Raw genomic sequence first — 55,837 nt, 5'->3', positions numbered from 1 at the left:
ACGCCCCCGGCGGGCTCCTGGACACGTGGGATCTCGACCGGCTCGCCGAGCTCGGCATCGACGAGTCCACGTTCCCCGCGCCGATCTGGGAGCGCGGACACGCGGGTGGCAGGCTCTACAGCCTCGCGCTCGATGCGCACCCGTTCGTGCTCATGTACAACCGCGATATCTGCGATGCCGCCGGCGTGCTCGACAGCGACGGCCGGCTGCGGGAGATCACCGGTCCCGACGACTTCCTGCAGGTCGCGCGCGACGTGGCCGCCGCGGCCAGGGATGCGAACGGCGGCGAGGGCCACGGACTGTCGTACGGCTACCTGGGAGACGGCGCCCAGATGTGGCGACTGTTCTACACGCTGTACGCACAGCACGGCCTCGCGATGGAGACCCCGGAGGGCGGCACCGCGGTGCTCGACAAGGACGCCGCCGTGGAGTCGCTGGCCTTCATGCAGGCACTGCTGGACGGCGACATCGCGCAGCCGGAAGCCGACTACGCCTCCGCGGTGGCCGAGTTCGCGACGGGGCGCAGCGGCATGTTCGTCACCGGCGTCTGGGAGCTGCGCACGATGGAGGGCGCGGGCATCCCGTTCGACGCCACGCTGATCCCCACGCTGTACGGCACGAAGGCCGTCTACGCCGACTCCCACTCGTTCGTCCTGCCGCACCAGTCGCGCCCGGATCCCGCCAAGCGCGACCTCGTGTACCGGTTCGCGGCGGATCTGCTCAAGGGCTCCTTCGACTGGGCCGGCGCGGGCCACGTGCCGGCGTACCTGCCGGTGACCGAATCGCCGGAGTACGCCGACCTGATCCCGCAGGCGCACTACGCCGAGGCCGCCTCGTTCGTGAACTACGATCCCGCCGCGTGGTTCACGGGGTCCGGCTCGAACTTCCAGAGCGACTTCGGCGCAGCGGTCCAGCCCGTGCTGCTCAGCGGCGGCGACCCCGCGGGCGCGATCGACGCGTTCACCGCGCGCGTGAACCGCCTGCTGGCGCAGCCCAATCCCGCCGACCCCGAAGGGACGTGGCAGGCATGAGCGCGATCACCGACAACGCCCGGACGCGCACGATCGTCACGGGAGCCGCCCTCGATCGCGAGGTCCACGCCGGCACGCGTCGCGGCGAGCAGCTCGTCGGCTGGGCGTTCCTGGCCCCGTTCCTCGTCGCCTTCGTGCTGTTCCTGGTGTGGCCCGTGGTCCACGGTCTCTACCTGAGCTTCACGGATCAGTCCCTCACGGGAGCCGGCGGCGCGTTCATCGGCTTCGCGAACTACGCCGAGGCGCTCGCCGACCCGATCATGTGGCGATCGATCGGCAACACGCTGTGGTTCACCGTCGCCTCCACGATCCCGCTCGTGCTCATCGCCCTGCTCATGGCGGTGCTCGTCGATCGCGGCATCCCGGGGCAATGGCTGTGGCGGCTGTCGTTCTTCATGCCGTTCCTGCTCGCTTCGACGGTCATCTCGCAGATCTGGGTCTGGATCTTCAACCCGCAGATCGGCGCCGCCAACGCGATCCTCGAAGCGTTCGGGCTCGAGCCGCTCGCGTGGCTGCAGAACCCCGACACGAACATGAACGCGATCATCATCGCCACCGTGTGGTGGACGGTCGGGTTCAACTTCCTGCTCTATCTCGCCGCGCTGCAGAACATCCCCGCGCAGCAGTACGAGGCCGCGTCGCTCGACGGCGCGGGACCGCTGCGGCAGCTCTGGTCGATCACGCTCCCGCAGCTGGCTCCGGTGACGGTGCTGATCGTGATGCTGCAGATCCTCGCGTCCCTGAAGCTGTTCGACCAGGCGTACCAGATGCTCGGCGGCGTCGCGAGCGACACCACGCGCTCCATCGTGCAGTACATGTACGAGGCGGGCTTCGTCGGCTACCGATTCGGCTACTCGGCCGCGATCTCCTACGTGTTCTTCGCCCTCATCATCGTCATCGGCGTCGCCCAGGCGCTCATCACGCGTCGCAGGAAGGAGCAGTGATGGCCACCGTCACCGAGACGCTCGTGAACCCCGGCGTACGCGCCGGTCGCAAGCCGGGGGCCAAGCCCTTCGGGCCGCTGCGCATCCTGGCGTTCGTCATCCTGCTGCTGCTCGCGGTCGGGTGGCTGCTGCCGTTCCTGTGGGCGATCGCGACGGCGTTCAAGACCGAGACCGACGCCGCGTCGGGGGAGCCGACGTGGATCGGCGCGACCGGTCCGACGACCGAGGCGTTCACGGCGATCCTGTCGCAGGGCAACGTCTACCTGTGGGCGCTCAACAGCCTGTGGACCGCAGCCGCGGTCACGGTGCTCACGGTCGCGATCTCCGCGCTCGCGGCCTACGCGTTCTCGCGACTGGACTTCCGCGGTCGCAGATGGCTGTTCGTCGTCGTGATCGCCGCGATCGTGGTGCCCCCGCAGGCGCTCATCATCCCGTTGTTCTACCAGATGCTGGTGTTCAACCTGGTCGACACCCACTGGGGCCTGATCCTGCCGCAGATCGTCGCCCCGGCGATGGTGTTCATCCTGAAGAAGTTCTTCGATCAGGTGCCGATCGAGCTCGAGGACGCCGCCCGCGTCGACGGTGCCAACCGGTTCCGCGTGTTCTGGTCGATCGTGCTGCCGCTGTCCCGGCCGATCCTCGCGTCCGTGGCGATCTTCGTGTTCATCGGCGCCTGGAACAACTTCCTGTGGCCCTTCCTCGTCATCAGCGACACCACGCTCATGACGCTGCCCGTCGGCCTCCAGACCGTCATCAGCGCCTACGGCGTGCAGTACGCGCAGGTCATGGCACAGGCCGTGCTGGCCGCGCTTCCGCTCATCGTCGTGTTCCTCATCTTCCAGAAGCAGATCGTCAAGGGCGTCGCCACCACCGGCTTCGGCGGTACCTGACCCGGACCGCGACGCTCGTCCACGAGTTCCACGCCCCCACCACAAGGAGAGCAATGACCAACGCCCGCATCGTCATCGACCGCGACTTCACGATCGCCGACGTGCCGCGCCGCCTGTTCGGCTCGTTCGTCGAGCACATGGGCCGCTGCGTCTACACCGGCATCTTCGAGCCGGGGCATCCGCAGGCGGACGCGCGGGGCTTCCGCACGGACGTGCTGCAGCTGGTCAAGGAGCTCGGGCCCACCGTGATCCGCTATCCGGGCGGCAACTTCGTCTCGGGCTACCTGTGGGAGGACGGGATCGGTCCGGTCGAGGACCGCCCGCGCCGTCTGGACGGGGCGTGGCACACGATCGAGACCAACGCGTTCGGCCTGCACGAGTTCGTGGACTGGGCGAGGACGGCGGACGTCGAGGTGATGGAGGCCGTGAACCTCGGCACGCGCGGCGTCGAGGAGGCTCGGGCGCTCGTCGAGTACGCCAACCACCCCGGCGGCACCTACTGGTCGGACCTGCGCCGGAAGAACGGCGCGGCGGATCCGTTCGACATCAAGCTGTGGTGCCTGGGCAACGAGCTCGACGGGCCGTGGCAGATCGGGCACAAGACGGCCGACGAGTACGGGCGTCTCGCGAACGAGACCGCGAAGGCCATGCGGTTCGTCGACCCGTCGATCGAGCTCGTCGCGGTGGGCTCGTCCTCGCGCGCCATGCCGACGTTCGGCTCCTGGGAGCACACGGTCCTGACGCACGCGTACGACGAGGTCGACTACGTCTCGATGCACGCGTACTACCAGGAGAGCGACGGCGACGCGGCCTCGTTCCTCGCCGAGGCGGTCGACATGGACTCCTTCATCGACGGCGTGATCGCGACGATCGACGCCGTCAAGGCGGCGGGCAAGCACCGCAAGCAGGTCGACATCTCGTTCGACGAGTGGAACGTCTGGTACCAGCACGGCCTCGACACCGACGATCAGCCGCACCAGGTCTCGAAGGCGTGGCGGGAGCATCCGCGTCTGATCGAGGACACCTACAACGTCACGGACGCAGTCGTCGTCGGAACCTTCCTGCACAGCCTGCTGCGCCACGGCGATCGCGTGCGCATCGCGAATCAGGCGCAGCTGGTCAACGTGATCGCGCCGATCCGGTCGGAGGAGGGCGGAGCCGCGTGGCGGCAGTCGATCTTCTGGCCGTTCGCGCGGATGTCGCAGCTCGCGACGGGCCGGATCCTGCGGCTCGCAGTCGAGTCGTCGCAGCTTCCCACGAAGAAGTTCGGCGACGTCGACGCGATCGACGCGGCCGCGACGTGGGACGAGGAGACCGGCACGGTCGCGCTGTTCCTCGCGAACCGCTCGTTGGACGAGCCGGGCGACATCACGCTCGACCTGCACGGCCTCGACGCCATCCGGGTGCGCTCGGCCGAGGTGCTGACGGTGCCGGACGGGGATGATCGCTTCGCGGCGAACGTCGAGCAGGATCAGGATCGCGTCGGTCTCGTCGCGCTGCGCGACGTCGAGCTTGTCGAGGGCGCTCTCCGCTCGACGCTGCCGCCGCTGTCCTGGGCGGTCGTCGTGCTCGACGTCGTGCGGTCCTGACGCGGACCCCGCCCTCGGGGAGAGCGTCGCGCGATTAGACGCGCACGCGCCGCCAGCGGTCGCCGCCCTCGGCGGCGGCCTCCTCGAGGGCGCTGTCCGCCACGCGCACGAGGTGATCCAGGTCGTAGCCGGAGTCGCCGGCCGAGGCCCATCCGATGCTCGCGGAGACGCGCACCGTCGCGCTCACGGTCTCGTCCATCGACGCGACGTCGTGCAGCAGTGCGCGCACCTGCTCGCGGAGCACCTCGGTCGTGCGCGGAACGAGGACGACGAGCCAGCCGTGGCCGCGGTGGCCGATGTCGGCCTCAGCCGGGAACGCGCGCCGTACTCTTCGTTCGAACGCCTGCGCGAGCTCACCGAACGCGGTCTCGCCCCACGCCTGCCGCACGTCGTCCGCGTCGTCCAGCCGCATGCTCAGGACCGACCAGGATCGCTCGCCGCGTTCGCGCGCGCGTCGCAGCCGATCTCCCGCGACCGCGGAGAAATGGTGCCAGTGCGCCGGGTCGTGGTGCTCCTGCGGTACGGAACGCTGAGCGAGCCAGAGCAGGCTGACGAGCGAGCACACGATGTTGACGAGCATCCCGAGCGAGTTCAGGTTGCGCGCGAGCGCGAGATCCGCAGAGCCGGACGGCGGCTCGATCAGCAGCATCGCGGCGCTCGCGACCGCGATCACGCCGAATGCGCCGCACACGACCGCAAGCGGAAGCAGCATCCGGTTGCGTCGCTCGGGGATGCGGCGCAGCTCGACGAGCGTGAGCACGGCGAAGACGGCGGCCGTGAGGTACGCGATCCGGAACGCGATCACGAATGCGGCGCCGTCGTCGACCAGCGCCAGTGCACTCGCCGAGGCGCCGCCGAAGGCGAGCACGAGCCACCAGTGCGACGGCACGCCGCGCCACGCGCGCAGGCCCGCCCAGATCAGCACCTGTGGCGAGAGCAGCGCGCCGAGCGTCGCACGGCGGAGCGTCTCGGATCCGAGCTCCGCCGCCGTCGTGGTGAGCGAGGCGGAGATCACGGCGACGACGAACGCCGCCGACCACAGCAGCGTCGCACGGCTCGGACGCGGCAGGAAGCCCAGGCCGACCATCAGCACGGCCGCGAGGGTGGAGAGCGCGATCTGCGGCAGACCGAAGCCGACGGCGGTCACCGCAGGACTTCCGCTGCGGCGAGCGGCAGTCGCACGGTGACCGTGGTGCCGACGCCGGGTTCGCTCGCGACATCGAGCGACCCGGCGTGCGCCACGACGATCTCCCGCGCGATCGCCATTCCCAGCCCTGTGCCGGGGATCTCGGAGTCGCGCGCGGTCTGGGCGCGGAAGTAGGCCTCGAACACGCGCCCGACGTCTTCCCGCGCGATGCCGATGCCGGTGTCCGTGACGGTCACCGCGACCTCCTCCCGCTCCGTGCGGCAGGACACCCGGATGACGCCCTCCCGCGGTGTGTACTTGATCGCATTGCTGATGAGGTTGTCGATCACCTGCCGGAGCCGGAAGCCGTCCCCGGCGAGAAGAACGGTGTCGGGCGCGTCGAGCTCGAGCCGCAGCCCGCGCGCGGTGGCCGTCGGCTGGAACGACTCCACCGAGCTTTCGAGGATCGAGCGCAGCTCGGCTCGCCCCGGCTCGTGATCGGCCACGGGCTGCGCGGGGGCACGCAGCACCTGGTCGAGCAGCCGCTCCATGCGCTCGCCCGCCCGGCGGATCGTGTCGAACTTGCGGCGGGCCGCGTCCGGCACCTGCGCGTCCTCCACGCCGAGCTCCGCGTGGCCGATCACGGCCGTGAGCGGATTGCGCAGCTCGTGCGACACCACGGCGGCGATTCGCTGCCGCACCCGCTCCGACTCGATCAGGGCCGTCACGTCGTGCACGACGAGCAGCACGGACGGCGGCTCCGCCTCGCCGCCCTCGAGCCTGCGCGCGGCGACCGAGAGCGCGCGCCACTCGCCGGCCGCGTCGAAGAGCCACACCCGTTCGTCGTCGAACGTCTCACCGCGCGCGGCGCGCTGCAGCGGCCGCTCCGGTTCGGGGAGCGGTCGGCCGCCGCGCTCGCCGTACTCGATCGCGCGCGCGGGATGCCACGGGTCACGGGGGTCGATGCCGTGCAGGCGTGCGTACGTGTCGTTCATCGCCATCAGCTCGCCGTCGGCCGACAGCCGGACGATCCCGACGTCGATGGCGTTGATCATCAGCGAGACGTTGCGCTCCTGCTCGCTGACGCGATCGAGAGTGGTCTGGATGCGGGCCGCCTGTGCGCGCAGCAGCCGCTTGAACGCGCGGGTCTGGCGCGCTCCGGCGTGCGCCGTGAGGCCGATGAACGTCAGGCAGAGCTCCGTCACGACGATGTGCAGCGCCACGGCGTCGCTGCCGCCCGTCAGGGCGAGGTCCGTGAGCATGATCGCGACGATGCCGGCGAGGGCCGCGACCAGCGGTGCGAGCGAGAAGTGCGTCGCGATCCAGACGATCGGCACCACCCAGAGGAACGCGAGCCGCAGCTCGTCGCCGGCCGACATCAGGCCGATGCCGAGGATGTCGGCGAGCGGGATCGCGGCCACGGCGTGGCGGCGGAGGCGGTGCCATGGGACCGCGAGCGCGATCATCGTCACGGTCATGATGAGCGCGACGCCCGCCACGAACGTCCAGCTCGTGATCCTGCCGGGCGTGAGGCCCTGCACGACGAGAGAGATCACGACCACGGTCGCCGTGAGGGCGAGCTGGTTCAGCCAGATCGAGCGCGTCCGCGAGTCCGGTCCGGCGCCCGCGGCTTCCGACCCCGGGCGCGTGCCCGCAGGCCGTGCGCCCCAGAACTCCACCCCGCGATCCTAGCGACGCGGCCGTCCGTCCGTGTCGGTGATCGATCGCGCGGGTGCATCCGCGTTTCGATCAGTGACTCGCTGCCGGCACGCCGTCAACCGTCTTTCCTCGGCACGGGTGCGCGCATAGCGTTCACACATGGCATACGCATTGGAGGGCGGCCCCGAGGATGGCCGCATCGTCGACGAGCTTCCCGCGGGTTACCGGGCGCAGAAGCCCACGGACGCGGGCTCTGCCCCGTGGGGCGGGCCGGTCCCGCCGCCCGGTGGGCCGACGCCCGCGCTGTGGGCGGAGGACGACCCCGAGCAGGCGGCTCAGTCCGGCACGGACCCCCACGAGTGAGGCTGGCGGCGACCCGCGCGCCGTTCAGACCTCCAGGCTGTCGCCCGGGTCGAGCGGGTGGAACTCGCCCCCGTGCTGCTCGGTCGCCCACTTCAGCCTGCTGAAGTGCATCGTGCGGCCGGCGACCGAGAGCGTCATGTCGTGGGTGCCGAACGCACGGCGCGGCTGCACGGCGAGGACGAAGTCCATCGCGGCGCCGAGGTGCAGCCAGGGGCCTCCGGTCGGGATCGCGAGCGTGTCGACCACGACGCCCTCCGGCAGCGCGTAGGAGTCGCCGGGGTAGTAGAGGAGATCGTCCACGAGCACACCGACGTTGTCGACGACCGGGATGCTCGAGTGGATCTGCTCGTGCGCGCCCCCGAAGAACCGCAGCGAGAACGGGCCGGCGGCAAGCTCGTCGCCGGGGGAGACGACCGTCACATCGTGGTCCTGGATGGCCGCCGCGACGGCCGCGGTCGTGAAGATCGGCACGTCGGGAGCGGCGACGAAGATGCGCTCGAGCTGCTCGGGCGTCCAGTGATCGGCGTGCTCATGCGTGATCACGATGGCCGCGAGGGCGTGCAGCTCGCCGAGCACGGTCGTGAAGCTGCCGGGATCGATGATCAGCGTCGCGCCGTGCGCCTCGATGCGGAGGGCGGCATGCTCGTGCTTCGTGATGCGCATGGCATGAGTCAATCATCGACGCCGGTGCGGCGGGGCCCGGATGACGCGACACGCGCGGGATGCGACGCGGAAGCGCCTCGATTTGTTCACCGCCCGGACCTCATGTCATACTCTTCTAGTTGCCGGAAACGGAAACGGGGCCCAGAAGGGCCCACAGCACGGCCCCATCGTATAGCGGCCTAGTACGCTGGCCTCTCACGCCGGTAACGCGGGTTCGAATCCCGCTGGGGTCACACACAGACGAGAGCCCGATCCATCAGGATCGGGCTCTCGTCGTTTCCGCGCTCCGGGGCCGATGGCCGCGGTCGGCGCGGTCACTTCCCGACGATGCGCTGGCGGACCTCGCGACGCAGGACCTTGCCGATGAGCGAGCGCGGCAGGTCGTCCATCGCCACGATCCGCCGCGGCACCTTGTACTCGGCGAGATGCAGGCGACAGAAGTCGCGCAAGCCGCCGAGATCGACCGAGGCGCCCTCCCTCAGGACGACGGCGGCGGCGACGGCTTCTCCGCCGTCACCGCGCGGCACGGCCACCACGGCGGCTGCGCTCACGTCGGGGTGGGACTCCAGCGTCTGCTCGACCTCGGTCGGCGAGACGTTGAAGCCGCCCGTGATGATGAGCTCCTTGAGTCGGTCGACGATGGTGACGAACCCGTCGGACGACACCGTCGCGACGTCTCCCGTGCGAAGCCACCCACCGGTGAGCAGCACGGCCGCCGTCTCGGCGGGGCGCTGCCAGTAGCCGCCGAAGACCTGGGGGCCCCGCACGAGCAGCTCGCCAGCCTCGCCGGGCGGCACGTCCTTCGCCGGATCGTCGGGATCGACCACGCGGATGTCCGTGCTGGGGAACGGCACGCCGACGGTACCCGGGCGGCGCGTGGGTCCCATCGGGTTGCCCAGCGCGACGGGGGACGCCTCGGTCATGCCGTAGCCCTCGACGAGCAGACCGCCCGAGGCATCTTCCCAGCGCTCGACCGTGGCGACAGGCAGGCTCATCGCGCCCGATATCGCGAATCGCACGCTGCTGACATCCAGCCGCCCGTGCGCGGCTGCCCGCGCGAGCTGGTCGTAGATCGGCGGCACTGCCGGAAGGAAGGTGGGCGGGCTCTTGCGCGAGGCCTGCGCGACGAGCTCCACGTCGAACGTCGGGAAGAGCACGAGCTTCGCTCCGATGCTCATCGCGAACGTCAGGCACAGCGTGAGGCCGTACGCGTGGAACAGCGGCAGCACGGCGTAGAACGTCTCCGCGCCCTTGCGCAGGCCGGGAACCCACGCCTCGCCCTGCATCGCGTTCGCGCGCAGGTTGCGGTGCGTGAGCATCGCCCCCTTGGGCGCGCCGGTCGTCCCGCTCGTGTACTGCAGCAGAGCGACGTCGTCCAGGTCTGGGCCGGCGAAGGAGCGTCGAAGGCCTCGCCCGCCGGTGAGGTCCTTCCAGGTGAGAATGCGCCGGCCGCTGGGGCGTGCGGTCAGCCTGGCGCGCGTCTCGCGCGCTTTGGGGACAGGCAGGCGCAGCGCGACGCGCTTCGCCAGCGGAAGCGCCGCCGTGATGTCCACGCTCACGATCACCCCGGGACGGATGTCCGACGGGAACTCCGCCACGGTGTCGTGCACCTTGTCCCACACGATGGCATGGCGCGCGCCGTGGTCCTCGAACTGGTGCCGCAGCTCACGCGCGGTGTAGAGCGGGTTGTGCTCGACGACGATCGCGCCGAGGCGCAGCACGGCGTAGAACGCGATGACGTGCTGCGGACAGTTCGGCAGCACGATCGCGACGCGATCGCCCTTCGCGACACCGCGGCGGCGCAGGCCCTCCGCCGCGAGCTCGATCTCCCGCCACAGCGTGCGATACGTGACGCCGGCGCCGAAGAATTCGAGCGCGGTCCTGCGGCCGTGACGTCTCACGCTGTCAGCGAGCATGGCCAGCAGCGTCTGCGTCACCTCTCCGATCGAGGCGGGGACATCGGGCGGATACGCCGCGAGCCAGGGCTTGGACGCGTACGGGTGGGACGAAGCCAACCAGACCTCCTCGGTGCACGGGTCCGACCATGCTAAGGCGGGATCCCGCCGGCCCGTTCAGCTGCTTCCGGGCCCGCGTGCCTCCGCTCTCCGGAGACGCTGCCGGCGCAGCGCACGCCGGATGCCCCACACCGCCAGCCAGACGACGGCGAGCACCGCGATCCACGGCAGCAGGAATCCGATCGCGACCACGGTTCCGTTCACCGCCGTGAGCAGACCGTTCCAGCCCGCCTCCAGGCCGTCGCCGAAGCCCGCCGGGTCCGGGTCGACGGGCGGCGTATCGCGCTGGAGCGACACGGACAGCGTCGACATCGCGACCTGACTCTCGAGGCTCTCCAGCTGACGCTCGAGCGACTCGAGCTCGGCCTGCCGCTCGGACAGCGTGCTCTCGACCTGCACGAGATCGCCCACGCTGCCCGCCTCGGCGAGCAGCTGTGTGAGCCGCTCCACCGAGGCGCGCGCCGCATCGATCCGGGCCCGCAGGTCGACGGCCTGCGCCGTGACGTTCTCGGTGCCCACCTGCGTGCTCGCGACCTCGCCGATCTCATCCAGCTGCTCCATGACCGGATCCAGCCGATCCACCGGCACGCGCACGGTGACGTAGCCGCCCTCGTCCGGCACCCACGCGCTTCCGCCCGTCTCCGCCGGGCCGGTGAACGACTGATCCGCGCCGATCGACAGCTGCTCCACCCAGCCCCCGTGCGCGGATGCGAGCGTCACGATCGCCTCGGCGGCCTGCGCCGGGTCGTCGACGACGATGCTCGCCGATGCGGTGCGGACGATCTCCTGCTCGGCGAGGGGATCGGTCACCGCCCCGCGGTCGCCGGGCGTGGCGCTCTCCGCACCCGGCGCCGACTCCTCCGCCGATTCGGCGGCGTCGCCGCCGGACGCGTCCGGCGCGACGGGCGCCTCGTTCACCGCGCCGCCCTCGGACATCACCGAGCTTCCGCTCCCGCTCACGCCCTGCAGCACGGCGGGTGAGATCACGGCCGCGACGGTCACGAGGGCGGCCGCGACGCCGACGGTCTGCCAGACGCGCCGCCGTCGCTTCGCGGCGGACGATCGCGACCCGCGCTCCTCGGCGATGACCCGGAACACCCGGTCCTCGATGCCGGCGAGCGTCTCGTCGGACACGTCGGGCAGCTCATCCTTCATATCCGTGTTCATGACGCCTCCTCTCTCACGACGGTCCGCAGTCTCGTGCGGATGCGGGAGAGACGATTGCGCACGACGCCGTGCGCCACGCCGAGCTCGTCGGCCGCGGCCTGATAGGCGTAGCCCTCGCCGACGCACAGCCGGAAGATGCGCTGGTCGAGCGGGCTCAGGCCGTCGACCGCCTGGAGGACCCGCTCGGCCAGGTCGGCGTCGATCACCTGCTGCTCCACGTCCAAGGCGGCGGGGGAGCGCTCGTCCAGCTCGTCCGCCTCCGCACGCCGCAGCGCGCGCAGGCGGTTCGCCGCCTGGAACCGGCAGATCGTCGCGAGCCAGGGGAGGAGCGACTCTCCGGCGAGTTCGAAGCCGGAGAGCTTTCGCCAGGCCACGACGAAGGTCTCCTGCACCACGTCCTCGGCGTCGGCCGCGGAGTGGAGGAGCCCGTGCGCGATCCAGTAGACGGGGCGCACGTGCCGGCGGTACAGCTGCCGGAACGCCTGCTCGCTCCCGTCCGCGGCGCGCGCGACCAGCGCGGCGTCGTCTGTGCCGGAGATCTCCATCGTGTCCGTCCTGCGGGGCGTCTGCGTGCGGCGACGAGCCGGCGGGCCGCCGTCGTCTCTCACTCTGTCAGTGTCCGCAGCGGACGCATCGTCTCGGTTCGCCGACGGACGCCGCGCGGGTCGGGGCGCGAGGCGTCAGGCGGATTTCGGCGACGCGAAGGGGAACGGACACGCGGCCGGTATCCTGGAGCCTGCGAGAGGGAGTATCCCGTCAGCGCGCGCTCGTCATCACGGACTTCGACGGTGGGGTCCCGGGCCGCACCGCGGTCGAACGCGGGGAGAGACTCTCGAGAACTGTCGCGCCTCGACGAGGCCGTACCGGAAAGGCCCTGAATGGACCTCGCTCTTCCCGTCTGGTTCGAGGTGGGATCGCTCGTCGTGCTGACGCTGATCCTCGTCGCGGACCTGCTGCTCATCCTGAAGCGGCCGCACATCCCCTCGACGAAGGAATCGACCCTCTGGGTCGTCTTCTACGTGGTCCTGGCGCTGATCTTCGCGCTGCTGATGTTCTTCTTCGCCGGCGGCCAGCCGGCGCAGGAGTTCCTGCTCGGCTGGTTGACCGAGTACAGCCTGTCGATCGACAACCTCTTCGTCTTCGTGCTGATCATGGCCCAGTTCTCCGTGCCGCGGAAGCTGCAGCAGGAGGTGCTGATGATCGGCATCATCATCGCGCTCGTGCTGCGCGCCGCGTTCATCATGCTCGGCGCGGCGCTGATCGAGAACTTCTCCTGGATCTTCTACATCTTCGGCGCGTGGCTGGTCTTCACCGCGATCCGCCAGGCGATGCCGGAGAAGCACGACGAGGACAAGAAGGAGGAGACCGCGATCGTGCGGTTCCTGCGTCGCTTCATCGACATCAGCGACCAGTACGACGGCAACAAGCTGCGCACCACGATCGACGGCAAGCGCTTCTTCACGCCGATGCTGCTGGTGTTCATCGCAATCGGCGTGACCGACCTGATCTTCGCGGTCGACTCGATCCCCGCGATCTACGGCCTCACCCAGAGCCCGTTCATCGTCTTCACCGCGAACATCTTCGCGCTCATGGGTCTGCGCCAGCTCTACTTCCTGCTGGGCGACCTGCTCGAGAAGCTGCGCTACCTGCACTACGGCGTGGCGTTCATCCTCGGCTTCATCGGTCTGAAGCTGTTCTTCCACGCGCTGCACGTGAACGAACTGCCCTTCATCAACGGCGGCGAGCACGTCGACTGGGCGCCCGAGATCAACAACTGGGTGTCGCTGGCCGTCATCGTGCTCTCGGTGGGTGTCGCGACGATCGCGAGCCTGGCCGCGTCCTCGCGCGAGCGTCGTCGCGAGTCGATTGAGCGCTGACCCCCGGGCGCTGCGCAATCTGATAGGCGGCGCGGAGTTCTGCTGAGAGGCGGGACCTCCGCGCCGCCTTCGTCTGTGCACTCTGGTCCCCGGACGGCCCTATCCGATGCAGGATGCTAGGCTTGCGGCATGCGGTTCGCCGGAGTCCTTCTCCTTCTGCGCCGCGACGGGATCCTCTTCTAGGCCTCTCCCCGTCGCGGAGTCCGTCGCGCAGGCCGACAACGCGAACCCCTGGAGAAGAGCAATGAGCGATATCAGCAGCATCCCCGACCGCCCGCGCACCCTGGCCGAGAAGGTCTGGGACGACCACCTCGTGGTCAAGGGCGAAGACGGCCAGCCCGACCTGATCTACATCGATCTGCATCTGGTGCACGAGGTCACGAGCCCGCAGGCCTTCGACGGGCTCCGCGCCGAGGGGCGCCCGGTGCGCCGCCTCGATCTCACGATCGCGACCGAGGACCACAACACCCCGACGATCGACATCGACAAGCCGATCGCCGACCTGACGAGCCGCACCCAGATCGACACGCTGCGCCGCAACGCCGCCGAGTTCGGCGTGCGCCTGCACTCGCTGGGCGACAAGGAGCAGGGGATCGTCCATGTGGTGGGCCCGCAGCTGGGCCTGACGATGCCGGGAATCACGGTCGTGTGCGGTGACAGTCACACCTCGACGCACGGCGCGTTCGGCGCCATGGCCTTCGGCATCGGCACGAGCGAGGTCGAGCACGTGCTGGCGACGCAGACCCTGCCGCTCAAGCCGTTCAAGACCATGGCCATCACGGTCGAGGGCGAGCTGAAGCCCGGCGTGACGGCGAAGGACATCATCCTGGCTGTGATCGCCAAGATCGGCACCGGCGGCGGGCAGGGCTACGTGCTCGAGTACCGCGGCAGCGCCATCCGGTCGCTCTCGATGGAGGGCCGGATGACGATCTGCAACATGTCGATCGAGGCCGGCGCGCGTGCCGGCATGGTCGCGCCGGACGAGACCACGTTCGCCTACCTGCAGGGCCGGCCGCACGCCCCGCAGGGACAGGACTGGGACGACGCCGTCGCGTACTGGCGCACGCTGCCCACCGACGAGGGCGCCGTGTTCGACGCCGAGGTGTTCATCGACGCCAACGAGCTCGAGCCGTTCGTGACGTGGGGCACCAACCCCGGCCAGGGCGTGTCGCTGAGCGACGTCGTCCCGACGCCGGCGGACATCGCCGACGCCAACGAGCGGGCCGCGGCCGAGCGCGCGCTGCAGTACATGGACCTGCAGCCCGGGACGCCGATGAAGGACATCCCCGTCGACGCCGTCTTCATGGGCTCGTGCACGAACAGCCGCATCGAGGACCTGCGCGCCTTCGCGTCGATCATCAAGGGACGCAAGAAGGCCGACGGCGTGCGCGTGATGGTCGTCCCCGGATCCGCCCGCGTGCGACTCGAGGCCGAGGCCGAGGGCATCGACCGGATCGTCAAGGACTTCGGGGCCGAGTGGCGGTTCGCCGGCTGCTCGATGTGCCTGGGCATGAACCCGGATCAGCTCGCGCCGGGGGAGCGCTGCGCCTCCACGAGCAACCGCAACTTCGAGGGCAGGCAGGGCAAGGGCGGGCGCACCCACCTGGTGTCGCCGCTCGTCGCGGCCGCCACGGCGATCCGCGGCACGCTGTCGAGCCCGTCCGACGTGGACGCGGCCGACGCGCAGCTGGAGACGACCGGGGCGGAGGCCTGACATGGAGAAGTTCACCACGCACACCGGCACCGCGGCACCGCTGAAGCGCTCGAACGTCGACACCGACCAGATCATCCCGGCGGTCTTCCTCAAGCGCGTGACCAAGACCGGCTTCGAGGACGCGCTGTTCCACGGCTGGCGGCAGGACCCCGAGTTCGTGCTGAACCAGGAGCCGTACCGCGCGGCCTCCGTCCTCGTCGCGGGTGCCGACTTCGGCACCGGATCGAGCCGCGAGCACGCCGTGTGGGCGCTGCGCGACTACGGGTTCAAGGTCGTGCTGAGCCCGCGGTTCGCCGACATCTTCCGGGGCAACTCCGGCAAGCAGGGACTGGTCACCGGTGTGATCTCGGAGGACGACACGCAGCGCTTCTGGGCAGCCATCGAGGCCCAGCCGGGCGTCGAGATGACGGTCGACCTCGTGTCGCGAACCGCCACGTTGGGTGACTTCACGGCCGCCTTCGACATCGACGATTACACTAGGTGGCGGCTCCTCGAAGGGCTCGATGACATCGGGCTCACGCTGCGCAACGAAGACAGGATCGCGCAGTTCGAGGCCCGCCGCGAGGCGTGGCGGCCGCGGACGACACCCGTCTCGTGAGCCTGGCGGGGTCTCGACGAGGCCCCGCAACGCCTCGAAACAGCAAGCGGCTCACCGCCGCGCGATCCCTAGTGAGGCACCACCACATGACTCTGATCGGCGACGCCAAAACTCCCGGCACTCCGGCATACGCGTCGGGTGAAGTCCTCGAGATCCGCGGGGGGCGGGCGCTCAAGGGTCAGGTCGACGTGCGCGGCGCGAAGAACCTCGCCACCAAGGCGATGGTCGCGTCCCTCCTCGGCGAGACCCCGAGCATCCTGCGCGACGTCCCGGACATCCGCGACGTCGAGGTGGTGCGCTCGCTGCTCGAGGTGCACGGCGTGCACGTCTCGGACGGCGACGAGCCCGGCTCGCTCGTGCTCGACCCGTCCGACGCCAAGTCGGCGAACTTCGAGGAGATCGACGCGCACGCGGGTTCGTCGCGCATCCCGATCCTGTTCTGCGGACCGCTGCTGCACCTGCTCGGCCAGGCGTTCATCCCCGACCTCGGCGGCTGCCGCATCGGCGACCGCCCGATCGACTTCCACCTCGATGCGCTCCGCAAGTTCGGCGCGATCGTCGACAAGCAGCCCAGCGGCATCCGCCTGTCGGCCCCGGAGGGCCTGCACGGTGCGCACATCGAGCTGCCGTACCCGAGCGTCGGCGCGACCGAGCAGGTGCTGCTCACGGCCGTGCGCGCGAAGGGCGTGACCGAGCTGCGCAACGCGGCGATCGAGCCCGAGATCATGGATCTCATCGGCGTGCTCCAGAAGATGGGCGCGATCATCTCCTACGAGCCCAACCGCGTGATCTTCATCGAGGGCGTCGACGAGCTGCGCGGCTACGACCACAGGTCGCTGTTCGACCGCAACGAGGCCGCGTCGTGGGCGTGCGCCGCGCTGGCCACGGACGGCGACATCTTCGTCCGCGGCGCCCGCCAGTACGAGATGCTCACGTTCCTGAACGTGTACCGCAAGGTCGGCGGCGACTTCGACATCACCGACGAGGGCATCCGCTTCCGCCGCGGCTCGGCGCCGCTCAAGGCCATCACGGTCGAGACGGACGTGCACCCCGGCTTCATGACCGACTGGCAGCAGCCGCTGATCGTCGCCCTGACGCAGGCGAACGGGCAGTCCGTCGTGCACGAGACCGTGTACGAGAACCGCCTCGGATTCACGCGTGCGCTCGTGCAGATGGGCGCCGACATCGTCGTGCACGAGCACGGCATCGAGGGCGAGTACCGACGCGTGCCGCGCCGCGCGCTCGAGCAGGCAGCCGTGATCAACGGCCCGACGCCGCTGCGCGGCGCCGACATCGTCGTGCCCGACCTGCGCGGCGGGTTCAGCTACGTGGTCGCGGCCCTCGCGGCCGAGGGGACGTCGCGCGTGTCGGGTGTGGGCATCATCCGCCGCGGTTACGAGAAGTTCTTCGAGAAGCTGACGGCGCTCGGCGCCGACTTCGACGTCGTCGGCTGAGCGGGGCGCGCATGAGCTCTTCGGAGAAGAGTCGGCCGAGCTGGTTCTGGCCGCTCGCGGCCGTCGTGGTGCCGATCATGGGACTGCTGGCGCGCGTGCGCATCACGGGGGCCGAGAAGCTGCCGCGCGAGGGCGCGTACGTCGTCGCGCCGAACCACGTCAGCGAGCTGGATCCGCTGATCGTCGCGCTGGCGGTCTGGCGGCTCGGCCGCGCGCCGCGGTTCATGGCCAAGGAGAGCCTGTTCCGCGTGCCCGTGGTGGGCGCCGCGCTGCGGGCGACCGGCATGGTGCCCGTCGCGCGCACGTCCTCGCGCGACTCGGCGGCGCAGACCATGGCGCAGTCGCACGCGCTGGTCGCGGACGGCCGCGGTGTGATCGTGTACCCCGAGGGGACGCTCACGCGCGACCCCGAGCTGTGGCCCATGCGCGGCAAGTCCGGGGCCGCGCGCCTGGCGCTCGCGGGCGACATGCCGCTCATCCCCGTCGCGCACTGGGGCGTGCAGAACATCATGGCGCGCTACGCACGGTCGATCAGCGTCTGGCCGCCGCGCAAGCACGTGCGCGTGGCGTTCGGCGATCCGGTCGACCTCTCCGACCTCAAGGGCCGTCCGACCGATCCGGCCGCGATCTCCGAGGCGACCGAGCGCCTGATGAGGGCGATCACGGCGCTGCTCGAGGAGATCCGCGACGAGAAGGCGCCCGCGGTGCGCTGGGACCCCACGTCGCACGGCCAGTCCGAGACGGGACGCCTGTGAGCCGTCAGCCGGGCCGCAGGCCCGACGGACCGAAGGTCGTGGTCGTCGGCTCCGGAAGCTGGGGCACGACGTTCGGCAAGATCCTCGCCGACGGCGGCGCGCAGGTGACGATGTGGGCGCGCCGGCCGGAGCAGGCGCAGGAGATCGACGAGGCCAAGCGCAACTCGAAGTACCTGCCCGGCATCAACCTGCCGCGCACCATGCGCGCCACGCACGAGCTGCGCGAGGCGATCGACGGTGCGGCGCAGGTGTACCTGTCGGTGCCCAGCCAGTCGGCACGTGACACGCTGCGCGCCATGCGTCCGTATCTGGCAGACGACACCGTCCCGATCGTCAGTCTCATGAAGGGCGTCGAGAAGAAGACGAACCTGCGCATGAGCCAGGTGATCGAGCAGGAGCTGCGGTGCGACCCCGCGCGCATCGCGGTCGCGAGCGGCCCCAACCTCGCGCTGGAGATCGCGCGCGAGAACCCCACCGCGGCCGTGATCGCATCGGGCAGCCAGGACACCGCCGACGCGGTCGCACGCCGCGCCCGGAACTCCTACTTCCGCAGCTTCGTCAACACCGACGTCACCGGCACCGAGTTCGGCGGCGTGCTGAAGAACCTGATCGCGGTCGCGATCGGCATCGTCGACGGCGTCGGCTACGGCGAGAACACGAAGGCCTCGATCATCACGCGCGGTCTCGTCGAGATGACCGACTTCGCGGTCGCCTACGGCGCGCAGCCCGGCACGCTCCAGGGCCTCGCGGGCCTCGGCGACCTGATCGCGACGTGCCAGTCGCCGCTCAGCCGCAACAACACGGCGGGCCGCCTGCTCGGGCAGGGATACAAGTTCCACGAGGTCATCGCGCAGATGAACCAGACGGCCGAGGGACTCGCATCCGTGCATCCGATCCTGCAGCTGGCGAAAGAGGCCGGGGTCGATATGCCGATCGTGCAGCAGGTGAAGATGGTGCTGGAAGGCCGGATGAGCCCGCGGGAGATCGCGCCGCATCTCACGACAGACGACGACACCCCGCAGGGCGAAGGGACGCAGAATGGCCAGAACGACCGTGGCGGTGCTCTTCGGAGGGCGATCGAGCGAGCACTCGATCTCCTCCGCGACGGCGGGCGGGGTCCTCGGCGCGATTGACCGCGACCGCTACCGGGTGATCCCGGTGGGCATCACCAGGGAGGGCGTCTTCGTCCTGGAGCAGGACGATCCGGCGCGCTTCGCGCTCGACGCCGCGAAGCTGCCCGAGGTCGTCGACAACGGCACGCGCATCCTGTGGCCCTCGGCCGGCGGCGACCGCACTCTGCGCGTCGCGCGCGAGGACGGGTCGGTCGAGGATATCGCCGACGTCGACGTCGTGCTGCCGATCCTGCACGGCCTGCACGGCGAGGACGGCACGATCCAGGGCTTCCTCGACATCCTCGAGCTGCCGTACGCGGGTGGCGGCGTGCTCGACTCCGCGCTGTGCATGGACAAGCACTTCATGAAGGTCGCGCTGCAGGCCGAGGGCTTGCCGGTCTCGCCGTGGGTCACGGTGCGGGCCGCGCGCTGGGCGTCCGACGCCGACGGCGTGCGGGCCGAGGTCGAGAGCCTGGGGTATCCGGTCTTCGTGAAGCCGGCCCGCGCCGGCTCGAGCGTCGGCGTCTCGAAGGCGCACGACGCGTCCGAGCTCGACGAGGCCATGCGGGTCGCGCTGGCCGAGGACGACAAGGTGCTGGTCGAGGTCGGCATCGTCGGTCGCGAGATCGAGGTCGCGATCCTCGAGGGCCGCGACGGCGGGCGCCCGCGCGCGTCGCTGCCGGGCGAGATCGTGCTGACGACGCGCGAGTTCTACGACTTCGAGGGGAAGTACCTGGGCGGCGAGGGCGCGGATGTCGTGTGCCCCGCGACGCTGACCGACGACGAGACCGAGCGGATCCGCGAGGTCGGCCGGCGGGCGTTCGAGGCGGTCGACGGCCGCGGCCTCGCGCGCGTGGACGTGTTCCTGACGTCCGGCGGCGACGTCGTGATCAACGAGCTCAACACGATGCCGGGCTTCACCCCGATCTCGATGTACCCGAAGTGCTGGATCGCGTCCGGCATGACGTACGCCGAGCTCATCTCCGAGCTGATCGAGCTCGGGATCGCCCGCGCGGCCTGAGCCGGTCGGGTGGGCGGACCGCTGCCGGTCGGCGGCGCGGCCGCTCACGGTCCGCGGCGCGACCGCGTACAGGCTGGGCGTGGCGGTAGCTGCCCGTCGGGGCTGGTGAGCCTGAACCCGGGCGCGTGAGCCTGGATGCGGGGACGCGGATCCGCCTGGTCTGGCCCGCGTACAGGCTGGGTGTGGGGGGAGTGGTCTTCCGGGGCCGGTGAGCCTGGATCCGGGTGCGTGAGCCTGGATGCGGGTGCAACCCGGTCGCGTCCGCCGCTTACGGGACGGATGTGGCCGGAGTGGTCTCGCGGGCCTGATGAGCCCGTGTCCGGGCAGGTGAGCTTGGGTGCGGGCGGGGTACGCCGCGGGCGGCCGCTCACAGGCTGGATGGGACGGGAGCCACCTCCGGGGACTGGCGAGCCTGGACGCGGGCGGGTGTCAACCCTCGTCGGGCACGGGCGTCGCGTCCTCGAGGCCGACGCAGGACGACTCGGCCGGGATCGGCTGGACGAGGCGGCTGATCGCGGGCAGGACGTCGGACGGGCTGATGACCGAGGTGTCGACGTAGACCTGCGTCGCGGGCGTGCGGCCGTAGGTCGTGATGCGCTGCATCGGCAGTTCGGACGCATCGACGATCCAGTCCACGCCCTCGAACGTCACGCACTGCAGCGTGGTGGGCCCGGGCGGCTGCACGCCGCAGCTCAGGATCACCGCCGTCGGATCGCCCCAGGCGCCGGTCGCCTGACCGTCGGTCCAGCGGCGCTCCAGCAGGGACGTGCCTTCGCCGAGCGAATCGGGCAGGCGCACCGTGACGTCCGCGCACAGCGGGTCGTTCGCGTCCTCGGCGGCCGGCACGGAGACGGTGCTGGCGCATCCCGCGAGGCCGAGGATGAGCAGGAGCGCGGCCGCGGCGGCGAGACGACGGATCACCCGTCCAGCCTATTTCCTGGATCCTGAAGGGCTTCTCCGCCCGACCTCCGCTGACGGACCTCCCGCGCGGAACGGGCGGACAGGCGCGGCGCCTACGCTGGAGGGATGCACGAGGCGCCCGCGGACCCCACGATCGGCGAGCTGAGCGAGGGCGAGATCCTGCGGCGGATCATCGCGCGCACGGGACGTGCGGCAGTCGCTGTCGTGGGGCCGGGCGACGACGCCGCCGTGATCGGCGCGCCGAGCGGGTCGGTCGTCGCGACCACGGACACGCTCGTGCACGGACCCGACTTCCGCCTCGCGTGGTCGAGCGGGTACGACCTCGGCTGGAAGGCCGCGGCCGTCAACCTCGCGGACGTCGCGGCGATGGGCGCTCGCCCCACGGCTCTGCTGGTGGCGCTCGCGATGCCGAACGACACCCGTATCTCGTTCGTGGAGGCGCTCGCGGACGGCCTGCGCGACGCGTGCGACGCGCTGGCCCCCGGATGCGCGGTCGTGGGCGGCGATCTGACCGTGTCCGCGACCCTAACGCTGGCGATCACGGCCCTCGGCGACCTCGAGGGACGACGGGCGGTGCTGCGCTCGGGCGCGCGAGAGGGCGACGTCGTCGCGGTCGCGGGCGAGCTGGGGGTGGCCGCGCGCGGCCTCGCGGTGCTGTTCGAGCGGTTCCGCGACGAGTCCGGGTCGCCCGTCCCCGTCGATCCGGCGCGCCTTGCTTCGGGGGAGCCCGAGGAACTCGCCGCGCAGCTGCGGCCCTCGCCGCCCATCGGCCTCGGCGCGATGGCGGCGGTCGTGGGCGCGACGGCGATGATGGACGTCTCGGACGGGCTCGCGCTCGACGCCCGACGGCTGGCGGACGCCTCCGGCGTCTCGCTCGACCTCGATCCTGCCCGGCTGGGTCCCGATCCCGCCGCCGCGCTCGAGGGCGGCGAGGACCACGCGCTGCTCGCGACGTTCCCGGACGATGCCCTGCCGCCCGGCTTCCGGCCCCTCGGTCGCGTCGTCGCGCGCGGCGCCGCGGGCGTGCTGGTCGACGGCCGACCGTACGGCGGCCCCGGCGGCTGGGATCCCTACCGCGACTGGGACGCGGCGGCCGGCTGACCCCACCACAGCGCGGTGTCGCCGTAGGTCCGATCGCGCAGCGGCGCGAGCCCGGCCGCAGCCCAGTCGGGCGATCCGGATCGCGATGAGCGCTCCACGACGACGAGGGCGTTGGGGGAGAGCACGGACGCGAGCGCCGCGAGGTTCTGGGTGAGCTCGGTGCCGGGGAGGTCGTACGGCGGATCGAGGAACGCGAGATCGATCGGTCCGCTCGCGCCGCGCAGCCACGTGCCGACGGCGGCTGCGTGCACGCGGACCGGGGGAGCGTCGCGGCCGATCGAGCGTCGGACATTCTCGGCGTTGCGCCGCGCGATGAGGGCGGCGGTTCGCGCGCGCTCGACGAGATCGACCGCCGCCGCGCCGCGGCTCGCGGCCTCGAGGCCGAGCGCGCCGGAGCCCGCGTAGAGGTCGACGACGCGGGCTCCATCCAGAGCGCCGCTCGACTCCAGCGCCCCGAACAGCGACTCGCGCACGCGGTCGCTCGTGGGGCGGGTGCCGGACGACGGCACGTCGAGACGCACTCCGCCCGCCGCACCCGCGATGATCCTCGTCACCGATTCAACCTACCGGTCGCAGCCCGCACCCCACCGCCTCGCGGCGCGATCGGGACGTCGGCGCCCCGACCTAGACTCGGCTCATGTCGTTCACGCTCGACACGCCGCTGATCGTCGCGCTCGGCGACAAGCCCGCCAAGGAGCTCTCGCGCGCGTTCGGCATGTCGACGGTCGGCGATCTCCTGGCGCACTACCCGCGCCGTTATGCGCTCCGCGGTGAGCTGACCCCGATCGACGGGCTCCCGCTCGGCGAGCTCGCGACGGTGGTCGCCGAGGTCATGTCGGTCTCGTCGCGGCCGATGCGCAACCGCAGCGGCAGGATCCTCGAGGTCGTGATCGGCGACGGCAAGGGGCAGCTCGCGCTGACGTTCTTCGGTCAGGCCTGGCGCGAGAAGGAGCTCCGGCCCGGGCGTCGCGGCGTCTTCTCGGGCAAGGTCGGCGCGTTCCGCGGCAAGCTGCAGTTCTCGAACCCCGACTACGAGCTGTTCGAGGACGACCGGAGCGGCCTCGCGCAGGCCGACGAGATGGTGCGCACCCCCATCCCGATCTATCCCGCGACGGCGGCGATCGCGACGTGGAAGATCCAGCGCTGGATCTCGGACGTGCTCGACCGGCTGGGCGACGTCCCCGATCCCGTCCCGGAGGAGCTGCGGTTCCGCGAGGCGCTGCTGACCGCGCGGGAGGCCGTCGAATGGGTGCACCGGCCTCAGACGCGCCCGCAGATCGACGCCGCGCGCGGCACGCTGCGGTGGCACGAGGCGCTCGTGCTGCAGACGGCGCTCGCGCAGCAGCGCCAGTCGGTGCGGATGATGTCCGCGACGCAGCGTCCCGCGCGTGAGGGCGGTCTGCTCGCACGCTTCGACGCCGCGCTGCCGTTCGAGCGGACGCCGGATCAGGTCACGGTCGGCAGCCAGATCGCGGCAGACCTGGTCGCCGAGTGGCCGATGAACCGTCTCGTGCAGGGCGAGGTCGGCTCCGGCAAGACGCTGGTCGCGCTGCGGGCGATGCTGCAGGTCGCCGAGTCGGGCGGCCAGTCGGCGCTGATCGCGCCGACCGAGGTGCTCGCGGCGCAGCACCTGCGCTCGATGGCGCGCATGCTGGGCCCCGCGCTGGCGCCCGAGCTGATGCCGACGCTGCTGACCGGCCAGATGACCGCCGCGGAACGCCGCAAGGCCGCGCTCCGCGTCGCCTCCGGTCAGGCGCGCATCGTCATCGGCACGCACGCGCTGCTGAGCGAGGGCACGACGTTCGCCGATCTCGGCCTCGTCGTCGTCGACGAACAGCATCGCTTCGGCGTCGAGCAGCGCGAGACGCTGCGGGCCAAGGGCACCAGCCCGCACGCGCTCGTGCTGACCGCGACCCCCATCCCACGCACCGTCGCGATGACGGTGTTCGGCGATCTCGACGTGTCGACCATCCGGACGATGCCGGCCGGGCGCGCGGGCATCCAGACCTTCGTGGCGCCCGTCGCCGAGAAGCCGGGCTGGTTCGGACGGGTATGGGACCGGGCGGCGGAGGAGGTCGCGAAGGGGCACCAGGTGTTCGTCGTGTGCTCGGCTATCGACGCCGAGAAGTCGGCCCCGACGCCCGGTGCCGACGACGGCACGGGGGCGGGCGCTGCGCCGGTCGAGGGCGAGGCGGCGCGACCGCACTGGGGCGTCGTGCAGGTCGCCGACATGCTGCAGCGGCATCCCGCCGTGGGGCAGCTGCGCCTCGCCACGCTGCACGGCAAGCTGCCCGCCGACGAGAAGGACCGCATCATGCAGGACTTCGCGCGCGGCGACATCGACCTGCTGGTCGCCACCACCGTGATCGAGGTCGGCGTCGACGTGCCGAACGCGTCGACCATGGTCATCCTGGATGCCGACCGCTTCGGGGTCTCGCAGCTCCACCAGCTGCGCGGGCGCGTGGGCCGCGGCGGCGTGCCCGGCCTGTGCCTGCTCGTCACGGAGGCCGAGCAGGGGAGCGTCGCGCGCTCGCGGGTCGAGGCCGTGGCCTCCACTCTCGACGGCTTCGCCCTCGCCGAGATCGACCTCGAGCTGCGCGGGGAGGGGGACGTGCTGGGTGACGCGCAGTCCGGTGTGCGCTCGTCGCTGCGGCTGCTGCGCGTCGTGAAGGACGCGGAGCTCATCGCCCGTGCCCGCGAGGAGGCGGAGCGCGTCCTGGAGCAGGATCCGCTGCTCGACGGGCATCCGGAGCTCGCCGACGCGCTGTCTCGTCGCGTCACGCAGGAGGAGCGCGCGGCTCTGTCCAAGTCGTGACCGATAGGCTCTTGGGCATGAGCAGTCGGATCGCCGTCGTTCCCGGATCCTTCGACCCGCCGACCCTCGGTCATCTCGACGTCATCCGACGTGCCGCCCGGCTCTACGACGAGCTGCACGTCGTGGTCGTGCACAACCCGGACAAGGCGGGCATGCTGCCGGCCGCCCAGCGCGTCTCTCTGCTCGAGCAGTCCATCGCCGAGGACGACGGCATGGACGGCAACGTGATCGTCGGCGCCTGGAGCGTGGGGCTGCTCGTCGACTATGCGCAGGAGGTCGGCGCGGGCGTGCTCGTGAAGGGCATCCGCTCGCAGGTCGACGTGGCCTACGAGACGCCCATGGCGGTCGTCAACCGTCACCTCGCGGACATCGAGACGGTGTTCCTGCTACCCGAGCCGTCGCACGCGCTCGTGTCGAGCTCGCTTGTGCGCCAGGTGGCGGGCCTCGGCGGCGACGTGTCGCCGTACGTGCCGCCGGCGGTGTCTCGGTTCCTCGCGCAGGCCGGCGCGAACGACTTCTGAGCTCGGCTCGCCCGGCCCTCGCCGAAGCGCCCCGCGGGTAGCATCGAAGCGTGAGATCACGACTTTCCGGCCCCTTCGTGCTGCCCGTGCGCGACATCGTCCGCAAGCCGGGCGAGATGCGCGAGCACTCCCTGACCATCCCGGCGCCCGAGCGCTGGGGGGAGGGCATCGTCTCCGTGCCGCAGGGCAAGGAGATCGATCTCGATGTGCGCCTCGAGTCGGTGCACGAGGGAATCCTCGTGTCGGGAACCGTCGACACCGAGTACGAGGGCGAGTGCGGGCGCTGCCTGCGGGACATCGCCGCGCCCGTCGAAGTCGAGTTCCAGGAGCTTTTCGAGTATCCTGGGGAGGAAACTGCTGACTTCGAGGTTCAAGACGACCACGTGGATCTTGAAACTCTGGTCAGGGATGCGACCGTTCTGGCGCTTCCGTTTCAGCCGGTCTGTCAGCCGGATTGCCCCGGCCTTGATCCGGTCACGGGCGAGCGGTTGACGGAACCGGCAGGCGCCACGCAGGCGCCCGTCGATCCTCGATGGGCCGCGCTCCAGAACCTCACCGACCACGGATCGGCGCACGACGCCGCCCGCGACACAGAAGAGAGCTGAAATCATGGCTGGTAACCCCCCGAAGCGGAAGGTCTCCCGCTCCAACACCCGTTCGCGCCGCGCGCAGTGGAAGGCCGAGGCCCCCGCGCTCGTCAAGACGGTCGAGAACGGCAAGGTCGTCTACAGCCGTCCGCACCAGGCCAAGGTCGTGACCGACTCGCAGGGCACCGAGCTGTTCCTGGAGTACAAGGGCCGCAAGGTCGCCGACGTCTGAATCGGCACCCGTGACGATCGATAGTCGCGGACCTCAGCACCTGACCGAGAAGCTCGGCGTCGACTTCGACGCCGAGCTTCTCGGCTTGGCGCTGACGCACCGCTCCTTCGCGTACGAGAACGGCGGCATCCCGCACAACGAGCGCCTCGAGTTCCTCGGCGACTCGGTGCTGGGATTGGCCGTGACGACGATGCTGTACACGCGGCATCCGGAGCTCGACGAGGGGTCGCTCGCCAAGCGGCGCGCGAGCGTCGTCTCGACCGTCGCGCTGGCGGAGATCGCGCGCGGCATCGGCCTGGGCGAGCACATCCGTCTCGGCCGCGGCGAGATCCTCACCGGCGGGCGGGACAAGGACTCGATCCTCGCCGACGCGATGGAGGCCGTGATCGGCGCCGCCTACGTCTCGGCCGGGAGCGAGCCCGCGACGGCGATGGTGCTGCGCCTGATCGAGCCGCTGCTGGAGAATCCCGAGCGCTACGGCGCCGCGATGGATCCGAAGACCGCGCTGCAGGAGATCGCGGCACGGCAGGGGTTCACGCCGCCGGTCTACGCGGTCGAGGCGAGCGGTCCGGATCACGAGCGCCGTTTCGTCGCGACGGTGACGGTGGGCGAGCTGTCGGCGAGCGGCGAGGGCACGAGCAAGAAGACCGCCGAGATGGCTGCCGCGCTCGACCTGTGGCGCGTGCTCGACGCGCGCGAGCGCGCCTGATCCGCGCCCATGCCGGAGCTTCCCGAGGTCGAGGTGGTGCGCGCCGGGCTCGCGCCTGCCGTCACCGGCGCGCGCGTGCGGGGAGTCGAGGCGCACGATCCCCGGGCGCTGACCCGGCATGTCGGCACCGCGGCCGACTTCGAGGCGCGGCTGACGGGGCGTGCCATCCTCGGCACGTCACGGCGCGGCAAGTTCCTGTGGCTGCCCCTGTCCGACGCGGACGACGCCGTCGGCCCCGAGGCCGTCATGGTGCACCTGGGGATGAGCGGACAGATGCTGCTGCGCGAACCCGGCGCGCCGCTCGAGCGCCACGAGCGCATCCGTCTCGCGATCGAGCATCCGGATCACGGCGAGCTCGCCGTCGTCTTCGCGGACCAGCGGACGTTCGGATCCCTCGCGATCGATGCGCTGATCCCCACGCAGGACGGCCGGGCCGGAGGCTTCGGCGACGACACGCCCCTCGTGCCGCAGCAGGCCGCCCACATCGCGCGGGATCCGCTCGATCCGGCCTTCGACGATGCGCTGTTCCGCAGGCGGCTGGCGACCAAGTCGTCTGCGATCAAGCGCGTGCTGCTGGATCAGACGGTCGTGAGCGGCATCGGCAACATCTACGCGGACGAGGCGCTGTGGGCCGCGCGGATCCATCCGGAGACCGTCGCGCGCGACCTGTCGACGCGCGCCGTGAACCGGCTGCTGTCCGAGGTCCGCGCCGTGCTGGCGAAGGCGCTGGCGGAGGGCGGCACGAGCTTCGATGCACAGTACGTGAACGTCAACGGCCAAGCCGGCTACTTCGCCCACAGCCTGAACGCCTACGGCAGGCATGGAAAGCCGTGCCCGCGGTGCGGCAGGCCGATCGTGCGGGTGGCGTTCGCCAACCGGAGCAGTCATTTCTGCCCGCACTGCCAGCGGTTGCCCCGCTAGTCTGGAGAGAGCGCGGACTTCGCGCTCTCTCGGCGACACCGTCGCAGCGATGGGGCGCAGCGATCGCCTAGGGATCAGTCTCCTGCTTATCTTTCGAGGTCATCAGCTAGCGGCTGCTGCGCGGATATTTATGAACGTTTGACTGATAACTGGCGATTATCAGTGATAACCTTCACGCATGACGGTCGCCATCATCGCGGACATCGTCGGATCCCGGCGTCAGCCCGACCGTGACGCTCTTCAGCAGCAGATCGAAGACGCCGCCGGGCAGTCGGACCGGCTCGTGCCCGGCGCGGACCAACCGTGGCGTCCCACCGTGGGCGACGAACTGCAGGCGGTGTACGGCAGCCTTGGCCGGGCGCTGCGGGCGACGCTCGTGCTCCAGCTGGCCGCGCCCGACGATGTCGAGTGCCGCTTCGGCATCGGATACGGCGGGGTCGTCTCCGTGGCATCGACGCGAGAGGAGCTCCAGGACGGGCCGGGGTGGTGGGCCGCGCGCCAGGCGATCGAGCATGTCCACTCGCTCGCCCGGCGCCGCGTCCGATCGGCGCGCACCTGGTTCGGGGCGGGAGTCGGCGCGCCGCGTGAGATCGCGGCGATCACCGGCCTCGTGAACAGCTACCTCGTGGCGCGCGATCACATGGTCGGCGAGATGAACGGTCGCGCCCGCCGTCTGACGCTCGGGCGCATGCGCGGTGACGCGCAGAAGGACCTGGCGGACGCGGAGGGGATCTCTCAGTCCGCCGTCTCGCAGTCCCTCAGCAAGGCCGGCGCCCCCGCCCTGATGCTGCTCCTCGACGAGATCGACGGCGTCGAGGACGCTCTGCTCGGCCGCTCGCAGTGACGCGGGGCCGGTAGCGCCGCGGGTCAGCAGCCGCGGGCGGGTGGCGCCGCAGGCCGGCAGTCGCGGACTGAGCGGCTCGGCCAGGCCCGGTGCGCAGGCGCCTCGGCCGGATCAGGCCAGCGTGTCCGCGAGCTCGAGGGCGTCGGCGGCGAGCCGAGCGGAGGTGCCGGCGTCGCGCATCCACAGCGGCACGGCACGCGTCGAGATGCCCGCAGCGTTCAGGGGCGCCGCCGCCGCCGCATCCGACTCGTCGACGAGCCATCCGTCGAGGAGACCGCCCGCGACGCGTGCGCCGTAGTGACGCGCGACCGCCTCCGCGCTCGTGTCCACACCGATCGCAGCCAGGCACGCGTCCGCCATCCCGCGCACGACGGATCCGGAGATGATGCCCGAGACGCCGACCACGGGAGCGGAGGCGGCGGCGAGTGCCTGCCGCATGCCGGGCACGGCGAGCACGGGGCCGACCGAGACCACGGGGTTGGACGGTGCGACGAGGATCACGTCGGCGGCCGCGATGACGTCGAGCGCCCCGGGCGACGGCGTGGCCTGCTCGATGCCCTGCTGCGTGAAGCCCGTCGCCGGCAGCTGCGCGCGATGGCGCACCCACCACTCCTGGAAGTGGATCGGCTCGCGATCGCCGAGCAGGACATGCGTGTCGACCTCGGCATCCGTCGCCGGGTGCAGCGTGACGCCGAGGTCCCATCGCGCGCCCAGGCGCCGGTAGACCTCGGAGACGCTCAGCCCCTCGCGCAGCCACGCCGTGCGGGCGATGTGCGTGCCGAGGTCGAGATCGCCGAGGGTGAACCACGCCGGTGCGGTGCCCCACGCGGCGAGCTCGCCCGACACGCGCTCGCTCTCGTCGGCGCGTCCCCAGCCGCGCGTGAGGTCGTTCACGCCCGCGAGCGCGTAGAGCAGGCTGTCGTGGTCCGGCGCGATCCGCAGCCCGGACACCCACCAGTCATCGGCGGTGTTGACGACCACGTCGATCCGGTCGCGTCCTCCGGTCCGTCGCACGTGCTCGCGCAGGCCCATCACGAAACGCGCGCAGCCCACGCCGCCGCCGATCACCACAAGATTCACGGATCAACCGTATGCGGGATCGGCGGCGGCACGGATCAGGACAGCTTCTTCTCCCATGCGCCCGCGTAGGAGGCGGGCACGAAGCCCACGGCCTCGTTCACGTCGAGCATGTAGCGGTTCTCCTCGGCGTTGAACGTGGACACCCGCGGCGACTCCGGCACGAGCTCGTGCCACTTCTTCAGGCCGATGCACTTCACGATCGCGCCGAGGCGACGACCGCGGTGCTCCGGCATCACGAGGGTTCCCCACTGCGAGGTCGGACGCGTGCGGTCGGGGCCGATCGACAGCTCGTTGAACGCGGCGACCGCGCCCGTCGGCTCGTGCAGCACGAGCGTCACGCCCATCAGGGTGCCCGCCTCCGCGAACCGGCCGTCGCGCTCGAAGACGCGCTCGGCGTCCCAAACGGACTGCTCGGTGACCATGTCTCCGCTCGGCACGTCGGAGTGCATCCGCGCGATCGCGGCGGCGTAGCCGGCGGCGTACTCGGGCGGCGTCGGTCCCGCCCACCACACGGTGCGGTAGTCCGGACCGGCCTTGGCCAGCGCCTGCTCGAGCAGCACGTCCGTGGCGTCGTACGAGCCGTGCAGCTCGAACACGCTGTTGCGCTCGACCTGACCGAGGCGGAAGCCGGCGGCGAGCATGCGCCGCGTGGCCGCGTCCTCGCTCGGGATCCAGCCCGCGCCGGTCGGCGGGACGAGGCGGCGCTCGACGGGGTCCGGCCGGTGGATCGTCCACGTCTGCAGCACGCTGCGGCCGCGCTCGCGCGCGATGCGCTCCACCTCGGCCAGCAGCGCGTCGGCCGCAGGACCCTGCTCGTGCTCGGCGACGAGCGACACGTCGAACTCGGCCGAATCCGCTGTCGTCTTGTCGAACTCCACGCTGCCGATGCCCACGAGCCGGCCCTCGACCCGGGCGCCGACGAGGTGCGTGACGCGATACGGCGTCTCCCGCGAACGCACGAGGAGCTCCGCCGGCTCGTCGTCGTGCAGATCGGTGCCGGATGCCCGGCGCCAGGCGTCGTTCGCGATCCTGACGCCCTCGAGGAAATCGGTCGCGTCCGGCGCGTCCAGCGAGGCGGGGATGACGAGCGGTTCGATCCGGACGTGCAAGGTCGTCGACTCCATCACAGCTCCTTCTTCCATTCGCCGGACGCGCCGACGGGGCGGAACCCGACCGCCTCGTTCACGTCCAGCATGTAGCGGTTCTCCTCGGCGTTGAACGTCATCACGCTCGGAGAGGCTGGCACGAGCTCGTGCCAGCGGATGAGGCCCAGGCACTTCACGATCGTGCCGAGGCGGTGCCCGCGGTGCTCGGGCAGCACAAGCGTGCCGTAGTTCTCCGCGCGGCGGCCGCGGTCGCGCCCGATCACGAGCTCGTTGAACGCGGCGATCGCGCCGGTGGGGACGTGGACGACGGCGGCGACCGCCATGATCTGACCCGCGTCCGCCTTGAGCTTCTCGCGATAGCGGATGCGCGCGGCGTCCCAGGTCTCCTCCTCCCACTCGAGCTCCCCGCTCGGCACATCGGTGGCCATGCGGGAGACGGCGTAGGCGTAGCCGTCGACGTGCTCGTCGGGCGCGGGGGACTGCCACCACACGGGGCGATAGTCGCCACCCGCCTTCGCGAGCGCCGCGTCGAGCATGCGCTGCGCGTGGCCGAGCGACGCGGCGAAGTCGAACATGCTCACGCGCTCGACCTGACCGAGCGTGTAACCGTGCCGCTGCAGCAGGCGCGTCGTGTCGGCGTCTGACGGGATCGATCCGATGCCGGTGGGGGAGACGAGCCGTTCGCCGGGGTGATCGGCTCGCGTGAGGTTCCAGGAATGCAGGACCGACCGCCCGTGCTCGTGGGCGAGGCGCTCGGCCTCGTCGAGGAGGGCGTCCTCGATCCCGCGGCCGCGGTCCTCGGGACGGACGAAGACGCCGGCGCTCGCGTTCTTGTCGCCGTCGCGCTGGTACTCGAACAGCAGGACGCCGGCGATCCGGTCGCCGTCGCGGGCGATGCGGGCCTCGCGCACCGTGTACTCGGTGGCGCGCAGAGCGGCGAGCCACTCGGCGGGCTCGACGTCGAACAGATCGGTGCCGCTGTCGTGGCGACCGGAGGCGGTGATGATGTCCGCCGCGGCGAGCAGGCCGACCGCGTCGGGTGCGTCGATCGCGACGGGGATGGGCAGCGCATCGATGCGCAGCGGAAGGGTGTCGAACGTGTCGAACATGAGGGAGTGCTTCCTTCGTGGGGAGGTCGGGGCCGGGTGGGGATTCCACCCGGCCCCGGGTGAGAGTGATCAGCGGGGAAGATGCCCGTGGAGCCCGGACCAGGCCTGCACGAGCTCGAGCTCGGCGCGGCGCTTGTGCAGTTCGCGCTCCATGTGCAGCTGGTGCAGGTCGCTGTTCGTGGCCTGGCCGCGGACGGGGCGAGTGCCCCACAGCAGCAGCCTCAGGCCGATCCACATCGCCACCCGGTCGGGAAGCGCGGTGCGAGCAGAGCGGTTCTGCAGCGCCTCGGCTATCGAGTCCGGCGGTTGCGGCGGATGCGAGGTGCGCACGGCCTGCGCCTCGGAGCCCTGACCCAGGACGTCGCGGCGATCGGTCGTGCGGAGGGTGGTGGCGGACATGGTGTCTCCTCGGTGAGGTCCCCGGTGCGGGGACGGTGATGGATGGATCCCCGAGCGGGGAGGGAGCCTGTCGCGGAAGGACAGGGGGATCGCGGCGATCGTCCGGATGGCCGTGGATCGCGGGGCCGACCGCCGGTGAGGCGGATCGTTGCCGACGAGGCGGCCCGGCGAGGCGAGACCTCAGGCGGGCGCCCTCAGTGGGCAGACCGGTGGCGTGAACGCGTCAGATGGCCGCGGGGAAACGCCGTGCGACGCCGAGGATGCCGAGGCGGGAGACGCGGAGATCTGGAGTGAAATCAGTCAACATCGCGCCCCTCCTCTCATCTGTTCGCGGGTCGCGGCTCCCGATATTAGCGGTGCCGTTCAGCGTCCGTCAAGCGTTCTCTCAGGCGTGTCTGATGTCGGCGCGCGTGGTGCACGGTGTGAGCCGGGGTGTCAGGTAGCGTGAAACCCGCGGAATTCCGCGGAACGGGAGGAGTCGGATGCACCTGAAGAGCGTGACGCTCAAGGGCTTCAAGTCGTTCGCGCAGCCGACGACCTTCGCGCTCGAGCCCGGTGTGACGGCCATCGTCGGTCCGAACGGATCCGGCAAGTCGAACGTCGTCGACGCCCTCGCCTGGGTCATGGGCGAGCAGGGCGCGAAGACCCTCCGCGGCGGCAAGATGGAGGACGTCATCTTCGCCGGCACCGCCACGCGCGGCCCACTCGGGCGCGCGGAGGTGCAGCTCACGATCGACAACTCCGACGGCGCGCTGCCGATCGAGTACAGCGAGGTGACGATCAGTCGCACGCTGTTCCGCAGCGGATCGAGCGAGTACGCGATCAACGGCGAGTCCTGCCGACTGCTGGATGTGCAGGAGCTGCTGAGCGACTCGGGTCTGGGTCGTGAGATGCACGTGATCGTCGGGCAGGGGCGGCTCGACGCCGTGCTGCAGGCGACTCCCGAGGACCGGCGCGGCTTCATCGAGGAGGCGGCCGGCATCCTCAAGCACCGCCGGCGCAAGGAGAAGACGCTCCGCAAGCTCGAGGCGATGGAGCAGAACCTGACGCGCCTGAGCGATCTGGCGGGCGAGATCCGGCGCCAGCTCAAGCCGCTCGGCAAGCAGGCGGAGATCGCGCGGGAGGCCCAGACCATCGCGGCGATCGTCCGCGACGCCAAGGCGCGTCTGCTGGCGGACGAGGTCGTGCAGCTGCGGTCCGCGCTGGCGGATCACGCGCGCAGCGAGCAGGAGCGCCACACCGAGCGCCTCGTGCTGCAGGACGAGGTCGACGGCGTGCGGTCGCGGATCGCGCAGCTGGAGCGCGAGCAGAACGCGGAGGCGGTCGACGAGGCCCGGCGCGTGACCTTCGCGCTCGAGCAGGTCCAGGAGCGACTGCGCGGGCTGTTCACGCTCGCGAACCAGCGCCTGGCGCTGCTCGGTGCGGATGACGATCCGGACACGGTCGCGATCACGGTCACGCAGGCGGCGATCGACGAGGCGCGCGAGGAGATCACCGAGATCTCGGACGGGCTGGGCGCGGCTCAGGATGCCGTGCAGGAGGCCTCACGCGCGCTCGTGCGGGCCCGCGGGGAGCTCGACGCGCTCGATGCCGACATCGCGGAGCAGAGCGCGCTCGTGTCCGAGCACGACATGCGGCTGACGGCCCTGCGCGGCTCCGCCGAGGCGGCGCAGTTGGCCCTGGCGGCCGTCCGCGGCGGCGTGCTGCGTCAGCAGAATGCGCTGGACGCCGCGGATCAGCGCCGGATCGAGGCGGCGGAGGAGCTGGAGCGGATCGATCCGACCGTGGTCTCGGAGGGATCGGCGGCCGAGCACCAGACGGCGTACGAGACCGCGCAGCGCGAGACGGGCGAGGCCGAGGCCGAGCTCGAGCGCATCCGTGAGGCGCACCGCGCCGCCGAGCGCGAGGCCGACGCGCTGACGGCGAAGGTCGCGGCGCTGTCGAGCGCGCTCGATGTGCAGAACGGCGCCGCCGCGCTGATCGCGCGGGGCGGCGCGGGTGTGCGGGGGCTCGTCGGCGACGAGGTGCACGTCGACGCGGGATACGAGGCCGCGATCGCGGCCGTGCTGGGGCCGCTCGCGGAGGGTGTGCTCGTCGACTCGCGCTCCGCGGCGTTCGCCGTCGCGGAGCGCGCCGGGGAGTTCGGCGTCGTCGACATCGTGATCGCGGACGCGGGCGGTGCCGAGGCGGGGACCCCCGCGGAACCCGGAGTCGTTCCCGCGCGGAAGGTCGTGCGGGCGCCCGAGGGCGTGCTGCGGATCCTCGCCCACGTCGCGGTGGCCGACGATCTCGATGCGGCGCGAGCCGCGTTCGACGCGGCGCCCGACTCGGCGCTGACGATCGTGACCCGCGCGGGCGAGGTGTGCACGGCGCAGACCGTGCGCGCCGGGGCGGGCGAGCGGTCGCGCCTCGAGCTGCAGGCCGAACGGGACGCCGCGGCGGCGCGACTCGCCGAGGTGCGCGTACACGTCGAGGAGCACACGGTCCTGCGGACCGAGGCGAACGAGCGCTTGCAGACCGCGCGTCGCGTGGCCAAGGAGGCGCTTCAGGCCCTGCGCGAGCACGACGCCCAGCTCGCGCAGCACGCCGAGCAGCTGAACCGGGCCACCGTGCGGCATGAGGCGGCGGTCGCGGAGTGCGAGCGCCTGCAGAACGGGCTCGCACAGGCACAGGGAGCCGTGGCGGACGCCGAGGGGAAGGCGAAGGCCGCGACGGAGGAGCTCAACGCCGCCCTCCAGAAGCCGCGGCCCATCCTCGACGCCTCCGCTCGTGACGACTACCTCGCCGCGCTCGAGGCCGCGCGGGAGCAGGAGATGCGCGCGCGCCTGGACGTCGAGACGCTGCGCGAGCGCGTCCGCGCGGCCGAGGCCCGCGCGGTGAGCCTCGAGCGGCAGCGCGAACGCGAGCGGGAGGCCGCGGCCGCCGCCGCGCGACGCGCCGTCATCCGCCGCCGCCAGCGCGAGATCGCCGAGGGCGTGGCGGGCGAGCTGCCGCACCTGCTCGATTCGGTCGACCGCTCGGTCACCGAGGCGCGCATGGCGCTGGCGGAGGCCGAGAGCGCCCGGGCCACCGTGACGGCCGAACTGCGCGAGCTGCGCGGCAAGGAGGCGGGCCTGCGCGAGCGCCTCACGGGACTGACCGAGAGCGTGCACGGGCTCGAGCTGCAGATCCACGAGAAGAAGCTGCATGTCGCGAGCCTGCTCGAGCGCGTCGCGAGCGAACTCGGCTTGAGCGAGGACATCCTGGTTTCGGAATACGGCCCGGATCAGCCGGTTCCGCGCGATACGGCGGACATCCGCGTCGCGGAAGATCTCGTCGAGCACGCCGAGCAGGGGACGCATGCCGAGGACGGCATGCCCGCCACGATCCCGTACGACCGCCGCATGCAGGAGCGGCGCCTGCGCGACGCCGAGCGCAAGCTGACGCAGCTCGGGCGTGTGAACCCGCTCGCGCTCGAGGAGTTCGCGGCGCTCGAGCAGCGGCACAAGTTCCTGACGGAGCAGCTGGACGACCTCGTCCAGACCCGCAAGGATTTGATGACGATCATCTCCGATCTCGACGAGCGCATGCAGGTGATCTTCGAGGCGGCCTTCGAGGACACGAGGACCGCCTTCACCGAGGTGTTCCCGATCCTCTTCCCCGGCGGCACGGGCTCGATCGCACTCACGAACCCCGACGATCTGCTCACGACGGGCATCGAGGTGTCGGTGCGGCCCGTCGGCAAGAAGATCGAGCGGCTCTCGCTGCTCTCGGGCGGCGAGCGGTCGTTGGCGGCCGTGGCGTTCCTGACGGCCATCTTCAAGGCGCGACCCAGCCCCTTCTACATCCTGGACGAGGTCGAGGCAGCGCTCGACGACGCGAACCTCGGTCGCCTGCTGGGCGTGTTCGAGCAGCTGCGGGAGTCGAGCCAGCTGATCGTGATCACGCACCAGAAGCGCACGATGGAGATCGCCGACGCGCTGTACGGCGTCTCGATGCGCCAGGACGGCGTCTCGGCCGTCGTGGGCCAGCGGATCTCCGAGCGCGCCGCGTCGTGACGGCCGCCGAGGAGTTCGACGCTCTCGCGCCGCGGCTGCGGCGGTGGCCGGACGTGGAGGCGCACGACCTGGTCGCGGCCGACGTCAGCGATCGGCTCGTCCTGACGGAGTCGGAGACCGGTGGGGATCACGGGGAGGTCGTCGTGATCGGCGACCGGTACGGAGGGCTCACGCTGTCGCTGCTGGCGGCCGATCCCGACGCCCGGGTGCGCGTGCATCAGGATGCCATCACGGGGGAGCGGGCGCTGCGGGCGAACGCCGAGCGGATCGGCATCCCGCTCGACCGGGTGACCTGGCACGGGCTCGACGCCTCGCTCGCCGACGGCGCGCGCACCGTGCTGCTGCAGCTGCCGCGGTCGCTCGACGCGCTCGACGAGATCGCCGGGGTGATCGCCGCCGCAGCCGCGCACGACGTTCGGCTCGTCGCGGGCGGACGCGTGAAGCACATGACGCCGGCGATGAACGACGTACTGGGGCGGCACTTCACGTCCGTCACGGCGAGCCGGGCCGCCGGCAAGTCGCGTGTGCTGCATGCGAGCGGGGCGGTACGCGGATCCGGATCACCGTGGCCGCGGCGGCGAGACCATCCCGACCTCGGGATCACGGTGTGCGCCCACGGCGCGGCGTTCGCGGGCACGTCGATCGACATCGGCACGCGGTACCTGCTCGGGTTCCTCGACGGGATGCGCGAGGCCGAGACCGCGATCGACCTCGCGTGCGGCACGGGCGTGCTCGCGACCATGCTCGCGAGGGACCGGCCCGCCATCCGCGTGCTCGCGACGGATCAGTCGGCCGCGGCGGTGGCATCGGCCCGGGCGACGGCCGCCGCGAACGGCGTCGCGGACCGCGTCGAGGTCGTGCGTGACGACGGGCTCCACGCGCAGTCCGACGCGTCGGCCGACCTGATCCTGCTGAACCCGCCGTTCCACTCGGGGGCCGCGGTGACGGATGCGATCGCGCCCAGGCTCTTCGCGGACGCCGCGCGCGTGCTGCGCCCGGGCGGCGAGCTGTGGTGCGTGTTCAACTCGCACCTCGGCTACCGGCCGATCCTCGAGCGCACGGTCGGCCCCACGCGCCAGGCGGGTCGCAACCCGAAGTTCACGGTCACGGTCAGCGTCTCGCGCTGACGGCGGCGGTCAGAGCATCGCGAAGACCGCGCGCGCGAGGTCCGTCAGCGCACCGACGACCGCGACGAGCACCAGGAGCCCGGCCGGGGAGTGCCACTGCTCGGCGGCCGGATCGGAGGCTCCCATGCGCCACGGGTCGAGCACGATCCAGCGCAGCAGGTAGTACGTCGTCGTCGCCGCGCCCATGCAGATCGCGGCGCCGAGCGCGGCGACCCGGCGCGTCGGGGCGTCGCGTCGCGCGGGGAGAGGGCGCGGCTGTCCGCGTGTCGTCCTCCGGGGGCGGGTCCGCCGTCAACATCTGTCGCGGGCGGAACGTCGCGCGGAGCGCTCATGCGGGGGGCTCAGCCGGCCAGGACGTCGGCGTAGAGCGCGTGGGTGCGGTCGGCGATCTGCCGCCACGAGAACTCGCGTTCCGCGCGCAGGCGACCCGCCTCGCCCAGGGCGCGAGCGCGCTCCGGATCCGACACCATGTCGGTGAGCGCGGCCGCGAGGTCGGAGACGAACCGGTCGGGGTCCGTCGGGGTGCCGGTGCCGTCGTCGAGCTGCTCCAGCGGCACGATCGTGCCGGTCTCACCGTGGGCGACGACCTCCGGGATGCCGCCCGTGCCCGTGCCGACGACGGGAGCGCCGCACGCCATGGCCTCCAGGTTGACGATGCCGAGGGGTTCGTACACCGAGGGGCACACGAACGTCGTGGCCGCGCTCAGGAGGGCGCTCAGCTCGTGACGCGGCAGATGACGGTCGATCCACACCACGCCCGCGCGGGTCTCGCGCAGCTCGGCGACGAGACCCTCGACCTCCGTCATGATCTCCGGCGTGTCGGGGGCGCCCGCGCAGAGCACGAGCTGCACATCCGGCGGCAGCTGCCGCGCGGCGCGCAGCAGGTACGGCAGTCCCTTCTGGCGCGTGATCCGCCCGACGAAGACGATCGACGGGCGATCGGGATCCACCCCGAGCGCACGCACCGTGTCGGGATCCTCGACGCGTCTCCAGGCGTCGAGGTCGATGCCGTTGTAGACGACCTTCACGCGCCCGGGATCGAGATCTGGGTACACGCGCAGGAGGTCGCGTCGCATGCCCTCGCTGACCGCCACGACCGCGTCGGCGGATGTCAGGGCGTCGCGCTCGATCCAGCTCGACAGGCGGTAGCCGCCGCCGAGCTGCTCGGCCTTCCAGGGGCGCAGCGGCTCCAGGCTGTGTGCCGTCGCCACGTGCGGGATGCCGTGCAGCATCTTGGCCACGTGGCCCCCGAAGTTCGCGTACCAGGTGTGCGAGTGCACGAGATCCGCCCCCGCCGCGTCGCGCGCGATCGCGAGGTCGACCCCCATGGTCTGCAGCGCGCCGTTCGCCTCGCCGAGCTCGGGCGGCACGGCGTAGGCGTGCACGTCCTGCTCGTCCCTCGGGGCGCCGAAGCACCGCACGACGACGTCGATGTCGCGCCGCAGCGCCTTGACGAGCTCGGCCACGTGGACGCCGGCGCCCCCGTAGATCTCGGGCGGATACTCGCGGGTGAGCAGGTCGACGCGCATGGTGTCAACCTAGTGCGATCCGCGTCCGCGGGACACTAGGGTCAGGCCTATGGCAGCGTCTGCGACGAAGAAGGTGCTGGGAATCGTGCTCGCGGGCGGCGAAGGCAAGCGACTGATGCCGCTCACGCTGGATCGCGCGAAGCCCGCCGTCCCCTTCGGCGGCCACTATCGCCTGATCGACTTCGCGCTGTCCAACCTGATGAACTCCGGCCTGCGCCAGGTCATCGTGCTGACGCAGTACAAGTCGCACAGCCTCGACCGCCACATCTCGCAGCTGTGGCGCATGAGCGGGCTGTTCAACTCGTACGTCACCTCGGTGCCCGCGCAGCAGCGCCTCGGCAAGCGCTGGTACCTCGGTTCGGCCGACGCGATCCTGCAGAGCCTGAACCTCGTGTTCGACGAGAACCCCGACTACATCGTGGTCGTGGGAGCGGATCACGTGTATCGCATGGACTTCGAGCACATGCTCGACGCGCACATCGCGTCGGGGGCCGAGTGCACGGTGGCGGCGATCCGGCAGCCGATCACGCTCGCGAACCAGTTCGGCGTGATCGACGTCGACCCCGGAAGCCCGGCGAGCATCCGCGAGTTCCTCGAGAAGCCCTCGCAGCCGCAGGGCCTTCCCGATTCGCCCGGCGAGGTGCTGGCCTCGATGGGCAACTACATCTTCACGACCGACGCGCTCGTCGAGGCCGTGCGGGCCGACGGCGAGCGCACGGACTCGAACCACGACATGGGCGGCGACATCGTGCCGTACTTCGTCGACAAGGGCACGGCGGGCGTGTACGACATGAAGCACAACGACGTCCCGGGCAGCACGGCGCGCGACCGCTACTACTGGCGCGACGTCGGCACGATCGAGTCGTACTTCGACGCGCACCAGGACCTGATCTCGGTGCTGCCGGTCTTCAACCTCTACAACAACGAGTGGCCCATCTTCAGCCGCCAGGACAACCTGCCGCCCGCCAAGTTCACGCGCGATGCCCGCGGCACGCTCAGCACCGTGATCGACTCGATCGTCTCCCTCGGCTCCGTCATCTCGGGCGCGCACATCGAGCGCAGCGTGCTCGGCGGGCGCGCCGTCGTCGAATCCGGGGCGATGCTGACCGACTCCATCCTGTTCGAGAACACGCGCGTCGCCGCGGGCGCCACCGTGCGCCGCGCGATCATCGACAAGAGCGTGGTTGTCGATCCCGGCGCCTCGATCGGCGTCGACGCCGAGAAGGACCGCGCGCGGGGCTTCATCGTGACCGACAGCGGCATCACGGTGGTCGGCAAGGGCGTGCGCGTCACGGCCGACTGAGCGGCACGCGTCGGCGCGGCGCCCGGGGCCCGCGGAGGGGGCACCCGCACACATAGAGTTGAACCCATGGCGGAGAAGTGGTCCCTGGGTCGCGCGCTGCGCGGCATGTTCACGCGTCCGACGATCGACGAGGACACCTGGGACACGCTGGAGACCGCGCTGATCCAGGCCGACTTCGGGCCCGACATCACGGAGCGGATCGTCGACCAGCTGCGGGAGGACGTCGAGCGCTACCGCACGACGGATCCGCGTGACCTCAACCGCATGCTGCAGGAGACGCTCGAGGAGCGCTTCGCGAAGTACGACACGACGCTGAAGCTCACCGAACGCCCCGCCGTCGTGCTCGTGGTCGGCGTGAACGGGGTGGGCAAGACCACCACGATCGGCAAGTTCGCGCACTTCCTGGGCCGCTACCAGCGCTCGGTCGTCGTCGGCGCGGCCGACACGTTCCGCGCCGCGGCCGTCGACCAGCTCGCGACCTGGGCCGAGCGCGGGGGAGCCGCGATCGTGCGCCCCGACCGCGAGGGTCAGGATCCCGCCTCCGTCGCGTTCCAGACGATCGACTACGCCAAGCGCACGGGCACCGAGATCGTGCTCGTCGACACGGCGGGGCGCCTGCACACCAAGGGCGGCCTGATGGATGAGCTCACCAAGATCCGGCGTGTGATCGAGAAGCAGGCGCCGATCAGCGAGGTGCTGCTCGTGCTGGATGCGACGACGGGCCAGAACGGCGTGATGCAGGCAGAGGCATTCCTGCAGCACGCGGGCGTGACGGGCCTCGTGATCTCGAAGCTCGACGGCTCGGCCAGGGGCGGCTTCGTGCTCGCCGTGCAGGAGCGCACGGGCATCCCCGTCAAGCTGCTCGGCCAGGGCGAGGGCATCGGAGACCTCACGGGCTTCACGCCGCACGTGTTCGTGCAGGCTCTCGTCGAGGGCGCCGTCGACTGACGCGCGGTCGTCCGCGAGCCCCCGTGAGTCAGGGTGGGAGCGTCCCCGAGGGAATCAGATCTCGACGACCTCGCCGAGGACGACCGTGCGGTTCAGCGGCAGGTTGAAGTGCTCGGCCGCGTCCACCGTGATGCGCGAGGTCGCGAGGAAGAGCTTCTTGCGCCACGTCCGCATGCGCGGCTTGCGGCCGGCGCGCAGCTCGATCTTCGACAGATAGTAGATCGCCTCGTCCAGCTGCAGCCGCCCGCACGCGGCCTTCGGGCTCACGAGCGCCAGGGCGCGAGGGACGTCCGTCACCTCGGCGTAGCCGAAGTTCACGGTGACGTGGGTGATGCCGTCCGTGGGGTCGCCCAGGTCGTCGACCACGACGCGGTGCCGGGATGCCACGCGCGGGACGGTCGCGATCTCGACGGACACGAGCACGATGTTCTCGTGCCGCACGTGGTTGTGGCGGATGTTGTCGCGCAGCGCCAGCGGCACGGCGCTCTTGCCGCGGTTGAGGAAGATCGCGGTGCCCGGGACGGTCACGATCTCGTAGGGACGGCTCTTGATCTCCTCCATGAACTCGGCGAGGGAGCCCTCCATCTTCGTGCGCTTCGCCGTCACGATGCTGCGGCCCTTCTGCCACGTCGCCATGACCGTGAACGACGCCAGCGCGATCGCCAGCGGCAGCCACGCGCCGTGCAGGATCTTCGTCAGGTTCGCCGCGACGAACAGCAGCTCGAACGACAGGATCAGCGCGAGGCCGGTCCACAGCAGCCAGCGCGGCGTCTTCCATGCGCGGAAGGCGACGTAGAAGAACAGGATCGTCGTGATCGTGTTCGTGCCGATCGCCGTCATGCCGTACGCGTAGGCGAGGGCGGTGGAGCTCTGGAACGTGAAGACCAGGATCAGCACTGCGGCGAGGATGATCCAGTTGACCCACGGCACGTAGATCTGACCGTACGTGTCGGTGGAGGTGTGCAGGATGCGCAGGCGCGGCAGGTAGCCGAGCTCGGCGGCCTGCGACGCGACGGAGAAGGCCCCGCTGATGACCGCCTGCGACGCGATGACCGTCGCGGCGGTGGCCAGGATGATCATCGGCACACGCAGGGCGTCGGGGATCAGCAGGAAGAACGGGGATGCCAGCGCACCCTCGTCGTGCAGGATCAGCGCGCCCTGACCCATGTAGTTGATCGTGACGGCGGGCAGCACGACGAACAGCCAGCCGATCGTGATGGGCTTTCGCCCGAAGTGGCCCATGTCCGCGTACAGCGCCTCGGCGCCGGTGAAGCACAGCACGATCGCCGCGAGCGCGAAGAACGCGTAGTGGAAGTGACCGAGCAGGAACGTGAACGCGTACGTGGGCGACAGGGCCACGAGGATCCCCGGCTCCAGCAGGATGCCGCCGACGCCGCACAGCGCGATCGCGACGAACCACACGGTCGTGATCGGACCGAACAGGCGGCCGACGGCATTCGTGCCGAACTTCTGGGCCGCGAACAGCACGACGATGATCACGACGACGATCGGGATGACGAAGGCCTCCAGGTCGGGGTTGACGACCTTAAGGCCCTCGACGGCCGACAGCACCGAGATGGCGGGCGTGATCATGCCGTCGCCGAGGAACAGCGAGGCGCCGAAGATGCCGAGCACGGCCAGCACCCCCGTCACGCGCACCTGTCGCTTGGCGGCCCACGACCGCAGCAGCGTGATGAGCGCCATGATGCCGCCCTCACCGTGGTTGTCGACGCGCATGGCGAGGGACACGTAGGTGAGCGTGACGATGATCATCATCGACCAGAAGATGAGCGACACGACGCCGTAGACGTTCTCGGGGTCGACGGGCACGGGGTGCGGGTCGTCCGGGTTGAAGATCGTCTGCAGCGTGTAGATCGGGCTCGTGCCGATGTCGCCGAAGACGACGCCGAGGGCCCGAGCACCAGGGCGAAACGGACGCGGTCCCGCACGGAGTGCGTGGCCGTCGTCCGGGTCGGGGTGCGTTCGAGCAGCTGTGTCACGGAGGGCGAAGTTACGCCGCAGACCGCGCCCGACGGCCGGCTCGCACGGAATCCACACGCGCTCGAGCCGCATCCTCACGGAATCCTCACGCCGGGTACCGGGCCCCTTGCGCCGCGCGGCGGGATCCTCACGCCCGGGCGCGGAATCCTCCCGCCGCGACACGCCCGATCGCGCCGCGGACCGGGCGATCTACCGTGCGGGTCGCCCTGCTGGTTTCATAGGGATATGGCGATCGAACACGACTTCTTCGGCCTTCTGGAGTCCGGCCCCGACGGCTCCATCTTCTGGTCTGAGAACGTCGAGCTCGGCGACCAGAACGTCACCGTCGACCTGACGGCTCCCGACCAGGAGGACGTCTCGCCCGCGGCTCTCGACGCCGCCGCCGCCATGGTGTCCGCTCTCGAGGAGCTCGATCGCCGCAGCCGCTCCGCGATGCTCAGCGAAGTCGACAACCGCGCGAGCGAGGTGACCGAGTACATCCTGATGCAGCAGCAGACGCTCGGCGACGAGCTGGAGGACTTCCTCGTCGACATCAGCGGGGATGCGGCGGTCGACATCATCCGGTCGCTTCAGCTGATGAGCATGACGATCCTCGCGGACGAGCACGGCGGCGAGGATCCGTTCGCCGTGCTCGAGTACGCGCTCGACCCGGACGCCGCCGACGACGTGCTGCTCGTGAACCTCGCCTCCGACGCCTCCGTGCTGTCGGTCACGAGCGCGGACTGAGGCTGGCCGACACCAGCTCGCGCGTGAACGCGTGGGCGGGGCGGGAGAAGACCGCCTCGGTGTTGCCCTGCTCCACGATGCGGCCGTGCCGCATGACCGCGACGCGGTCGCTGACGCGGCGCACGACGGCGAGGTCGTGGGAGATGAACACGATCGTGAGCCCCTCGCGGCGCTGCAGGTCGAGCAGCAGATCGAGGATGCCGGCCTGGGTCGTAACGTCGAGCGCCGACACCGGCTCGTCGCACACGAGCACGTCCGGCCGGGCGGCGAGGGCGCGGGCGATCGCGACACGCTGGCGCTGACCGCCCGAGAGCGACGCGGGCTGGCGCCGCAGCACCGCGGCATCGAGCCCCACGCGCGCGAGCAGCTCGGCGGGTGCGGGGGCGTCGTCGCGGCGTGCGTGCCTCAGGATCCGCTCCACGGTGTGGCGCGGATCGAACGCTCCGAGCGGATCCTGCGGCACCAGCCGGGCGCGCGCATCCGGGCGGCGTGTCAGGGCGCCGGCGTCCGCCCGCTCGAGACCGAGCAGCAGCCGGGCGAGCGTCGACTTGCCGGATCCGGATTCGCCCACGATGCCGAGGACCTCGCCCCCGCGGACGGCGATCGTGACGTCGTCGACCGCGGCGACCGTGCCGCCGGGGCCGGGGTAGTGGCGCACCAGGCCCTGCGCCTCGAGCACCGGCTCGCGGGTCTGGGACGCGGGCGACGGCTTCGCGCCCCGGGGCGCGGCCGCCAGCAGGGCCTGGGTGACGGGGTGCGCGGGCTCGGAGAGCAGACGGGCCGCGGGGCCGCTCTCGACGATCCGGCCGGCGTCGAGCACCGCGATCCGGTCGGCGATGCGCGCGACCGCGGCGAGATCGTGGCTGATCAGGATGAGCCCGGTGCCCTCGTCGCGGAGACGCCCCAGCAGGTCCAGGACGCGCACGGCCGTGGTGGCATCCAGCGCCGTGGTGGGCTCGTCCGCCACGACGAGGGGTGCTCCCGCGACGACCGCCGACGCGATCAGCGCGCGCTGCCGCATGCCGCCCGACAGCTCGCCCGGCCGCTGCCGCAGGCGCGCGGCGACCTCCGAGCGCTGCGCCCCGCCGAGCGGCAGTCCGGCCGCCTCGAGCGCATCCAGCACCCGGGAGCGGCGCTCGCTCGGCGGCACGCGCCGCACCGCGAGCGCCTCGCCCACCTCGGCGCCGATCGTGCGCAGCGGATCGAGCGACTGCAGCGCGTCCTGCAGCACGAGCGAGACGCCGCCCCCGCGCACCGCGCGCCAGTGCCGCTCGGGAAGGCGACGCGCATCCCGCCCGCCGAGCTCGAAGGCGTCGGCGGACACCCGACCGCCGTCGCGCCGCGACAGGCCGAGGATCGTCCGCGCCAGCACCGACTTCCCCGCACCCGACTCGCCCACGATCGCGAGCACCTCGCCCGCGGCGACGTCGAGATCCACGCCGCGCAGCGCGGCGACGCCACCCGGCATCGTGACCGACAGATTACGCAGGTGCAGCAGGCTCATGATGCTCCCGCCCCCGAGGCGCGGCGTCCGAGCACGGTCAGCACGGTCGCGGTCGCCACGATCGCGAGTCCGGGCAGCACGGTCATCCACCACGCGGTCGAGATGTAGACGCGTCCCGCGTTGAGCATCGCGCCCCATTCGGGCGAGGGCGGCAGCGCACCCAGCCCCAGGAAGCTCAGCGCCGAGACCCACACGATGGCCTGGCCGACGCCGAGCGTGGCGGTCGCGACGAGCGGCCACAGCGTGTTGGGGGCGATGTGCCGCACGAACACCGTGAGCGGCCCGGCACCCTCGTGACGGGCGTACGCGACGTAGTCGCTGCGTGCGACGCCCCGCACGCGGGAGCGCAGGATGCGCGCGTAGCCCGGGGCCGTCGCGACCCCGATCGCCAGGATGGACGCCTGGGTGCCCGGCCCGAGCACCGCGACGAGCAGCAGCGCGAGCACGAGCGTCGGCAGCGCGAACAGCACCTCGACGACGCGCGCGATCGCCGCATCAAGCCAGCGCGGGCCCAGTGCACCCGCGAAGCCCAGGACGAGGCCCGCCGCGATGCCGATGCCCGTGGCGGCCAGCCCGATGCCCGCCGACGCGGCCGCCCCGTGGACCACGCGCGTGTACAGGTCGCGGCCCGACTCGTCCGTGCCGAACGGATGGGCCCACGACGGGGGCGAGAACGCCTCCGCGGGCGCGATCGCGAGCGGATCGCCCGGCGCGAGCGCGGATGGCGCGAACACCGCGAACAGGATCGCGATGAGCGCGACGCCGGCCACGGCGCCACCGGGGCCGAGCCGTCGCAGCGCGCGGCGGACGGGCGTGTCGACGGTCGTCATGAGCCCACCGCCAGCTCGGGCGTCCGTTCGGCCGCGTGGGCCGCCCGCGGTCGGCGCAGGCGCGGATCGACGAGCAGCTCGACCGCGTCGACGATCGTGACGACCAGGACGTACAGGAGCGCGACGACCACGACGGCGCCGATCACGACGGGGACGTCGCGGCTCAGGGCGGCGTCGAGCAGCAGCCGTCCGAGCCCCGGGCGCGCGAACAGCGACTCCACGACGACCGCGCCGCTCAGCAGGTGACCGAACGCCCAGCCCGACAGCGACAGCGCGGGCAGGCTGGCGTGGCGCAGCGTGTGGTGCAGCAGCACGCGCGACTCGCTCGCACCGCGCGACCGCGCGGTCGTCGCGAACGGCGCACGGTCGGCCTCCTGCAGCGCGTCGCGCGACAGCTGCGCGAGGAAGCCGGCGATGGGGATCGCGAGCGTCACGACGGGCAGGATCAGTCCCGCCGGATCCGCGCCGCCGCTCGTGGCGGGCAGGATCCGCAGGGAGGCCGCGAACACCAGGATCAGCACCGCGCCCAGCCAGAACTGCGGCATGACGGTCGCGACGAGCTCGAGCCCGCGCACGACGCCCACCGCGGCGCGGCCGACCGGACCGCGAGCCGTGGCGGCGATCGCGGATCCCGCGAGCGCGAGCGCCCACGCGAGCAGCAGCGCGAGCGCGGCGAGCAGCAGCGTCCCGGGCAGCTGGGCCGCGATGAGGTCGGCCACCGGCTGTCGCCTCGCGTACGAGTCGCCCAGCTGGAACGTCGCGACGCGCCACAGCTGCGTCAGGTACTGCAGGATCAGCGGCTGATCGAGGCCGTACTCCTCGCGAGCCTGCGCCACCGCCTCCGGGCCCGCCTGCGATCCGGGGCCGCCGAGGATCGCCTCGAGCGGATCGCCCGACGCGCGCAGCGCGAAGAACACCGCGGTCGCGACGATCCAGACCACCAGCACGGCGGACCCGATCCGCCCCGCGATCCAGCGCACGACGGGCCGGAGCCGTGCGGGAGAGCGTCTCCCTCGCTCGCGCCGGTCGCTCGGCCTGGTCGCGGAGGTCGCGTCAGCCGGCGATGCGCGCATCGACGAACGTCGGGGTCGCGACGGTGCCGAGCGTGGTGACGCCGGTGACGCCGCGCGTGAGGAAGTGGTTCTGCTGGTCGTACAGCGGCAGCACCGTGAAGCTCTCCAGCACGCGCTGCTGCGCCTGTGCGTACAGGTCGGCGCGGGCCGACTCGTCCTGCGTCGCCGACGCCTCGTCGAGCAGCGCATCGAGCTCCGGGTCCGACAGCTGTGCGTGGTTCGCGAAGTATCCCGAGGGTGCGGGCACGATCGCGTCGGAGTGGTAGAGCACGCGCAGCACCTCGGCGCCCACGCGGGTGTACGGCGCGCTGACGGCCTCGTACTCGTTCGCGCCCAGCACGCCGTACCAGGTCGACAGGTCGACGGGGGAGAGCTCGACGTCGAAGCCGACCTCGGCGACGTTCGCCTGGATCTGCTCGAACAGCGACTGCTCGGCGGCGACCGACTGGTTCGTGCTCACGGGGAAGCGCACCGTGAGGCGCTCGCCGTCCTTCATCCGGATGCCGTCCTCGTCCTTCTCGGTCCAGCCGGCCTCGTCCAGCAGGGCGTTCGCCTGCTCCGGGTCCGTCGCGAACAGGGACTCGTCCGACACCGCCATGGGCTCGGAGCTGCCGAGCGGCGAGTACGAGCGCGTGACCGTGCCGAGGTAGAGGGCCTCGATGCCGGGATTCGGGTCGGCGGCGCGGATGAAGGCCTCGCGCACGCGGGCGTCGTCGAACGGCGCCTGCCCGGCGTTGAGCTCGATGCGGTTCACCGAGCCCGGGCGCGGTGCGTCGATGTGCGTGATCTCGTCGCCCTGCTCGGCGGCCACGATTGCGTCGGGCTGCGGGTTGTCGATCACGTGCACCTCGCCCGACGTGAGCGCGGCCTGGCGCGTGGCGGCATCGGGGATGAAGCGCCACACGATCTCGTCGAGGTGCGCGGCGCCCTGGTTCTCGGTCTGCGGCCCGGCGGTCGCGTAATCGTCGTTGCGCGTGAGCGTGATCTGCTGCTGCGGGACCCACTCCTCGACGACGAACGGACCGGTGCCGATGGGAGCGGCGCAGTTCTCCTCCATGCCGCGCGCGATGCCGGCGGGGGACTGGATCGCGGTCCACGGCATGCTGAGCGACTCCAGCAGCGCCGAGTCGGGCTCGGACAGGTGCATGCGCGCGTGGGTGTCGTCGACGACCTCGACCTCGGCGATCTTGGACACCGCGAGATAGCCCGTGGACGAGGCGGTCTCCGGATCCTGCAGGTGCTCGATGTTGGCCTTGACGGCCTCGGCGTCGAGCGGGGTGCCGTCCGTGAAGGAGACGTCGCCCTGCAGCGTGAAGTCCCAGGTCAGGCCGTCCTCGGAGACCTCCCACTCCTCCGCGAGCCACGGCGTGATGGCGCCGTCGGCGTCGCGGCCGACGAGGGGCTCGAGGTACTGCGAGCTGATCAGCGCCTGGGGGTAGTTGCCGCCGACGTGCGGGTCGAGGCACGTCGGCTCGGCGTCGCCCGTGGCGTAGACGAGCGTGCCGCCGTCCTGCGGCTCGGAGCTGGGCCCGGCCTCTCCGGTCGAAGGGGCGCACGCGGTGGCGATCAGCGCGACGGAGGAGGCGAGGACGAGGGCGGGCAGCGCGCGACGGAGCATGAGGACCTTTGTCAGGGGATGTGCTGTAGCGGTCGGTGTAACCGGACTGCGTCCAAGAATACGCCCGCCAGGGAACGGCGGGCGCGGGCGGTCAGCCCTGGGAGCCGTGGACGGTGGCGCGCCAGGCGGTGAGGACGTCCGCTGTGGGGGCATCGACGCGGACCGCGGTGACGTTCCCGGCGCCGATGTCCTCGATGAGGGAGAACGTGCCTCGCTCGCACCGAAGCTCGTTCGTCTCGGCGGCGTGGGTGGTCGGCGATCCCGTGATCTCGGCCTCGATGAAGATCGTCGCCTCACCGAAGCACGTGATGTCGATTCGGTCGACGGTCACCGGGGTCTCGAAGGTGACCGTGATGCCCTCCGGCTCCTCGTTGTCATCCTGCGACGGGACGCCGGGTCCCGCCTGCCCGCTGAGGGAGGCGAGCAGGTCGGAGGCCTCCGCGGGCGCTTCGTCGAGCCACGCCTGCACCTCGCTCGGGTCGGGCTCGGCGGGAGCGCATCCGGTCAGGGCGGCCGATGCGACGGCCAGCGCGAGGACGGCGACGACAGCACGGGCGTTCATGATCGGAGCGTAGCGGCCGGGCCCGCATTCAGGACGACACGGCGTGCGGGGGCATGTCCTTGATGTGATTCGTGATGCGTACCGTCGAGCACCGGCGGCCCTCGTCGTCCGTGATCACGATCTCGTGCACCGCGACCGTGGTGCCGAGGTGCAGCGGCGTGCAGACGGCGGTGACGTGACCGGACGTGGCGGATCGCGTATGCGTCGCGTTCACGTCGACGCCGACCGCGAGGCGCCCCGCGCCGGCGTGCAGGTTCGCCGCGACGGAGCCGAGCGACTCGCCGAGCACGACGTACGCGCCGCCGTGCACGAACCCGACCGACTGGCGGTTCCCGTGCACGGGCATGCGGGCGACCGCGCGCTCCACGGTGAGCTCCAGGAACTCGATGCCCATCTTCTCCGCGAGCTCGCCCGGGCCCTGCTGCGCCACGTAGTTCATGGGCGTCCCACGACGGCCCCGCCGCCGAACACGGGGGTGCGCTTCTGCTGGAACGCGGCGAAGCCCTCGCGGTAGTCATCGGTGTCGCACAGCGCGGCCTGCGCGCGGTTCTCGTCGGACATCGACCGCCACAGGCCCACGCGGGCGTCGCGCAGCGACGCGATCAGGCGCTTCGAGGCGACGAACGCCTGCGTCGGGCCCGCGGCCGCGCGCGCGGCCGCCGAACGCGTCTCCGCCACGACCTCGTCGTCTGCGACGGCGCGGGAGAACAGGCCGAGGGCGACCGCTTCGGCCCCGGAGATCAGCCGTCCGGAGTAGATCAGATCGAGCGTGCGATGCGCGCCGAGCCGCTCGAAGAACAGCGCGTGCCCTCCCGAGTCGAGCGTCGCCCCGAGGTTCGCGAACGGGCTGCCGATCTTCGCCGACTCGGCGACGTAGACGACGTCCGTCGCGATGAGCAGGCCGAGCCCGACGCCGACGCAGGCGCCGTGCGCGACGCCGAAGGTCGGCGCGGGGAACTGCGCGATCCGGCGCATGACGGGCTCGACGCGCCCCTCGAGATAGCCGAGCACGTCGTCCTCGCGCGGGTCGACCCCGGAGATGTCGCGTCCCGCGCAGAACGCGCGTCCCTCGCCGCGCAGGACGAGCGCCCGCACGCCGGCCCGCTCGGCCTCGGCATAGGCCTCCGCCAGGGCGTCGAGGTCGTCCGGCCCGAGCGCGTTCCGCCGCTCCGGCGCGCGCAGCAGGACCTCCGCCACGTCGTCCTGGATCGTGAGTTCGATCATCCGGTCCTCCCTCGGTCGGGCTTGTGGGTCAGACGTCGTAGTCGACGACGACGTGGTCGGACGTGGGATGGGACTGGCACGTGAGGACGTACCCGCGGTCGATCTCGTCCGGCTCGAGCGCGAAGTTCTCCCTCATCGTCACGCTGCCGTCGACGAGGCGCGCGCGGCAGGTGCCGCACACGCCGCCCGCGCACGCGAACGGCACATCCGGCCGCACCCGCAGCGCGGCGTTCAGGATCGACTCGTTGGCGCTGACCGGGCTGTCGACCGACGCCGACGTGCCGTCGAGCATGAAGTCGATCCGGTAGGTCTTCTCGCCGGCTCCGGCGGCGACGGGGCGCCCGCGCTGCGGAGCGGCCTCGCCCGGCTCCCCGGTGGTGAACAGCTCGAAGCGGATGTGGGCAGGGTCGACGCCCGATTCCTCGAGGAGGTCGCGGCACAGCTGCACGAGCTCGAACGGTCCGCACAGCGCCCACTCGTCCACCGTGTGCGGAGGGATCAGCGCGGTCAGGATGGTGCGCAGCTTCGGCTCGTCGAGCCGGCCGGAGAGCAGGGGCGCCGTGCGCTGCTCGCGGGACAGCACGTGATGCAGCGCCAGGCGGTCGGGGAAGCGGTCCTTCAGGTCGGCGAGCTCCTCGATGAACATCACATCGAGCGACGAGCGGTTCGTGTACAGCAGCGTGAAGCGCCCGCTCGCGCTGCCCTCGAGGATCCGGTGCGCCATCGTGATGACGGGCGTGATGCCGGACCCGGCCGCGATGCCCACGACGTGACGGCCCTCGAGCTCGTCGAGGTTCGACGTGAAGGTGCCCTGCGGGCTCATGACGTCGAGTTCGTCTCCCGGCGTCAGGGCGCTGTGCACCCAGCGCGAGAACAAGCCCTGCTCGTCGCGCTTGACCGCGACCGAGATGCGTCCGGGTGACGGCGGTCGGCAGATCGAGTACGAGCGGCGCACCTCCTCGCCGTCGATCCGGGCGCGCAGCGCGAGGTACTGCCCTGGCACGTAGCGGTAGTCGTCCTCGAGGTCGGGAGGCACATCGAACGTGACCTCGACGCTCGTCGGGGTCAGCGGGCGCACGTCGTGCACGCGCAGGCGGTGGAAGACCGCGCGCCTCTTCGGCGGGGTGACGATGTCTGCCGCCGGCATCAGTGCACCTTGAAGAAGTCGAAGGGCTCCCGGCAGTCGAGGCACTCGTACAGCGCCTTGCACGACGTCGAGCCGTATCGCGACACCTCACGCGTGTGCAGCGACGCGCACCGCGGGCACTTCACGCCCAGCAGCACCGGGATCGGGCCGCGTCGCACCGGAGCGCTGCCGTTGGGCGGCGCGATGCCGTAGCGCTCGAGCTTCGCCCTGCCGTCCTCGCTCATCCAGTCGGTGGTCCAGGCGGGCGAGAGGGTGAACGACACGTCCACGCGCTCGTAGCCGGCGGCCGTGAGCTCGAGGATCACGTCGTCGCGCATCTGCTCGATCGCCGGGCACCCCGAGTAGGTAGGCGTCAGGACGACCTCGGCGCGCCGGCCGTCCGAGCGCACGGATCGCAGGACGCCGAGGTCCGCGATCGTGAGCACGGGCACCTCCGGGTCGGCGACGCGCGCGGCGACGTCCCACGCCGCGGCCGACGCGGCGTCCACGGGGCGGCCGCCGGATGCGACGGCGCTCACCACGTCGCCCCCGGGTGACGGCGCGCAAGCCACTGCATCTCGGCGAGCAGGTAGCCGAGATGCGCGCTGTGACGCCCCGACCTTCCCCGCGCCATCGCGGGGCTGACCTGCGGGCGCTCGAGCTCCGCTTCCGCGAACACCGCGTCGATCACGGCGTCGAATCCCGCGCGCAGCGACGAGGGACGCGGCACCGCGTCGCCCAGCCGGTCGCACAGCTCGTCGTCCGCGAACAGCTCGTCCACGTACGGCCACAGATCGGTCAGCGAGCGGATGATCCGGGCTCGGGACTCCTCCGTCCCGCCCGCGAGGCGCAGCGTCCACTGCACCGCGTGGTCGCGGTGATAGGCGACCTCGCGCGCGGCCTTCCCGGCGATCGCGCGCAGACCCGGATCGCCGCTGTCCGACAGTGCGTCGTAGAGCTCGACCTGGAAGGCGGAGACGAGCAGCTGCCGCGCGATCGTGTCGCCGAAGTGGCCGTTCGGCTGCTGCACGAGCCAGCAGCAGCGGAAGTCCGGCTCGTCCCGCCCGTAGGCGAGGTCGTCCTCCGAGCGGCCCGACGACGTCCCGGCGTAGCGCAGCAGCGCGCGGGCGTGACCCAGCAGATCGAGGGCGATGTTGCCGAGGGCGAGGTCCTCTTCGAGCTCCGGCGCACGGGAGATCCACCATCCGAGCTGCTGCGAGAGGATCAGCGCGTCGTCGCCCAGTCGCATCGCGTACTCCGCGACGTCCGGAGAGGCGACCCCGCCCGATCCGGGAAGCTCGTCCGCGAGGTCGAGCGCGTCGACCGTCACGTCACCGTGGTGATCGGCACCGTGGTGATCGACTCCGTGGGGATCGACGCGGTGGGGATCGACGCCATGGGGGTCGGCCACGTCGGGGTCGACGCCGTGCGGGGACTCGACCGCCGTCACAGGTGCTTCACCCCCTCGGCGCGCGTGTAGTACACCGCATGGCGGTAGTTCTTGCCGGTCGGCGACTCGAAGAACGCGCCCTTCGCATCCGGATCGCTGGTCGTGATCGCGGCGGCGGGGACGACCCAGATTGACACGCCCTCACCGCGGCGCGTGTAGAGGTCGCGCGCGTTGCGCAGCGCCATCTGCTCGTCGGGCGCGTGCAGCGATCCGACGTGCACGTGGCTCAGGCCGCGGTTCGCGCGCACGAACACCTCCCACAGGGGCCAGGTCTCGGCGGGCGATTCTCCGGGCGTCGACATCCTCGTCTCCTCGTGCTCGAGCGGGTCACGCCGCGAAGCGCGACTTCTCCTGCTGCTTGCGCGCGTAGGCGGCAGCCGCGTCACGGACCCAAGCACCGTTCTCGTGCGCCTCGCGCCGATGCCGCAGTCGCGCGGCGTTCATGGGGCCGCGTCCGGCGAGCACCTCGTGGAACTCGTCCCAGTCGATCGGACCCGTGACCCACCGGCCCAGGGTCTCGTCGAAGTGCAGGTCCTCGTCGGGGCAGGAGAGCCCGAGCGCCTCGAACTGCGGCACGAGCATGCCGACGAATCGCGACCGAAGCTCGTCGTTCGAGAACCGCTTGATCTTCCAGGTCATCGATTGCGCCGAGTTGGGGGAGTCCTCGTCGGGCGGGCCGAACATCATGATGGCGGGCCAGTACCAGCGGTCGACCGCCTCCTGCGCCATCCGCTTCTGCTCGGGCGTCCCCTGCGACAGCTCGAGGAGGATCTCGAACCCCTGCCGCTGGTGGAAGGATTCCTCCTTGCAGATGCGCACCATGGCGCGGCCGTACGGGCCGTAGGAGGCGCGGCACAGCGGTACCTGGTTGCAGATCGCCGCGCCGTCGACCAGCCAGCCGATCGCCCCCATGTCGGCCCAGGTGGGCGTCGGGTAGTTGAAGATCGACGAGTAGCGCGCCTTGCCGTCGATCAGCGCCTGCGTCATCTCGTCGCGTGTGATGCCGAGCGTCTGCGCCGCGGAGTAGAGGTACAGCCCGTGGCCGGCCTCGTCCTGCACCTTCGCCATCAGGATCGCCTTGCGCCGCAGACTCGGAGCGCGCGTGATCCAGTTCGCCTCCGGCTGCATGCCGATGATCTCCGAGTGCGCGTGCTGCGAGATCTGCCGGATCAGCGTGCGGCGATACGCCTCGGGCATCCAGTCGCGCGGCTCGATCCGCTGATCCGCCTCGATCAGGGCCTCGAACTCCTGCTGCGCCGCGCGCTCATCGGCGGCGGGGGCGTCTGTCGTCGTCGACATCGCGGGCCTCCTCGGTTCCGGAATTACTGACCGAACATTCAGTGAGTATACTCGCGTCAGATCGGCCCGCAATGACAGCGGGTCCGGGGCGCGAGGGAGCGTGGATGAGTCCGGAGCAGCACGTGCAGACGTTCGAAAGCGAGATCACGCCGGATCCCTCGTGGCGCGCGAGCACCATGGCGCCCACCGACTACACGAAGCGGCACTTCGGCATCCAGATCCTCGAGCTCGAGCGCGGACGCGCGGTCCTCACGATGACCGTGCGCGACTGGATGGCCAACGGCTTCGGCATCACGCATGGCGGCATGGTGTTCACCCTCGCGGACACCGCCTTCGCCTACGCGTGCAACGAGGGCGAGGACATGGTCGTCGCGCAGGCCGCCGACATCACGTTCCTGCGCGCCACGCGTGCGGGCGACCTCCTCACCGCGACCGCCACGCGGCGCTGGCTCGGCGGTCGCAGCGGCATCTACGACATCACCGTGACCGACGAGCGAGGGGAGGCCGTGGCCGAGTTCCGCGGCCGGTCCCGCGCGATCCCCGACCCGGCGATCCCTCCGACGACGAAGGAGCCCCGATGACCGACATCCTGCCCGTCCGCGTGGCACCGCCCGCGGCATCCGCCGATCCGGAGACCATGGATCGCGCGTCGCTGCAGGCGCTGCAACTCGAGCGGCTGCAGTGGACCGTGCGTCACGCCTACGAGAACGTGCCGCTGTATCGCGCGAAGTTCGACGCCGCCGGGATCGCCCCGGGCGACATTCGCTCCCTGGCCGACGTCGAGCGGCTGCCGTTCACGACGAAGGAGGACCTGCGCGGCGCGTACCCCTTCGGGATGTTCGCGGTGCCGATGGACGAGGTGCGGCGGATCCACGCGTCGTCGGGCACGACGGGCCGTCCGACCGTCGTCGGCTACACGCAGGGCGACCTCGACCGGTGGGCGGAGCTGATCGCGCGATCGCTGCGGGCGGCGGGCGTCCAACCGGGCTGGAAGGTGCACAACGCGTACGGCTACGGCCTGTTCACGGGCGGACTCGGCGCGCACGCGGGCATCGAACGGCTCGGGTGCGTCGTGATCCCCGTATCGGGCGGGCAGACCGCACGGCAGGTGCAGCTGATCCGCGACTTCGAGCCGGACGTCATCATGTGCACGCCGA

The 55,837-nt window shown here is 71.3% G+C and carries 54 protein-coding genes and 1 tRNA gene (2 of these 55 running past the window's edge); 28 read left to right on the top strand and 27 right to left on the bottom strand.

Annotation, left to right across the window (positions count from 1 at the left end; translation table 11 throughout):
- The 4 genes in view from BJP60_RS08935 to arfA are tightly spaced (at most 53 nt apart) and all read left to right on the top strand, a layout consistent with a single transcriptional unit that may run on beyond the window.
- Positions 1-1,031: the 3' portion of a substrate-binding domain-containing protein gene (locus tag BJP60_RS08935; protein ID WP_203135439.1), read on the top strand. Its footprint begins 322 nt before the window's first position; the window shows 1,031 of its 1,353 coding nt (coding positions 323-1,353); its start codon lies beyond the left edge, outside the window; it ends in the stop codon at positions 1,029-1,031.
- The gene (locus tag BJP60_RS08930) at positions 1,028-1,975 is read left to right on the top strand and encodes a carbohydrate ABC transporter permease (RefSeq protein ID WP_203135438.1); all 948 of its coding nucleotides are present in this window, start codon (positions 1,028-1,030) and stop codon (positions 1,973-1,975) included. The genes BJP60_RS08935 and BJP60_RS08930 overlap by 4 nt, the downstream gene beginning before the upstream one ends.
- Positions 1,975-2,865: a carbohydrate ABC transporter permease gene (locus BJP60_RS08925; RefSeq protein ID WP_203135437.1), complete on the top strand. Its 891-nt coding sequence runs from the start codon at positions 1,975-1,977 to the stop codon at positions 2,863-2,865. Before BJP60_RS08930 ends, BJP60_RS08925 begins: the two co-directional genes overlap by 1 nt.
- Positions 2,866-2,918: 53 nt before the next feature.
- Positions 2,919-4,454, top strand: coding sequence for an arabinosylfuranosidase ArfA (arfA, locus tag BJP60_RS08920; RefSeq protein WP_203135436.1), 1,536 nt, complete (start codon positions 2,919-2,921; stop codon positions 4,452-4,454).
- Positions 4,455-4,488: 34 nt separating this feature from the next.
- Here arfA and BJP60_RS08915 read toward each other — a convergent pair whose 3' ends face one another.
- Together BJP60_RS08915 and BJP60_RS08910 are read right to left on the bottom strand one after the other, a co-directional pair.
- Positions 4,489-5,601: a GGDEF domain-containing protein gene (locus tag BJP60_RS08915; protein WP_203135435.1), complete on the bottom strand. Its 1,113-nt coding sequence runs from the start codon at positions 5,599-5,601 to the stop codon at positions 4,489-4,491.
- Entirely contained in the window at positions 5,598-7,259 is a 1,662-nt protein-coding gene (locus BJP60_RS08910; protein ID WP_203135434.1) for a sensor histidine kinase, read from the bottom strand. Before BJP60_RS08910 ends, BJP60_RS08915 begins: the two co-directional genes overlap by 4 nt.
- A 139-nt stretch (positions 7,260-7,398) precedes the next feature.
- Between BJP60_RS08910 and BJP60_RS08905 the strand changes: the two genes are divergently transcribed.
- Complete coding sequence (locus BJP60_RS08905; protein ID WP_203135433.1) at positions 7,399-7,602, top strand: hypothetical protein; 204 nt, start codon at positions 7,399-7,401, stop codon at positions 7,600-7,602.
- 24 nt (positions 7,603-7,626) lie between these two features.
- On the opposite strand, the gene BJP60_RS08900 is transcribed toward BJP60_RS08905, so the two are convergent.
- Positions 7,627-8,265: an MBL fold metallo-hydrolase gene (locus BJP60_RS08900; protein WP_203135432.1), complete on the bottom strand. Its 639-nt coding sequence runs from the start codon at positions 8,263-8,265 to the stop codon at positions 7,627-7,629.
- A gap of 160 nt (positions 8,266-8,425) precedes the next feature.
- On the opposite strand from BJP60_RS08900, the gene BJP60_RS08895 reads away from it, so the two are divergent.
- A tRNA-Glu gene (locus BJP60_RS08895) sits at positions 8,426-8,498 on the top strand.
- Positions 8,499-8,579: 81 nt separating this feature from the next.
- Here BJP60_RS08895 and BJP60_RS08890 read toward each other — a convergent pair.
- The 3 genes from BJP60_RS08890 to BJP60_RS08880 are packed head-to-tail and all read right to left on the bottom strand — an operon-like array spanning position 8,580 to position 11,992.
- Positions 8,580-10,280, bottom strand: coding sequence for a long-chain-fatty-acid--CoA ligase (locus BJP60_RS08890; protein WP_203135431.1), 1,701 nt, complete (start codon positions 10,278-10,280; stop codon positions 8,580-8,582).
- Between the two features lie 57 nt (positions 10,281-10,337).
- Positions 10,338-11,447: a DUF4349 domain-containing protein gene (locus BJP60_RS08885; protein ID WP_203135430.1), complete on the bottom strand. Its 1,110-nt coding sequence runs from the start codon at positions 11,445-11,447 to the stop codon at positions 10,338-10,340.
- The gene (locus BJP60_RS08880) at positions 11,444-11,992 is read right to left on the bottom strand and encodes an RNA polymerase sigma factor (RefSeq protein WP_203139151.1); all 549 of its coding nucleotides are present in this window, start codon (positions 11,990-11,992) and stop codon (positions 11,444-11,446) included. Before BJP60_RS08880 ends, BJP60_RS08885 begins: the two co-directional genes overlap by 4 nt.
- Before the next feature lie 333 nt (positions 11,993-12,325).
- On the opposite strand from BJP60_RS08880, the gene BJP60_RS08875 reads away from it, so the two are divergent.
- The 7 genes from BJP60_RS08875 to BJP60_RS08845 all read left to right on the top strand — a co-directional run bounded on the left by BJP60_RS08875 (position 12,326) and on the right by BJP60_RS08845 (position 19,978).
- On the top strand, positions 12,326-13,324 hold the full coding sequence (locus tag BJP60_RS08875) for a TerC family protein (protein WP_203135429.1): 999 nt from the start codon (positions 12,326-12,328) through the stop codon (positions 13,322-13,324).
- Between the two features lie 244 nt (positions 13,325-13,568).
- Positions 13,569-15,038, top strand: coding sequence for a 3-isopropylmalate dehydratase large subunit (gene leuC / locus BJP60_RS08870; protein ID WP_203135428.1), 1,470 nt, complete (start codon positions 13,569-13,571; stop codon positions 15,036-15,038).
- 1 nt (position 15,039) lies between these two features.
- Positions 15,040-15,636, top strand: coding sequence for a 3-isopropylmalate dehydratase small subunit (gene leuD / locus BJP60_RS08865; protein WP_203135427.1), 597 nt, complete (start codon positions 15,040-15,042; stop codon positions 15,634-15,636).
- A gap of 86 nt (positions 15,637-15,722) precedes the next feature.
- Positions 15,723-17,090 (top strand): UDP-N-acetylglucosamine 1-carboxyvinyltransferase, encoded by a 1,368-nt coding sequence (gene murA, locus BJP60_RS08860; RefSeq protein ID WP_203135426.1) that lies wholly within the window; start codon positions 15,723-15,725, stop codon positions 17,088-17,090.
- A gap of 11 nt (positions 17,091-17,101) precedes the next feature.
- Entirely contained in the window at positions 17,102-17,845 is a 744-nt protein-coding gene (locus BJP60_RS08855; RefSeq protein WP_203135425.1) for a lysophospholipid acyltransferase family protein, read from the top strand.
- Positions 17,842-18,978 carry an NAD(P)H-dependent glycerol-3-phosphate dehydrogenase gene (locus BJP60_RS08850; protein WP_203135424.1) on the top strand — a complete coding sequence of 379 codons (1,137 nt, stop codon included), beginning with the start codon at positions 17,842-17,844 and terminating at the stop codon, positions 18,976-18,978. The genes BJP60_RS08855 and BJP60_RS08850 overlap by 4 nt, the downstream gene beginning before the upstream one ends.
- On the top strand, positions 18,884-19,978 hold the full coding sequence (locus tag BJP60_RS08845) for a D-alanine--D-alanine ligase family protein (RefSeq protein ID WP_203135423.1): 1,095 nt from the start codon (positions 18,884-18,886) through the stop codon (positions 19,976-19,978). The genes BJP60_RS08850 and BJP60_RS08845 overlap by 95 nt, the downstream gene beginning before the upstream one ends.
- A gap of 429 nt (positions 19,979-20,407) precedes the next feature.
- Here BJP60_RS08845 and BJP60_RS08840 read toward each other — a convergent pair whose 3' ends face one another.
- Complete coding sequence (locus BJP60_RS08840; protein ID WP_203135422.1) at positions 20,408-20,899, bottom strand: DUF3515 family protein; 492 nt, start codon at positions 20,897-20,899, stop codon at positions 20,408-20,410.
- 105 nt (positions 20,900-21,004) lie between these two features.
- Between BJP60_RS08840 and thiL the strand changes: the two genes are divergently transcribed.
- Positions 21,005-22,000 (top strand): thiamine-phosphate kinase, encoded by a 996-nt coding sequence (gene thiL / locus BJP60_RS08835; RefSeq protein ID WP_203135421.1) that lies wholly within the window; start codon positions 21,005-21,007, stop codon positions 21,998-22,000.
- On the opposite strand, the gene BJP60_RS08830 is transcribed toward thiL, so the two are convergent.
- On the bottom strand, positions 21,970-22,554 hold the full coding sequence (locus tag BJP60_RS08830) for an RsmD family RNA methyltransferase (protein ID WP_203135420.1): 585 nt from the start codon (positions 22,552-22,554) through the stop codon (positions 21,970-21,972). The two genes, thiL and BJP60_RS08830, sit on opposite strands and share 31 nt — an antisense overlap.
- A gap of 83 nt (positions 22,555-22,637) precedes the next feature.
- Between BJP60_RS08830 and BJP60_RS08825 the strand changes: the two genes are divergently transcribed.
- The 7 genes from BJP60_RS08825 (at position 22,638) to BJP60_RS08795 (ending at position 28,629) form a co-directional block, all read left to right on the top strand.
- Positions 22,638-24,815 (top strand): ATP-dependent DNA helicase RecG, encoded by a 2,178-nt coding sequence (locus BJP60_RS08825; RefSeq protein WP_203135419.1) that lies wholly within the window; start codon positions 22,638-22,640, stop codon positions 24,813-24,815.
- 17 nt (positions 24,816-24,832) lie between these two features.
- Entirely contained in the window at positions 24,833-25,336 is a 504-nt protein-coding gene (coaD, locus tag BJP60_RS08820) for a pantetheine-phosphate adenylyltransferase (RefSeq protein ID WP_203135418.1), read from the top strand.
- Between the two features lie 116 nt (positions 25,337-25,452).
- Positions 25,453-25,941, top strand: a complete 489-nt coding sequence (locus tag BJP60_RS08815) for a YceD family protein (RefSeq protein WP_203139149.1) — start codon at positions 25,453-25,455, stop codon at positions 25,939-25,941.
- Between the two features lie 4 nt (positions 25,942-25,945).
- Positions 25,946-26,155, top strand: coding sequence for a 50S ribosomal protein L32 (rpmF, locus tag BJP60_RS08810; RefSeq protein ID WP_050721097.1), 210 nt, complete (start codon positions 25,946-25,948; stop codon positions 26,153-26,155).
- Between the two features lie 10 nt (positions 26,156-26,165).
- Positions 26,166-26,864: a ribonuclease III gene (gene rnc / locus BJP60_RS08805; RefSeq protein WP_203135417.1), complete on the top strand. Its 699-nt coding sequence runs from the start codon at positions 26,166-26,168 to the stop codon at positions 26,862-26,864.
- Between the two features lie 9 nt (positions 26,865-26,873).
- Positions 26,874-27,785, top strand: a complete 912-nt coding sequence (mutM, locus tag BJP60_RS08800) for a bifunctional DNA-formamidopyrimidine glycosylase/DNA-(apurinic or apyrimidinic site) lyase (RefSeq protein WP_203135416.1) — start codon at positions 26,874-26,876, stop codon at positions 27,783-27,785.
- Between the two features lie 178 nt (positions 27,786-27,963).
- A complete protein-coding gene (locus BJP60_RS08795) occupies positions 27,964-28,629 on the top strand; it encodes a SatD family protein (RefSeq protein ID WP_203135415.1) in 666 nt (221 codons plus the stop codon).
- Positions 28,630-28,740: 111 nt separating this feature from the next.
- On the opposite strand, the gene cofD is transcribed toward BJP60_RS08795, so the two are convergent.
- The 4 genes from cofD to BJP60_RS08775 form a co-directional block, all read right to left on the bottom strand.
- Positions 28,741-29,709 (bottom strand): 2-phospho-L-lactate transferase, encoded by a 969-nt coding sequence (cofD, locus tag BJP60_RS08790; protein WP_203135414.1) that lies wholly within the window; start codon positions 29,707-29,709, stop codon positions 28,741-28,743.
- Between the two features lie 35 nt (positions 29,710-29,744).
- Complete coding sequence (locus tag BJP60_RS08785; RefSeq protein WP_203135413.1) at positions 29,745-30,833, bottom strand: GNAT family N-acetyltransferase; 1,089 nt, start codon at positions 30,831-30,833, stop codon at positions 29,745-29,747.
- Complete coding sequence (locus BJP60_RS08780) at positions 30,833-31,924, bottom strand: GNAT family N-acetyltransferase (RefSeq protein WP_203135412.1); 1,092 nt, start codon at positions 31,922-31,924, stop codon at positions 30,833-30,835. The genes BJP60_RS08785 and BJP60_RS08780 overlap by 1 nt, the downstream gene beginning before the upstream one ends.
- Positions 31,925-31,993: 69 nt before the next feature.
- Positions 31,994-32,323, bottom strand: coding sequence for a hypothetical protein (locus tag BJP60_RS08775; RefSeq protein ID WP_203135411.1), 330 nt, complete (start codon positions 32,321-32,323; stop codon positions 31,994-31,996).
- Positions 32,324-32,805: 482 nt separating this feature from the next.
- Between BJP60_RS08775 and smc the strand changes: the two genes are divergently transcribed.
- The gene (gene smc, locus BJP60_RS08770) at positions 32,806-36,360 is read left to right on the top strand and encodes a chromosome segregation protein SMC (protein WP_203135410.1); all 3,555 of its coding nucleotides are present in this window, start codon (positions 32,806-32,808) and stop codon (positions 36,358-36,360) included.
- On the top strand, positions 36,357-37,487 hold the full coding sequence (locus tag BJP60_RS08765) for a class I SAM-dependent methyltransferase (RefSeq protein ID WP_203135409.1): 1,131 nt from the start codon (positions 36,357-36,359) through the stop codon (positions 37,485-37,487). Before smc ends, BJP60_RS08765 begins: the two co-directional genes overlap by 4 nt.
- Before the next feature lie 9 nt (positions 37,488-37,496).
- Here BJP60_RS08765 and BJP60_RS08760 read toward each other — a convergent pair whose 3' ends face one another.
- The gene (locus tag BJP60_RS08760; protein WP_203135408.1) at positions 37,497-37,673 is read right to left on the bottom strand and encodes a hypothetical protein; all 177 of its coding nucleotides are present in this window, start codon (positions 37,671-37,673) and stop codon (positions 37,497-37,499) included.
- Positions 37,674-37,828: 155 nt separating this feature from the next.
- Positions 37,829-39,016 carry a glycogen synthase gene (gene glgA / locus BJP60_RS08755; RefSeq protein WP_203135407.1) on the bottom strand — a complete coding sequence of 396 codons (1,188 nt, stop codon included), beginning with the start codon at positions 39,014-39,016 and terminating at the stop codon, positions 37,829-37,831.
- Between the two features lie 49 nt (positions 39,017-39,065).
- Between glgA and glgC the strand changes: the two genes are divergently transcribed.
- Positions 39,066-40,319, top strand: a complete 1,254-nt coding sequence (gene glgC / locus BJP60_RS08750; RefSeq protein ID WP_203135406.1) for a glucose-1-phosphate adenylyltransferase — start codon at positions 39,066-39,068, stop codon at positions 40,317-40,319.
- Positions 40,320-40,385: 66 nt separating this feature from the next.
- Complete coding sequence (gene ftsY / locus BJP60_RS08745; RefSeq protein WP_203135405.1) at positions 40,386-41,267, top strand: signal recognition particle-docking protein FtsY; 882 nt, start codon at positions 40,386-40,388, stop codon at positions 41,265-41,267.
- Positions 41,268-41,321: 54 nt separating this feature from the next.
- On the opposite strand, the gene BJP60_RS08740 is transcribed toward ftsY, so the two are convergent.
- The gene (locus BJP60_RS08740) at positions 41,322-43,340 is read right to left on the bottom strand and encodes a potassium transporter Kup (RefSeq protein ID WP_203135404.1); all 2,019 of its coding nucleotides are present in this window, start codon (positions 43,338-43,340) and stop codon (positions 41,322-41,324) included.
- A 153-nt stretch (positions 43,341-43,493) separates the two neighbouring features.
- On the opposite strand from BJP60_RS08740, the gene BJP60_RS08735 reads away from it, so the two are divergent.
- On the top strand, positions 43,494-43,994 hold the full coding sequence (locus BJP60_RS08735) for a DUF2004 domain-containing protein (RefSeq protein WP_203135403.1): 501 nt from the start codon (positions 43,494-43,496) through the stop codon (positions 43,992-43,994).
- Here BJP60_RS08735 and BJP60_RS08730 read toward each other — a convergent pair.
- The 12 genes from BJP60_RS08730 to paaA all read right to left on the bottom strand — a co-directional run bounded on the left by BJP60_RS08730 (position 43,978) and on the right by paaA (position 54,680).
- Positions 43,978-45,498 (bottom strand): ATP-binding cassette domain-containing protein, encoded by a 1,521-nt coding sequence (locus BJP60_RS08730; protein ID WP_203135402.1) that lies wholly within the window; start codon positions 45,496-45,498, stop codon positions 43,978-43,980. The genes BJP60_RS08735 and BJP60_RS08730 overlap by 17 nt on opposite strands.
- A complete protein-coding gene (locus BJP60_RS08725) occupies positions 45,495-46,328 on the bottom strand; it encodes an ABC transporter permease (protein WP_203135401.1) in 834 nt (277 codons plus the stop codon). Before BJP60_RS08725 ends, BJP60_RS08730 begins: the two co-directional genes overlap by 4 nt.
- Positions 46,325-47,308: an ABC transporter permease gene (locus BJP60_RS08720; protein ID WP_238439358.1), complete on the bottom strand. Its 984-nt coding sequence runs from the start codon at positions 47,306-47,308 to the stop codon at positions 46,325-46,327. The genes BJP60_RS08725 and BJP60_RS08720 overlap by 4 nt, the downstream gene beginning before the upstream one ends.
- 73 nt (positions 47,309-47,381) lie before the next feature.
- Positions 47,382-49,019 carry an ABC transporter substrate-binding protein gene (locus BJP60_RS08715; RefSeq protein ID WP_203135399.1) on the bottom strand — a complete coding sequence of 546 codons (1,638 nt, stop codon included), beginning with the start codon at positions 49,017-49,019 and terminating at the stop codon, positions 47,382-47,384.
- A gap of 91 nt (positions 49,020-49,110) precedes the next feature.
- Positions 49,111-49,581: a hypothetical protein gene (locus BJP60_RS08710; RefSeq protein WP_203135398.1), complete on the bottom strand. Its 471-nt coding sequence runs from the start codon at positions 49,579-49,581 to the stop codon at positions 49,111-49,113.
- 28 nt (positions 49,582-49,609) lie between these two features.
- Positions 49,610-50,020 (bottom strand): hotdog fold thioesterase, encoded by a 411-nt coding sequence (locus BJP60_RS08705; RefSeq protein ID WP_203135397.1) that lies wholly within the window; start codon positions 50,018-50,020, stop codon positions 49,610-49,612.
- Positions 50,017-50,805 carry an enoyl-CoA hydratase/isomerase family protein gene (locus BJP60_RS08700; RefSeq protein ID WP_203135396.1) on the bottom strand — a complete coding sequence of 263 codons (789 nt, stop codon included), beginning with the start codon at positions 50,803-50,805 and terminating at the stop codon, positions 50,017-50,019. The genes BJP60_RS08705 and BJP60_RS08700 overlap by 4 nt, the downstream gene beginning before the upstream one ends.
- 28 nt (positions 50,806-50,833) lie before the next feature.
- Positions 50,834-51,952: a 1,2-phenylacetyl-CoA epoxidase subunit PaaE gene (paaE, locus tag BJP60_RS08695; RefSeq protein ID WP_203135395.1), complete on the bottom strand. Its 1,119-nt coding sequence runs from the start codon at positions 51,950-51,952 to the stop codon at positions 50,834-50,836.
- Positions 51,952-52,470: a 1,2-phenylacetyl-CoA epoxidase subunit PaaD gene (gene paaD / locus BJP60_RS15270; protein ID WP_238439357.1), complete on the bottom strand. Its 519-nt coding sequence runs from the start codon at positions 52,468-52,470 to the stop codon at positions 51,952-51,954. The genes paaE and paaD overlap by 1 nt, the downstream gene beginning before the upstream one ends.
- A complete protein-coding gene (paaC, locus tag BJP60_RS15265) occupies positions 52,467-53,261 on the bottom strand; it encodes a 1,2-phenylacetyl-CoA epoxidase subunit PaaC (RefSeq protein ID WP_238439642.1) in 795 nt (264 codons plus the stop codon). Before paaC ends, paaD begins: the two co-directional genes overlap by 4 nt.
- Before the next feature lie 116 nt (positions 53,262-53,377).
- Positions 53,378-53,683 (bottom strand): 1,2-phenylacetyl-CoA epoxidase subunit PaaB, encoded by a 306-nt coding sequence (gene paaB / locus BJP60_RS08685; protein ID WP_203135394.1) that lies wholly within the window; start codon positions 53,681-53,683, stop codon positions 53,378-53,380.
- Between the two features lie 25 nt (positions 53,684-53,708).
- The gene (gene paaA, locus BJP60_RS08680) at positions 53,709-54,680 is read right to left on the bottom strand and encodes a 1,2-phenylacetyl-CoA epoxidase subunit PaaA (RefSeq protein WP_203135393.1); all 972 of its coding nucleotides are present in this window, start codon (positions 54,678-54,680) and stop codon (positions 53,709-53,711) included.
- A 104-nt stretch (positions 54,681-54,784) separates the two neighbouring features.
- Here paaA and paaI point away from each other — a divergent pair, with 104 nt between their 5' ends.
- A complete protein-coding gene (paaI, locus tag BJP60_RS08675; protein WP_238439356.1) occupies positions 54,785-55,261 on the top strand; it encodes a hydroxyphenylacetyl-CoA thioesterase PaaI in 477 nt (158 codons plus the stop codon).
- Positions 55,258-55,837, top strand: partial view of a phenylacetate--CoA ligase PaaK gene (gene paaK / locus BJP60_RS08670; RefSeq protein WP_203135392.1) — the 5' end (the start) only. Its footprint extends 740 nt past the window's final position; the window shows 580 of its 1,320 coding nt (coding positions 1-580); it begins with the start codon at positions 55,258-55,260; its stop codon lies off the right edge, out of view. Before paaI ends, paaK begins: the two co-directional genes overlap by 4 nt.

This window comes from Microbacterium sp. JZ31, from assembly GCF_016805985.1.
Taxonomy (GTDB): Bacteria; Actinomycetota; Actinomycetes; order Actinomycetales; family Microbacteriaceae; genus Microbacterium.
This window is presented reverse-complemented; position numbering and strand designations above follow the sequence as displayed.

What these genes read in the sequence shown, in the direction of transcription:
- BJP60_RS08780 (WP_203135412.1), bottom strand. Translation starts at nt 31,924, where the DNA reads ATGTTCGACACGTTCGACACCCTTCCGCTGCGCATCGATGCGCTGCCC.
- BJP60_RS08905 (WP_203135433.1), top strand. Translation starts at nt 7,399, where the DNA reads ATGGCATACGCATTGGAGGGCGGCCCCGAGGATGGCCGCATCGTCGAC.
- smc (WP_203135410.1), top strand. Translation starts at nt 32,806, where the DNA reads ATGCACCTGAAGAGCGTGACGCTCAAGGGCTTCAAGTCGTTCGCGCAG.
- leuC (WP_203135428.1), top strand. Translation starts at nt 13,569, where the DNA reads ATGAGCGATATCAGCAGCATCCCCGACCGCCCGCGCACCCTGGCCGAG.
- rpmF (WP_050721097.1), top strand. Translation starts at nt 25,946, where the DNA reads ATGGCTGGTAACCCCCCGAAGCGGAAGGTCTCCCGCTCCAACACCCGT.
- glgA (WP_203135407.1), bottom strand. Translation starts at nt 39,016, where the DNA reads ATGCGCGTCGACCTGCTCACCCGCGAGTATCCGCCCGAGATCTACGGG.
- BJP60_RS08740 (WP_203135404.1), bottom strand. Translation starts at nt 43,340, where the DNA reads ATGCGGCTCGAGCGCGTGTGGATTCCGTGCGAGCCGGCCGTCGGGCGC.
- BJP60_RS08825 (WP_203135419.1), top strand. Translation starts at nt 22,638, where the DNA reads ATGTCGTTCACGCTCGACACGCCGCTGATCGTCGCGCTCGGCGACAAG.
- BJP60_RS08775 (WP_203135411.1), bottom strand. Translation starts at nt 32,323, where the DNA reads ATGTCCGCCACCACCCTCCGCACGACCGATCGCCGCGACGTCCTGGGT.
- paaA (WP_203135393.1), bottom strand. Translation starts at nt 54,680, where the DNA reads ATGTCGACGACGACAGACGCCCCCGCCGCCGATGAGCGCGCGGCGCAG.
- BJP60_RS08735 (WP_203135403.1), top strand. Translation starts at nt 43,494, where the DNA reads ATGGCGATCGAACACGACTTCTTCGGCCTTCTGGAGTCCGGCCCCGAC.
- BJP60_RS08875 (WP_203135429.1), top strand. Translation starts at nt 12,326, where the DNA reads ATGGACCTCGCTCTTCCCGTCTGGTTCGAGGTGGGATCGCTCGTCGTG.
- paaB (WP_203135394.1), bottom strand. Translation starts at nt 53,683, where the DNA reads ATGTCGACGCCCGGAGAATCGCCCGCCGAGACCTGGCCCCTGTGGGAG.
- BJP60_RS08725 (WP_203135401.1), bottom strand. Translation starts at nt 46,328, where the DNA reads ATGACGACCGTCGACACGCCCGTCCGCCGCGCGCTGCGACGGCTCGGC.
- arfA (WP_203135436.1), top strand. Translation starts at nt 2,919, where the DNA reads ATGACCAACGCCCGCATCGTCATCGACCGCGACTTCACGATCGCCGAC.
- mutM (WP_203135416.1), top strand. Translation starts at nt 26,874, where the DNA reads ATGCCGGAGCTTCCCGAGGTCGAGGTGGTGCGCGCCGGGCTCGCGCCT.
- BJP60_RS08700 (WP_203135396.1), bottom strand. Translation starts at nt 50,805, where the DNA reads ATGATCGAACTCACGATCCAGGACGACGTGGCGGAGGTCCTGCTGCGC.
- coaD (WP_203135418.1), top strand. Translation starts at nt 24,833, where the DNA reads ATGAGCAGTCGGATCGCCGTCGTTCCCGGATCCTTCGACCCGCCGACC.
- BJP60_RS08930 (WP_203135438.1), top strand. Translation starts at nt 1,028, where the DNA reads ATGAGCGCGATCACCGACAACGCCCGGACGCGCACGATCGTCACGGGA.
- BJP60_RS08885 (WP_203135430.1), bottom strand. Translation starts at nt 11,447, where the DNA reads ATGAACACGGATATGAAGGATGAGCTGCCCGACGTGTCCGACGAGACG.
- BJP60_RS08925 (WP_203135437.1), top strand. Translation starts at nt 1,975, where the DNA reads ATGGCCACCGTCACCGAGACGCTCGTGAACCCCGGCGTACGCGCCGGT.
- BJP60_RS08710 (WP_203135398.1), bottom strand. Translation starts at nt 49,581, where the DNA reads ATGAACGCCCGTGCTGTCGTCGCCGTCCTCGCGCTGGCCGTCGCATCG.
- BJP60_RS08900 (WP_203135432.1), bottom strand. Translation starts at nt 8,265, where the DNA reads ATGCGCATCACGAAGCACGAGCATGCCGCCCTCCGCATCGAGGCGCAC.
- BJP60_RS08785 (WP_203135413.1), bottom strand. Translation starts at nt 30,833, where the DNA reads ATGGAGTCGACGACCTTGCACGTCCGGATCGAACCGCTCGTCATCCCC.
- BJP60_RS08845 (WP_203135423.1), top strand. Translation starts at nt 18,884, where the DNA reads ATGGCCAGAACGACCGTGGCGGTGCTCTTCGGAGGGCGATCGAGCGAG.
- BJP60_RS08795 (WP_203135415.1), top strand. Translation starts at nt 27,964, where the DNA reads ATGACGGTCGCCATCATCGCGGACATCGTCGGATCCCGGCGTCAGCCC.
- BJP60_RS08880 (WP_203139151.1), bottom strand. Translation starts at nt 11,992, where the DNA reads ATGGAGATCTCCGGCACAGACGACGCCGCGCTGGTCGCGCGCGCCGCG.
- BJP60_RS08730 (WP_203135402.1), bottom strand. Translation starts at nt 45,498, where the DNA reads ATGAGCCTGCTGCACCTGCGTAATCTGTCGGTCACGATGCCGGGTGGC.
- ftsY (WP_203135405.1), top strand. Translation starts at nt 40,386, where the DNA reads ATGGCGGAGAAGTGGTCCCTGGGTCGCGCGCTGCGCGGCATGTTCACG.
- BJP60_RS08815 (WP_203139149.1), top strand. Translation starts at nt 25,453, where the DNA reads ATGCGCGAGCACTCCCTGACCATCCCGGCGCCCGAGCGCTGGGGGGAG.
- glgC (WP_203135406.1), top strand. Translation starts at nt 39,066, where the DNA reads ATGGCAGCGTCTGCGACGAAGAAGGTGCTGGGAATCGTGCTCGCGGGC.
- BJP60_RS08760 (WP_203135408.1), bottom strand. Translation starts at nt 37,673, where the DNA reads ATGGGCGCGGCGACGACGACGTACTACCTGCTGCGCTGGATCGTGCTC.
- BJP60_RS08855 (WP_203135425.1), top strand. Translation starts at nt 17,102, where the DNA reads ATGAGCTCTTCGGAGAAGAGTCGGCCGAGCTGGTTCTGGCCGCTCGCG.
- BJP60_RS08715 (WP_203135399.1), bottom strand. Translation starts at nt 49,019, where the DNA reads ATGCTCCGTCGCGCGCTGCCCGCCCTCGTCCTCGCCTCCTCCGTCGCG.
- thiL (WP_203135421.1), top strand. Translation starts at nt 21,005, where the DNA reads ATGCACGAGGCGCCCGCGGACCCCACGATCGGCGAGCTGAGCGAGGGC.
- paaE (WP_203135395.1), bottom strand. Translation starts at nt 51,952, where the DNA reads ATGCCGGCGGCAGACATCGTCACCCCGCCGAAGAGGCGCGCGGTCTTC.
- paaI (WP_238439356.1), top strand. Translation starts at nt 54,785, where the DNA reads ATGAGTCCGGAGCAGCACGTGCAGACGTTCGAAAGCGAGATCACGCCG.
- murA (WP_203135426.1), top strand. Translation starts at nt 15,723, where the DNA reads ATGACTCTGATCGGCGACGCCAAAACTCCCGGCACTCCGGCATACGCG.
- leuD (WP_203135427.1), top strand. Translation starts at nt 15,040, where the DNA reads ATGGAGAAGTTCACCACGCACACCGGCACCGCGGCACCGCTGAAGCGC.
- BJP60_RS08705 (WP_203135397.1), bottom strand. Translation starts at nt 50,020, where the DNA reads ATGAACTACGTGGCGCAGCAGGGCCCGGGCGAGCTCGCGGAGAAGATG.